This is a genomic window from Prevotella jejuni (assembly GCF_900187995.1).
Lineage (GTDB): Bacteria > Bacteroidota > Bacteroidia > Bacteroidales > Bacteroidaceae > Prevotella > Prevotella jejuni.
The window spans coordinates 1-40,620 of the sequence record NZ_FZNZ01000031.1; the positions used below are offsets into that span (position 1 = coordinate 1).

At 40.0% G+C, this 40,620-nt stretch carries 29 protein-coding genes and 5 pseudogenes; 13 read left to right on the top strand and 21 right to left on the bottom strand.

Going from position 1 to position 40,620, the window contains the following annotated elements:
- Positions 1-797 precede the first annotated feature (797 nt).
- Both CHB62_RS11075 and CHB62_RS11080 read right to left on the bottom strand, forming a co-directional pair.
- Positions 798-2,339: a fimbrillin family protein gene (locus CHB62_RS11075; RefSeq protein WP_141240423.1), complete on the bottom strand. Its 1,542-nt coding sequence runs from the start codon at positions 2,337-2,339 to the stop codon at positions 798-800.
- A 16-nt stretch (positions 2,340-2,355) separates the two neighbouring features.
- The gene (locus CHB62_RS11080; RefSeq protein ID WP_089366903.1) at positions 2,356-2,565 is read right to left on the bottom strand and encodes a hypothetical protein; all 210 of its coding nucleotides are present in this window, start codon (positions 2,563-2,565) and stop codon (positions 2,356-2,358) included.
- A 1,086-nt stretch (positions 2,566-3,651) separates the two neighbouring features.
- On the opposite strand from CHB62_RS11080, the gene CHB62_RS15255 reads away from it, so the two are divergent.
- Positions 3,652-3,786: a hypothetical protein gene (locus CHB62_RS15255; protein ID WP_254919380.1), complete on the top strand. Its 135-nt coding sequence runs from the start codon at positions 3,652-3,654 to the stop codon at positions 3,784-3,786.
- A gap of 138 nt (positions 3,787-3,924) precedes the next feature.
- Here CHB62_RS15255 and CHB62_RS11090 read toward each other — a convergent pair whose 3' ends face one another.
- The 4 genes from CHB62_RS11090 to CHB62_RS11105 form a co-directional block, all read right to left on the bottom strand.
- Positions 3,925-5,733 carry a RagB/SusD family nutrient uptake outer membrane protein gene (locus tag CHB62_RS11090; RefSeq protein WP_089366905.1) on the bottom strand — a complete coding sequence of 603 codons (1,809 nt, stop codon included), beginning with the start codon at positions 5,731-5,733 and terminating at the stop codon, positions 3,925-3,927.
- A 20-nt stretch (positions 5,734-5,753) separates the two neighbouring features.
- On the bottom strand, positions 5,754-9,050 hold the full coding sequence (locus tag CHB62_RS11095) for a SusC/RagA family TonB-linked outer membrane protein (protein WP_089366906.1): 3,297 nt from the start codon (positions 9,048-9,050) through the stop codon (positions 5,754-5,756).
- Between the two features lie 513 nt (positions 9,051-9,563).
- Complete coding sequence (locus CHB62_RS11100) at positions 9,564-10,247, bottom strand: hypothetical protein (protein ID WP_089366907.1); 684 nt, start codon at positions 10,245-10,247, stop codon at positions 9,564-9,566.
- Entirely contained in the window at positions 10,244-11,512 is a 1,269-nt protein-coding gene (locus CHB62_RS11105) for an AAA family ATPase (protein ID WP_089366908.1), read from the bottom strand. Before CHB62_RS11105 ends, CHB62_RS11100 begins: the two co-directional genes overlap by 4 nt.
- A gap of 693 nt (positions 11,513-12,205) precedes the next feature.
- On the opposite strand from CHB62_RS11105, the gene CHB62_RS11110 reads away from it, so the two are divergent.
- The 3 genes and pseudogenes from CHB62_RS11110 to CHB62_RS11120 all read left to right on the top strand — a co-directional run bounded on the left by CHB62_RS11110 (position 12,206) and on the right by CHB62_RS11120 (position 15,160).
- Positions 12,206-13,435, top strand: a complete 1,230-nt coding sequence (locus CHB62_RS11110) for a site-specific integrase (protein WP_089366909.1) — start codon at positions 12,206-12,208, stop codon at positions 13,433-13,435.
- Positions 13,436-13,497: 62 nt separating this feature from the next.
- A complete protein-coding gene (locus CHB62_RS11115) occupies positions 13,498-14,760 on the top strand; it encodes a site-specific integrase (protein WP_089366910.1) in 1,263 nt (420 codons plus the stop codon).
- Positions 14,757-15,160, top strand: a pseudogene (locus tag CHB62_RS11120) (hypothetical protein). Before CHB62_RS11115 ends, CHB62_RS11120 begins: the two are co-directional and overlap by 4 nt.
- A gap of 782 nt (positions 15,161-15,942) precedes the next feature.
- Here CHB62_RS11120 and CHB62_RS11125 read toward each other — a convergent pair.
- From CHB62_RS11125 to CHB62_RS14915, 11 genes and pseudogenes are all read right to left on the bottom strand, one after another.
- A pseudogene (locus tag CHB62_RS11125) lies at positions 15,943-18,786 on the bottom strand (TOTE conflict system archaeo-eukaryotic primase domain-containing protein).
- Between the two features lie 14 nt (positions 18,787-18,800).
- Complete coding sequence (locus CHB62_RS11130; protein ID WP_089366911.1) at positions 18,801-19,088, bottom strand: helix-turn-helix domain-containing protein; 288 nt, start codon at positions 19,086-19,088, stop codon at positions 18,801-18,803.
- 280 nt (positions 19,089-19,368) lie between these two features.
- Complete coding sequence (locus CHB62_RS11135; RefSeq protein WP_089366912.1) at positions 19,369-21,054, bottom strand: RNA/DNA-binding domain-containing protein; 1,686 nt, start codon at positions 21,052-21,054, stop codon at positions 19,369-19,371.
- Between the two features lie 84 nt (positions 21,055-21,138).
- Positions 21,139-22,116, bottom strand: a complete 978-nt coding sequence (gene kwaB, locus CHB62_RS11140; RefSeq protein ID WP_089366913.1) for an anti-phage protein KwaB — start codon at positions 22,114-22,116, stop codon at positions 21,139-21,141.
- On the bottom strand, positions 22,113-22,697 hold the full coding sequence (gene kwaA, locus CHB62_RS11145; RefSeq protein ID WP_089366914.1) for an anti-phage protein KwaA: 585 nt from the start codon (positions 22,695-22,697) through the stop codon (positions 22,113-22,115). Before kwaA ends, kwaB begins: the two co-directional genes overlap by 4 nt.
- 78 nt (positions 22,698-22,775) lie before the next feature.
- Complete coding sequence (locus tag CHB62_RS11150; protein WP_089366915.1) at positions 22,776-23,828, bottom strand: DUF1848 domain-containing protein; 1,053 nt, start codon at positions 23,826-23,828, stop codon at positions 22,776-22,778.
- Positions 23,815-26,055 (bottom strand): hypothetical protein, encoded by a 2,241-nt coding sequence (locus CHB62_RS11155; protein ID WP_089366916.1) that lies wholly within the window; start codon positions 26,053-26,055, stop codon positions 23,815-23,817. Before CHB62_RS11155 ends, CHB62_RS11150 begins: the two co-directional genes overlap by 14 nt.
- A gap of 2 nt (positions 26,056-26,057) precedes the next feature.
- Complete coding sequence (locus CHB62_RS11160) at positions 26,058-27,170, bottom strand: 3'-5' exonuclease (protein WP_089366917.1); 1,113 nt, start codon at positions 27,168-27,170, stop codon at positions 26,058-26,060.
- A 14-nt stretch (positions 27,171-27,184) separates the two neighbouring features.
- The gene (locus CHB62_RS11165) at positions 27,185-28,003 is read right to left on the bottom strand and encodes a hypothetical protein (protein WP_089366918.1); all 819 of its coding nucleotides are present in this window, start codon (positions 28,001-28,003) and stop codon (positions 27,185-27,187) included.
- A gap of 267 nt (positions 28,004-28,270) precedes the next feature.
- Positions 28,271-28,870, bottom strand: a complete 600-nt coding sequence (locus CHB62_RS11170; RefSeq protein ID WP_089366919.1) for a hypothetical protein — start codon at positions 28,868-28,870, stop codon at positions 28,271-28,273.
- The gene (locus tag CHB62_RS14915) at positions 28,871-29,041 is read right to left on the bottom strand and encodes a hypothetical protein (RefSeq protein ID WP_158296861.1); all 171 of its coding nucleotides are present in this window, start codon (positions 29,039-29,041) and stop codon (positions 28,871-28,873) included.
- Positions 29,042-29,068: 27 nt separating this feature from the next.
- Between CHB62_RS14915 and CHB62_RS11175 the strand changes: the two are divergent.
- The 5 genes and pseudogenes from CHB62_RS11175 to CHB62_RS11195 all read left to right on the top strand — a co-directional run.
- Positions 29,069-29,629, top strand: a pseudogene (locus tag CHB62_RS11175) (DUF8464 domain-containing protein); the annotation flags it as partial.
- A gap of 4 nt (positions 29,630-29,633) precedes the next feature.
- Positions 29,634-30,113 (top strand): DUF3408 domain-containing protein, encoded by a 480-nt coding sequence (locus CHB62_RS11180; protein WP_089366920.1) that lies wholly within the window; start codon positions 29,634-29,636, stop codon positions 30,111-30,113.
- Positions 30,114-30,440: 327 nt separating this feature from the next.
- Positions 30,441-30,872 carry a plasmid mobilization protein gene (locus CHB62_RS11185; RefSeq protein WP_089366921.1) on the top strand — a complete coding sequence of 144 codons (432 nt, stop codon included), beginning with the start codon at positions 30,441-30,443 and terminating at the stop codon, positions 30,870-30,872.
- Positions 30,856-31,923: a relaxase/mobilization nuclease domain-containing protein gene (locus CHB62_RS11190; RefSeq protein WP_089366922.1), complete on the top strand. Its 1,068-nt coding sequence runs from the start codon at positions 30,856-30,858 to the stop codon at positions 31,921-31,923. The genes CHB62_RS11185 and CHB62_RS11190 overlap by 17 nt, the downstream gene beginning before the upstream one ends.
- Before the next feature lie 783 nt (positions 31,924-32,706).
- Positions 32,707-34,126: pseudogene (locus CHB62_RS11195) on the top strand (PepSY-associated TM helix domain-containing protein).
- A gap of 199 nt (positions 34,127-34,325) precedes the next feature.
- Here CHB62_RS11195 and CHB62_RS11200 read toward each other — a convergent pair.
- Positions 34,326-35,168 (bottom strand): hypothetical protein, encoded by an 843-nt coding sequence (locus CHB62_RS11200; protein ID WP_089366923.1) that lies wholly within the window; start codon positions 35,166-35,168, stop codon positions 34,326-34,328.
- A gap of 24 nt (positions 35,169-35,192) precedes the next feature.
- Complete coding sequence (locus CHB62_RS11205) at positions 35,193-35,663, bottom strand: Panacea domain-containing protein (RefSeq protein WP_089366924.1); 471 nt, start codon at positions 35,661-35,663, stop codon at positions 35,193-35,195.
- Between the two features lie 765 nt (positions 35,664-36,428).
- Here CHB62_RS11205 and CHB62_RS14920 point away from each other — a divergent pair.
- Positions 36,429-36,566: a hypothetical protein gene (locus CHB62_RS14920; RefSeq protein WP_158296860.1), complete on the top strand. Its 138-nt coding sequence runs from the start codon at positions 36,429-36,431 to the stop codon at positions 36,564-36,566.
- A 291-nt stretch (positions 36,567-36,857) separates the two neighbouring features.
- Here CHB62_RS14920 and CHB62_RS11210 read toward each other — a convergent pair whose 3' ends face one another.
- On the bottom strand, positions 36,858-37,508 hold the full coding sequence (locus CHB62_RS11210; protein WP_089366925.1) for a hypothetical protein: 651 nt from the start codon (positions 37,506-37,508) through the stop codon (positions 36,858-36,860).
- A 417-nt stretch (positions 37,509-37,925) separates the two neighbouring features.
- On the opposite strand from CHB62_RS11210, the gene CHB62_RS11215 reads away from it, so the two are divergent.
- The 3 genes from CHB62_RS11215 (at position 37,926) to CHB62_RS11225 (ending at position 40,373) form a co-directional block, all read left to right on the top strand.
- Positions 37,926-38,399 (top strand): hypothetical protein, encoded by a 474-nt coding sequence (locus tag CHB62_RS11215; RefSeq protein WP_089366926.1) that lies wholly within the window; start codon positions 37,926-37,928, stop codon positions 38,397-38,399.
- Between the two features lie 795 nt (positions 38,400-39,194).
- Entirely contained in the window at positions 39,195-39,761 is a 567-nt protein-coding gene (locus CHB62_RS11220; protein ID WP_089366927.1) for a hypothetical protein, read from the top strand.
- A 159-nt stretch (positions 39,762-39,920) separates the two neighbouring features.
- On the top strand, positions 39,921-40,373 hold the full coding sequence (locus CHB62_RS11225; RefSeq protein WP_089366928.1) for a hypothetical protein: 453 nt from the start codon (positions 39,921-39,923) through the stop codon (positions 40,371-40,373).
- Between the two features lie 40 nt (positions 40,374-40,413).
- Here the strand turns inward: CHB62_RS11225 and CHB62_RS14690 are convergent.
- A pseudogene (locus CHB62_RS14690) lies at positions 40,414-40,620 on the bottom strand (hypothetical protein); the annotation flags it as partial.

Here is a 40,620-nt window from a genome sequence, read left to right on the forward strand (position 1 = left end):
GCCTATATATGAGAGAGAGTGAGAGAGAGTACACAATTATTTGGAACTACCAAATAATTCTCGCTCTTTTTTCTATCTTTTTTTGTTAAAGAATCTATTACGCCACAGAATGTCTGTGCCCCTCTCGTGCAGAGGTCACATCCCATAGCCGTAATAATATTCTTTATCATTTCCATTTGAAATACTGGTTAATTTTAACTTAACTGGGTGCAAAGATAAAAATAAATATTAAATCCCCCAAAGAAAAGGCAAAGAAAAATTAAAATAAAAAACTTCCTCTTCTCTCAAAGCATGGAGAGCAAAGGCTTTCAACGCAAGACTGGATTTATTACACATTACTACAAGAAAAAGCTTTATTCTTATTTGCTGTCACTTTTAACATTTCGTGTAACCTCACTGTATACTAAAGAGTTGCGTGGAGACCACGGCTGACAGGAATGACAGGAAACATCGTTTTGACTGAATATCATCGTTAAGACGGTATAAACCGAGGACAGGGTACGGGAAGAGACAGGGTAACAAGGTGAACAGCTTGTAGACAGGGTACGATAAGACAAAGTAACAGGGTTAACGCCTTTTGGCGGAGTAACAGATTTCTATTGCCTATTTAATACTGTAAAGGGTGAGTAGACTAATCTATTACCATCTATCTTTTATATATCACCACCTCATACTACCTAACAAAAAACTTGCCCCCAAAACGCTACAGGAACGTTAGGAGGCAAGAAAACGAAAATTAAATTACCGAAGTGTCTTGTATGTATACCACAAAGTTTGTGTATCTTTAAATCAAGAAATTACTCTGCTTTCCAAATAGGAACACCATTATCACAGTAATCTCCTATATCCACCCTGGCTGATCCTGAATTAATTTGAAGAATATAACTTCTTTGTTGCGGGTCAGGACATAAACTTGATGTTCTAAGACCAACATCTTGACCTATTATACCAACAAGATGCCATAAAGTACCTAAATAATAATGTCCTAAAGCAGGCTTAAAGAAATATTTTGTAATATCCGCTGAGTTCGGTGTTCCGGCAATAGGAGTTTTATTAATAGTACATGGTGTCGTATATGTACGATAATCTATTCCATCAGAAGCTATTGTTGAACTATATCCTGCAATATTATCTTTTTTCAGAATCCAAGCACCACCTTTATAGAAATGACCAAGTTGATAGAATAGCTCTGAACTATCCCAATGAATATCACCATCGTTTATATACCATGTAATTTCATTTATATTTGGACAATCCTTTGCTGACTGCTCAGCTACTGAAGGAAAGCTCGTTTCTCTATACCATCTTGAATCAGCATTTGTTTTAGGATAGTTTTCATCATGCCCACCTAATACTAATGGCATTGAAGATTCAAAGCCTTTCCAATAATCTTCTCCTACTGCAGCATCCCACATATAATATTTCTCGTGATAAACACGTGTGTCAAGATTCGAAGAAACATCATAAATATTTCCTGCACTATAAGACCTGCTATCAATAACCTTTGTTACTGTTCCATCTATATTATCAACATTACTATGAATCCAATACTTAATTACAAGTTTATGAGTTCCTGGTGCTATCACCATGTAAGAAGCATTCGTTTCAGCACTCGCGCTCGTATTTGTCAAAGGGAAATTTGTTGTATTCAAGGTGATGGTATTTGACCCATTAGCTGTTGGAGTTGTTCCCAAACTACCTGTTGTAAAATCAAAATCTCCAGCGATAGCATTATCAGATATTACTTCAACTTTTGAAAGTGTACAATTTGCAAATGTACTACTTGGACTTTGGGGTAAAAAGCAAAGATATGCAGCTTTATGATTCAGTTTAAAAGTGAAGTTCGTGCCATCACCTGTTGCTTTTGCAGAACCACAATCTCCTGATTCACCTGCATGACTAAAATCATTTGGCGTTGTCTGATTTTGAGTCGAAGCAATTGTAACACTATTACCATTCGAACTATTTAAACCTGTATAATGTACATCACATTGATTTACATAAGTACCAGTACTTAAACTAAAATCACCACGAGTTTTATTTGCATTTAATACACCTGCAGCACTTTGTTTAAAATTACCATCAGTTGCTTTTACCCAAATCTTATCACCTGTGCTCCAATATGCAGTAGCACCATTTCCAATAATATGGCTTATTGAGGTACGAGTATTAGGAGTATCACGAGTAACATTATCTCCAATACTTGTAAACACAATACCCTTCGCTTCTTTATTATTTTCTTCTACGCTATTGCCTGTAATATTTTCATTACTACACGATGCTATCATTAATGCCCCTGCACAGAGCAAAAAGAATGAAAGAATTCTATTTGTTTTCATTTTATGATTAATTTAATTAATATTTCCACAGACCTGACTCTAAATCCTCCTCGTCTTCATCATCAACATCGTCAAATTCAATCTTTTTTGCATTACTAATCATACCTCCCTGATTAATTGGGTTGTGTTGTCCACTTCCCGTTTGCAAAATGGTGTCAAACTTAGCAGAAACTATTCCAATTAGTGGTTTGGAATATTCTAATTTGTCGTTAATTACTTTGTTCATAATACTTATTATTGATTAATTATATTCGTTATATGGAACACACGAAAAAAGACAAAGGGAAATCACTACAATTCCTTTGTCTACATGGGTTCACACGGCGCTCCTCGCGCGCACGCGTATGAAGAAAGAAGTGGGGAGGTTAGGCCTGGCCTATATGAGAGAGAGAGAGAGAGAGTACACAATTATTTGGAACTACCAAATAATTCTCACTCTTTTTTCTATCTTTTTTTGTTAAAGAATCTATCACGCCACAGAGTGTCTGTGCCCCTCTCGTGCGGAGGTCACATCCAATAGCCGTAATAATATTCTTTATCATTTCCATTTGAAATACTGGTTAATTTTAACTTAACTGGGTGCAAAGATAAAAATAAATATTAAATCCCACAAAGAAAAGGCAAAGAAAAATTAAAATAAAAAATTTCCGCTTCTCTCAAAGCATGGAGAGCAAAGGCTTTCAACGCAAGACTGGATTTATTACACATTACTACAAGAAAAAATTTTATTCTTATTTGCTGTCACATTTAACATTTCGTGTAATCACACTGTGTACTAAAGAGTTACGTGGAGACCAAGGCTGACAGAAATGACAAGAAACTCCGTTTTGACAGAATAGCATCATTAAGACGGTATTAACCGAGGACAGGGTAGACAAGAGACAGGGTAACAAAGCGAACAGCTTGTAGACAGGGTACGGGAAGAGACAGGGTAACAAAGTGAACGGCTTGTAGACAGGGTAAGAGAAGAGACAGGGTAACAAAGTGAACGGATTGTAGACAGGGTAAGAGAAGAGACAGGGTAACAAAGTGAACGGATTGTAGACAGGGTACGAGAAGAGACAGGGTAACAAAGTGAACAGCTTGTAGACAGGGTACGAGAAGACAAAGTAACATAGTGAACGCCTTTTAGCGGAGTAACAGATTTCTTTAGCCTATTTAATACTGTAAAGGGTGAGTAACTTTATCTATTACCGTCCATCTTTTCTATATCACCGTTTCATACCACATAACAAAAACTTGGGTATTCAGAGTTTGGGAGTGATAATGATTCGCTTAAGCATAGGTCTCTGACGAAATGTCACACAGAGAAATGGAGACAACGAAGGGTTATCAAAACAAAGCATTGGTAGCCACGAAGGCACCGTCAGTGCGTGGAGCGATGGAGGTAGTTTGCCAGCTTTATTTGAGCCTCTATGCTCAAAGCATTTATCTCAAGAGTTATTAGGAAGCTGTATGCTACACCTCCCTCTCTCTTTGTGTCATCCCCACCTCCGTGACATAGCCTTTACCTCCGTCCTCTCCGTCGCTCTGTGTGACTTATTATATAAGCGTTTTAGTTTATCACTTCATACTCGGAAGAGCCTTATTTATCCCATCCAGGGTTCTGCTTCCACAGATTGTTAGTCAGTGTGAGCATACGCGTTTCGAACGGAAGGAGGTAATCACGCTTTGGATTAAACTTCCAACCGGTCTCATAGCCTGATGGATTCACTGGCAATACGTAACGCTGTGCGTCGCCCGGCTTGCCAGAGAGGTAGAGATTGTTGCCTTTTGGCTTGTCATAAACAAGGCTTGTGCCATACTTTGCATGATGTTCAAGGTTGCTACCCACGAATAAAACACCGTGTGCACGCTTGCCAACGATAAGCTCATCGGCTGCTGCCCAACGGAAGATATCGTCCAATCGACGACCCTCACAAGCCTGCTCAATACGACGTTCACGGCGAACTGCCTGTAGATACTTGTTGAGATGGTGGAAAGGATAGTCTGCCTCGGTGTTATACTCTCTGTCGAAGTCGACTGCTGGCATACCAACTCGGTCGCGCAAAGGCTTCAGAATGGCAATAATCTGACTTGCGTTAGCGGCACCATCGAGTTCTGCCAAAGCCTCAGCATAGTTTAAGAGGATATCAGCATAGCGATACTGAATAGCTGGTGTGCTGCCTTTTCCTTCTTGGTCAAGGCTTCCCTTATAGTCAATCTGTACGTGCTTGAGCATTGAATAGCCTGTTTCATTCTTGTTATAGCCCGATCCATTGAGTGGTGGAACAACGTAACCGCCTTGGTCTGGACGCAGAATCTGACCCGGCATACACACCGTTTGGCACAGACGTGGGTCGCGAACAGTTGGCTTCAGCTCGTCGCCAAAGGTTGCCTTTGCGGTCAACACGGCTGGTCCGACAAAGGGTTTACCATCGATGGTGAGGTAGTCGTCGACCAACGATGCCGTAACACCGCTACTACCACCACCCTGATTGAGGTAGCGGTCAACGCTGTTACCAACGTTCACGCCGTCATAACGCTTAAACCATAACACCTCAGGGTTGGCGCTAAGGTCCTCTGTCTGGAAGATAACGCGGTAGTCGTTCAATGGATTACCCGTCGTATAGATTCTCCAGACACCTCTGTCAACAACGTCCTTACAAGCCTCAACACACTGATCTAAGTAAGACTTAATCTTCGCATCGGTAACAGTTGGGTCGAAGAAAGCATCGTTCTTTGCCTTATGATACTTCTCCCATGTAGCCTCATAGAGTGCCACCTCGCTCTTGAAAGCACGTGCCACATCCTTGTGGATACGCATTGTAGCACTGCTGTTCTGTAAGTTAAGGTTAGCAATAGCCTTATCGAGGTCGGCAAGAATACTATCGGCTATCACCGTACGTTCCTGCTGCGGCTGGTTCATCTCCTCCTCTTGTGGTTCGAGAGGGCGATTCACCCAAGCGATCTTACCATAGTTCTTGAACAACTGGAAGTAGAACCATGCACGGAAATAGTAAGCCTCGCCCACGCATTGTTTGTAGGCAGCAGAGTTCTTATCCTTGAAGTTGAGGTTATTCAAGAAGAAGTTGACGTTACGAATATTATTATAATGACCGAGTTTGCCCGCATTAGCGAGGGTCAAACCACCATTCAATCGTGTGTTAACAGAGCCACTTGCCATGTTATCGCTGTTCATATCGATACCAGCAATACCACCACTACCCCATGAGTTAAAGTCCTGAGCCTTCACACCAGTCTGATAGAACTGGGCGAGATAACTGTTCATCTCACCCAAGGAGGTGAAAGGGTTGACCGTTGAAAGCACTCCTTCAGGAGACTTGTCTAAGTCAAAGCAACTTGTAAGTGTTGTTGCACTCAAGAGTGCTAAACATATATATTTAAGTTTCATAGTTATATTCTTTTAAAAGATTAGAGATTAACCATAAGTCCAAATGAAATGACCTTATTCATTGGATAGTTCTTACCGCCTTCGCCTGTGTAGCCATTAGCAGTGAAGATAACCTCTGGGTCGAGCATCTTCTTTAGCTTAGTGAAGGTGAGGAGGTTCTCACCTGAGAAGAACACCTTAACCTGCTGGAGTTTCATCTTCTGTGTCCATGCCTGTGGGAGGACGTAACTCAAGGTCAAGTTCTTCAAACGACAGTAAGCCGCACTCTGCAAGTATTGGTCAGTAGGCTGGCTCTTTGTCTTCGCTGCATATGGACGAACGCCACCTGCTGAATTGATATAAGGCTTTGGATAGTAGCCATTAGGATTGCTCTCTGACCAATAGTCAAGATGGTCTTTGAAGAGCGTTACCTGTGCGTAAGGACCTGTTCCCCAGAAGTAAACACTGTTGGTTGGGTCCCAATCACGCTTTCCTACGCCTTGGAACATGAAACTCAAGCTCAGTCCCTTCCAACTAACCATACCATTGATTGTGTACTGATAGCGTGGTGAGGTGTTACCGATAATGGTCATATCGCCCATATCATCGAGTTTATTCTTACCATTGTTCACATATTTGTCGTTGTTAAGATCGCGATAAGCAACGTCACCCGGTGTCCACTTCAAGGTTGAGAAGAAGGTGTTGTTATGGCTTGCATTGTAAGCATCAGCCTGCTCCTGTGTCTGCAATAAGCCGTCTGTACGATAGCCCCATATCTCTCCTACGCGTCTGCCCTTATACCAGTTGCTTGCTGGTGCCGTACCTGTTGGGTTTGCATAGTCTGTCACAATAGAGGTATAGTCAGCCAAAGAACCACCGATGCTATAGTCGATGTCCTTACCAATCTTACCACGATAATTCAGCGTTAGCTCCCAACCACGGTCGCGCAAAGACGCATTATTGGTTTGTGGGGCATTAGCACCGAAGAAGTCAGGGAAGTCAACACCAGGTCCTAACATATCCTTCGTCTTACGCTCGTAGACATCAAGACTACCCGTAAGGGCATTGTTCATAAATCCGAAGTCTATACCGATATTCTTGCTACTCACCTTCTCCCATGTCGTTGCTGGATTGACAACGCCTGGCGCAAGGAGGTAAGCATGACGACCATCTGCAAAGATATAACTTCCCAATCCACCACTGAGGTTCATGGTTGATGCGAAGGTGTAGAGCGCTGCACCTGCCTGATTACCGAGCTTACCGTATGACATACGCAACTTCAACTGCGATACCTTCTGGCTGAGCGACTCCATAAACTTCTCACGACTGATGTTCCAACCGAGGGATACAGATGGGAAGAAACCCCAACGATGGTCGCGTGCAAAGCGTGAAGAACCGTCATAACGGCCGTTTATTTCGAGTAGGTAACGACCCTGATAGTCGTAGTTGATACGCCCGAAGAAGCCACGTGTTGCCCATCCGTTGCGGATATCGTCTGGCTGTTTGTCGCCTGTTCCCATTGCCGTATTTGGATTGTGCATTGAGTAAAGACCAGAGATAGCGTTCTTCAGATAGTCTACCTTGTTATTTTCTTCCTGATAACCAGCCATCAAAACGATGTTATGATCCTCGGCAAGGGTCAATGAGTAGTTACCATAGAGGCTGATATTCTGATAGTGGATGTTATAGTTTGAACGCTGATACTTGCCATCAGGACTTGCATCCAACTCTCCTCGTACTCCCTTTGAAGTCGTTACACCATCGGCTGCATAGATGTCTGGCGCAACATTCAAAGCCTCGTATGAGGTTGAGATAAACTTATTGGTGTAATCGGCATTGATAATCAATCCCTTTACTGGATTAAGTTCGAAGCCTAATGTGATGTCATAGTGATTGCGCTTTGTACGGGTGAAGGTGCCACTCTGTAGGTAAGGTATCATTGACAACTCCGTGAAATGACCGTTAGGATCGACAACAGAAATCGTCGGACGGAAACGTGCTAAGGAGTGATAGAAGCCTTCACTCAGTCCGCCTGCACCAAAAGGAGTGTTGTCGACAGAGTGAACATACTTCAAATTAAGCTTCATCTTCATCCATGAGGTGAGCCGAGAGGTGAGGTTGGAAGCGAGGTTCATACGCTCAAAGTTCATCTTGGCATAACGCAGAATACCGTCTTCCTTGAAGTAACCTCCTGATACATAATACTGTGCCTGCTTACCGCCACCGCTCAAACTTACGTTGTGCTGCTGCTTAAAGGCATAGTCTTTATAATGTAACTTGAAGTAGTCAACGTTTCCAATACCCTTCTCTGTGTTCTCAAAGGCAGGGTTCATCGAAGCGTTAGCAGGGAGTTCTTGCCATGGATTCACACTTGATGGGTCGTTCATATACTGCTCTAACAGCTTAATCTTTTCGTCGCTGTAGAGACGAGAAGAGTTGGCATTCGTAACACCAGCATTCCACATCTTGGCAAACTCTACGGCATTTGCCATCTCAGGCAGTACGGTAGGACGGTTCCAACCCATACTTCCCTGATAGTTTACGTGCATCTTGCCTTCCTCTCCTCGCTTGGTCGTAACCAAGATAACACCGTAGGCAGCACGTGCTCCATAGATAGAACAAGCGGATGCATCTTTCAATACAGAGATTGACTCGATATCATTCGGATTGACATCGGCAAGACTCATCTCGATTCCATCTACCAAAACATAAGGATGACCCGTACCGGAGAGGTTGCCCTGACCACGCAATGACAAGGCTGCCGTGGCACCCGGACGACCAGAGCTGCCATTAGATACCATCAAACCCGGTACTAATCCCTGAAGACTCTGCGACGCATCGGTCACTGGGCGCATCTCGAGTGCATCGCCCTTAACAGATGAAACAGAACCAGTGAGGTTTACCTTCTTTTGTACTCCATAGCCCACGACAACCACTTCATTCAATGCTTGGTTGTCATCCTGCAGACTAACGGCATAATTGGTCATACCTGCCTTGACGGTTACAGACTGAGGCTTAAAGCCCACATAACTTACTTGTAGCACAGCACCGGGTGCAGCGGCAAGCGAGAAGTTGCCATCAACATCCGTAACAGCCATGGCGACTCCATTAACCATCACAGAGGCACCGATAACGGGTTCACCATGGGTATCCTTCACAACACCCTTGATAGCCTGCTTTTGTTGCTGTGTACTCTCAAATGTTTTTACACTCGTACGTGTAGAACTAACTGCTGGGGTAGCGGCAAATAAACTCAGACACAAAGAGAGTGCCACCCCTCCCATTGCAAATGGGGGATGCTTCCTTATACCCAGGAAGACAGTAGTAGATTTAGACATAATTACATTGATTTAGGTTTACAGTTGCAAATATAACACTTTTTTTATAAATCCATAATCCTTTATTAATTCAGAATTCATAATTCACAATTCATAATTATGATTACCGATATTAACTGTGGTTTATTAAGGGGTAGTTGACAAGTTGACAGGTTTACGAGTTGATGAGTTAATTTCTCTAATTACGCTAATGCTTATTGTAGTGTAATTCGTGTCATTTGCGTGATTCGTAGCGCAATATTGGTAGTTGACGAGTTAACCAGTTAATTGTTGCGATAAATCATAGTTAACAGCGGTAATCTTAATTAAAAGGAAAGCGAAAAATAAGCCTTTACTGCGGTAAGAATAGGAGTGAAATAGTAAGGTGTTAGCATGCGAGAGTGGTATGTCTGTGGCGCAAAAGGCTGCTAAGCACCGTCCCTTTAGTGTGTATTAATAGTGTAATCGTCCTTGATAAGTTTAAGTAAATGGATGGAAGGGGAGTCCAGAACATGCCCTTCCGTCTTGATAACGTTATAATGACGCGATGAGGTTATCTATATTTACAGAGCAAGAGGTGTCCCCTATAGGTACTTCCACATGCTTGATAATCATATCGTTAGGTTGGTATTGTTCTGCAATATGAGCATCAGACATAGAGAAATCGGAGCCATTTACCTTGGTACTCTTTTCTTTTTTAAGTTCCGCTTTACATCTATATATTGCTTTATGATAAGTGCTTATCATTTTCCTCTTGTTGGTTTTAAAGGAATCATTATCGTCTATCTTTATCTCAACCGGAATAGGATAACTGATAATTATCCCCAATTCCTGATAATTTTCTAAGCCAAAATCCTTTATAGAGCTAAGTAATAACTTGGTTCTTACGACTGAACTACTAATCTGCCAGATGGCTTTTTCATCAAAATTAGACTTCATTTCAGAATAGACGATATAGTCCTTATCTCCCACTTGTAGTAAGAAGATACCATCACAGTCACACTGATAGCTGCAGTTTGGGACCTTACTGTTAAAAGAGTCCTTACATTTCTTTAGCAAATGGTTCTCTATTTCTATTATTTTTCCAGCATGTTCATAGGTAACTTGCTCAAGCTTATTGGCTTTTTTTTGTTGTTCATATTTGGTTACTTTACCGTCATGTTGTTTAAAAAAGCAGGCTTGTAAAAGGCATTTGCTTAGGACAGAGAAGTCTATCATTGGTCAGAAGCATTAAGGGAGTACAACATTTCATCAATCTGTTCATCTTGTTTACGCATCTTTTCTACCGTCTCATAGAAGGTCTTCATTGGTATTCCACCTTCTTCCACAGGCAGTTCTTCTATCACAACCTTACCTGTCTCGTCATCTCTATGGAAGAAATACGCCTTCACATTATCGCCATCAAGGAACGTTTTTTCTGATAAACCATTTGCGGTACAATACTCTTTAAAGGTTGTTTCATTCTTCTTACGGATATTACCTAACTTGATAAGCTGGTTCAATCTATCCATAAAATAATCGCTGTGTGTCGTGATATGGAACAAGAAACCATTGTTGATGCATTCCGCAATAAGGTCTGCCACCTGAATCTGCATGGATGGATGCAGGTGTGCTTCAGGCTCTTCCAGACATATTGCTACCTTTGTGCCAGGACGATTCTTTAATAGAAATAAAAGCGGACTAATCTCTTTTATAGAGGAGGCTGCAGCAGACATGTTCACGTATTTGCCTCCATCAAGGACCAGAAATTCCTTACCTTCTTCCTTAACAACATCCCCATCGGTTATTTTCTTAATCTGATTGAGATAAGGAGACTGTGCATCAGTAGATCCTATTGAAATACAATATTCGTTATCAGCTAAGAATCTACCATACATTCCGTCGCGATTTATGGAGCTGGTAAGGGAATAATTGGCATTAATCAAAGCTCCATTTGCAGGTGGGAAGATTAGGGCTGTAGGATAAAAGTTTTCAAGTAATCTGTGGGAAAGTACCACCTGACAGTATTCTCCTACTGTAAATGCAGTATTTATAATGATCTTTCCCCTAGTCTCTTTACCATTAATAGAGATATTTAGCATATTACCTAATCTCTTTTCTATCTCTTCTTCTGTTGCTGCTATCTCTTGATATGTGACATGAAGGGACTCACCAAACTCAGGAAAGAGAAAGTCTACGTCACATTCTATGGTCGGATCTCCTAATAATGCGCGCATAAATGCTGTTACATTATCATGAAGATATGTTGAAAGGAAATCACCTGAAAGCGTAAAAGAACCAGAAGAGTTCTTACCTACCAAATGTTCTCCTAATTTTTCTGCATCTTTGTAGTTTAATAAACTCGTGAAAAGATAATAAACAAGATAATTCGCATAACTCTTTCCCAGCTTTGACATACCCGTAAACACCATGAATGGTGCTACCTGGAATGATACTTCCTGTAAAGGTCCGAACTTATGAATATCTATAATTATCTTTTTCATATGATTCAATATTGGTAAAATGGGTTCTACATCACAGACTTGGCGGAGTGATTAGAAACCATATATTATGGCACAAAGATACGAAAAATAATGTATTAAGTGAAAAATATATGAGAAATTATTGGTTAGAAGACAGTTGAAAGGGAAGGATAGCCCTTCCGTTGTATAGTCTTGTAGAATAGAGGAATAGATAAAAAGGAGAGCGTATTATCCCTCCTTGTTGTAAAGTAATTTCCCAATTGCTTTTTAAAAGAGGGTCTTTTGCATTGCAAAAGATGCTCTTTTACGTGGTAAAAGGTGCCCTTTTGAGGTGTAAAAGACGCCCTTTTGCAATGTAACTAATCACTGAAGATGAAGAAAAATCTAAGTTGGTGCAAACTAATTGATAATAAGTGGAAAACAGAACAATTTGCATAAAACTGCTTAATTCGTAAAAGGCAGGAAAGTGCAGATTTAGGCAGAAGTTCAGTTACCAGAGCGTTACCCGATTTCGTCATAGGTAACGATGGAGTAATGTTCGGTAACTGAATTATTTTCGCTCGTGTGGCTGTTACTGTGGTCGGCAGTTTTCTGCGTAAGTGAGGAACGCTTTAATTCGGGTAACTTTGTAGAAGACAGGCTACGCTTGTCCATTTGAGAGCAAGCTCTCATGGAACTCGCTTGCACTGTCTTTACCCACAAATATTAAAGCGTATGAAAACAGAAAAGATGAAGGTGTTGCTCTACCTTAAAAAGAGTGGTTTGGACAAGTCGGGCAAGGTTCCGATTATGGGACGAATAACCATAGGGCGTTCCATTGCCCAATTTAGTTGTAAACTATCTTGTACTCCCGATTTGTGGAATCCACGTGAGAGCAGGATAGACGGAAAGAGTCGTGAGGCTGTGGAGATAAACGGCAGGTTGGAGAGTTTGCTGTTGTCTGTTCAGTCTGCTTATCAGTCCCTGCTCTCCAAAGGTTGCCCATTTGATGCAACCGATGTGAAAGAGCTGTTCCAAGGGAGCGTGCAGACTCGCTGTATGCTTATCGAAAGGCTGGATATGCTCATCAAGGAGAAAGAAAGCCATATCGGTGTGGATATCAAGAAAGAGTCCCTGTCAAGTTATCATTCTACGAGAAACCGCTTGCAGGAGTTCATTCAGAAGAGATACAGGGTTTCGGATCTGGCATTCTCACAATTGACAGAGAGCTTTATCTATGAGTTTCGTCAATACTACTTGGGGGTATGCGGTTTCCAAGAAAGTTCTTTCTTCGCAGTGGCATCACATTTGAAAACGGTTTGCAGGTTGGCTTACCGTGAGGGAATAGCCGATACATTTCTGTTTGACAAAGCGCATATAGAACGTGGAGACAAGAAAACGCCGAAGGCACTCGACAGGGAAGCCTTGGAGAAGTTAAAGGCTCTCCGCTTTGATGACTTGGAAGAAGAAATGGAAACTGCTCGTGATGTGTTTCTCTTCGCCTGTTATACCGGTGCAGCCTATTGTGATTTGATGGAACTAAGCAAGAAGCATCTTGTCCATGATGATGCAGGCAGTTTGTGGTTGAAGTTCAACAGACAAAAGACGGGTGTCCTTTGTCGCGTCAAATTATTGCCCGAGGCCATCCAGCTAATCGAGAAAATGCACACCGATGAAAGGGAAACATTGCTCCCTTTCATCAAATATCCTACCTATCAATCTTGCCTGAAAGCTTTACGACTGCGGGCAGGTATCGCTTTTCCCTTTACCACGCACACGGCAAGGCACACTTTTGCCACCCTTATCACCTTGGAACAGGGCGTACCCATCGAAACGGTGAGCAAGATGCTCGGACATACGAACGTAAGTATGACCGAACGCTATGCAAAGGTGACACCGCAAAAACTCTTTGAGGAGTTCGCTCGCCTCCTTTCTTTCACAGAAGATTTGCAGTTGGTGATTTGACCAATTGCTTTCATTCAACATCATTTTCAATAAAAGATATACATAACAAAACCATCAAGACAATGAGAAGTACATTCAAGATACTGTTCTATATCAACAGACAGAAGACAAAGTCAGACGGAAGGACTACCATTCTCTGCCGTATTACCATAGATGGGAAGAGTTCCGCCATAACCACAGGAGAGGAATGCCTGCCGGCAGAGTGGAACGCCAAACAAGGACAGACTACCGACAAAAGAAAAAACAAAAAGTTAACAGAGTTCAGAGAGCTTGTAGAAAAGACTTATCGGGATTTATTGACGAGGGACAGAGTGGTCAGCGTGGAGCTAATCAAGAACCGCTTGCAAGGTATTGCCACTCATCCGACAACGCTGCTTGCCATGAGCAAGGCTGAACTGCAATCCGTCAAAGAGTGCGTGGGAAAGTCAAAAGCAGAAAGTACGTACCAGAATCTTTGCTATTCCGACAAGCTGTTATGCGAGTTTGTCAAGGATAAAGGTGTAAAGGATATACCTGTAATCACCATTACGGAAGATTTGTTTGAAGAATACCGCTTTTATCTTAAAAAGCAGAGACTGGCAGCTGCAACCATCAACCGTTATCTTTGCTGGCTAAGCAGGTTGATGTTCCGTGCGGTCAGCCAAAGGCTCATTCGTTGTAATCCCTTTGAGAATACCAAGTACGAGAAAACGGAACAGAAGATATGCTTTCTGCAAAAGAACGGTGTTGCCAAACTCATGGCTTTGAAAGTAAACGACAAGGATACAGAACAGGCAAGGCGAATGTTCATCTTTGCTTGCTTTACAGGCTTGGCTATTGCCGACATGGAGCACCTGCAATATGGACATATCCAAACGGCAGCGGATGGACAAAGATATATCCGAAAGAAACAGCAGAAAACAAAGGTGGAGTTTGTCGTGCCCCTGCATCCGATAGCCGAAGTCATTATCAAACATTGCAAGTATGAACAAGAGAAAAACGGAGGAGGGCAATCGGTGAAAGAAAAAGGTGAAACTGAAACAAGGACAGACAGCCTTGTCTTTCCCTGTGATTGCAGTCGGAGTGTGATGAGTGCAAAGCTAAGCATCGTGGGCAGAGCTTGTGGCATCAGAGAAAGATTGTCCTATCACATGGCACGACATACGTTCGGTACGATGAGTCTGAGTGCTGGTATTCCCATAGAGAGCATTGCCAAGATGATGGGACACGCTTCTATTGCCAGCACACAAATCTATGCGCAGGTAACCGATAATAAGATTTCGGAGAATATGGACAGACTGATAAGAAAATATCAAAAGGAGAAAGCAAAGGAGGAAGCAATATGAACATCAATCACCATCAAACAAAAAGAGACCGCAGCTATTTTGAATGGAGCGACAATATGCAAATCATTTGCAAGGGAAATGGCGATATAGCCATGACGGAGAGTGAACTTGTAGATTTCTTCGGTGTAACGTGGAAGAAACTCAATTATCGTCTGCAACTACTCATCAAAACATCTCACCTACACCCAGAGGAAAGGGATGCAGGTGAGTTAGAAGTATTCGTAAATGAGCAGTTAAAAGGTTATGCACCGCTTTATCCGCTCTCAATCATCATTGCCCTGTCCTTTCACAGTTGGACAGCATGGAAGCTCATCTGTTCAGAAAGTACATTTGCAGGGAAATACACCGCCCGGCAAACATCATAACACCGATATTCTTAATCGGCAAGACGGATAGCTGAAATATTTCTTTTTCTTTCACCGATATTATCTTACTACATAACTACAATAAAGGATAACGCGGTGAAAGAAAAAGGATTGTAATGTAGTCTTTACTTAGTACTTCTTGCAACTACGAAATGACTACATACAACTTTTTCATCCTTTGTGGCAATCAATATGTTTTTTCAATAGGAGTCACATGTAGTTATTTTTCAGAAAATCCCTGAAATGTAAAGTCTCAAATAGATAGGTGAGGAGTATTTTTTCAATGAAATGAATAGTAATTATAATATTTTTCGTATCTTTGCCTTATATTACCTATACCGAAAGCCTCAGTGGGCAGAGGTGAGGTAGACATACATATTGGTAAAAGGCGTTTTTGTACGCTTTGGTTTTGACGAATTGGAATCTCGCAAATTCATCGACAAGTCAAGAACAAAGCAACAAAGAACGCTTTATGGGGTGTATTATATACGTTCTCAATGTCTTCAATCGATTTTCGGTTGTTGGCAAGAGGGCATACTATATATTTACACTGGCGAGGGGTTTTCGGCGTTGCTCGTTTCGACTTGTCGGGCAATGCGAGAGCCTCAATTCGTGAAGCGAGTGACAGAACTGGCTCCACGCTTGAACCAGTAAATATTTTGTAAGTATCTGTAAATCAGAAGAAACTATACATTATCAAACGAAAATGATACCATAAAGTTACCAACTTATGCAATGTATTTCCAATTCCATTTGGGGAATATGGTGGAAATAAATCTGCGGTTTCCTGTCAATACTACATTTACCTTTGTTAACATCATGAAATTACAATATTCAGCAATTCATTTGCTATCGCAGAATCGTTAATCCTCATAATGTTGTTTTCCTCTGAGTTGTAGCCGAAAAAATTGATATTGCCATACCAAACAATGGATTTGTCGATTATGGCACATTGAACGGATAGTTCGTCATGACAAAGAACGTTTATGCCGTATGCTTTCAATTTTTCTTCGTTATGACCTTCTTTTTTGATATACACAGCTATTTCAACTCCATTTGTCATTAGGTCTCTCAAGAGGGATATTAAACGAGGCGTGTATTTGTATTTGATTTTAGGGCAAGATATAACGAGGCTGTGCTTGGCGGATAGAATGTCTTGACGGAATGGTTCAGAAAAGTTAAGACCATCGTATATGAGTTCTTGCTTTGGCATTGTATTATCGTCTGATGATTTGGGTACGCCATAACCAACAGAGGCATAGCCTTTCAAACGTTTACGATAGATGGAATCGCATAAAGGAACACGAATGTCTATGTAATCATAGATTCGCACCTCTTGCTTGCCTTCGTAATCCCGATGAAGTCTGCCTGCATATTGAGCAATATTGCCTTTCCATGAGATCGGAAGTACAAGGAACAACGTGTCAAGTCTGGGATAATCAAATCCTTCTCCGATGTAATTGCCGGTAGCAACGATTATCAAAGACTCAGATGTTGGAATCTGCCCCAATCGCTCCATTGCAATTCTTTTTTCTTTTGTTGAATCTGCTCCAACAAGACTGATGACATGGTTCGCATGAGGTTGCAGCATATCTGCCAATATTCTTACATGGGAAGTGAGTTTTGTTAGGATGATTGGAAGTTCGTCCTTCATCAATTGTTTTTCTTACGTCACCAACGATAAGATTGTTCCGTACCCCGTCTGTTGACAAAGCTTCTAATGTTTGGGTATAGGTCTTTATGTCGGACGAAATGTTTATGAAAGAGGTAAAACGAGGGACAAGAGTTCGTATGAAGTTTTGTCGATTCATCTGCGTTTTCGCATCAGCGGTATATCTTATTTTTCCACATTGCATGAAAATGATTGGCTGATGTCCGTCCTTGCATATCGGGGTGGCAGTAAGTCCATAAACATAGTGCGCTCGAACTTGTTTCAGGACAAGTTTGAAACTTACGGAGGAGACATGATGGCACTCGTCAACGATTATCATTCCATAATCCTTAACAAAGGGCTTTATTTCATTTTCCTCTTGACAAGACAGAATTAAAGCAATGTCAATGATTCCATGAATACTATCTTTGCAGAGCATAATAGACCTATAGGCGACAGTCCATTTTTTCTTCTACTTGAAGTGCTGCCGACATATTCGTTTATCTCCAGAAATTCCTCCAATTGCTTTTTCCATTGGTCAAGCAAAGACTTGCGATGAACCAATATCAAGGTGTTCACCTTGCGCTTGACAATCATGGCAATGGCAAAAATCGTCTTGCCGAAAGCTGTGGTTGCAGACAAGGTACCAGTATTGTGGGGCAACATATTTCCCATGGCCTTCTGCTGCTCTCCCCGAAGTTCACCTTTGAATGAAACATTGATGCTTCTCCCATGAAAGGTCTTGTCATCAATAGTGTACTTGGCATCGTTAGCCTTCAGAATCTCTATCACATCATCTTCACAGCCACGAGGCATAGCAAGATAATTATCCAACACTTCCGAACAAGAGATAATACGAGGTATATCGTATGTTGATAACCTCATACCCTGCTTGGCATAGAACTCAGGATTATGAAAGGCTGCCATTCTCTTGAAGAGATTAATGATTTTAGATGGAATATTTGCCAAAGGGACGTAAAGTCTGTTCTCTCTTGTCAGGGTGATGCTTCTTGGAAAATCATCTTTGACAATAGACTCTGATTTTGGTGTTTCCCAAGGTTTGCTTTCACTGCTTTTAGTAAGCTCACCCATTGATGCTATGTGCGTCTGGAGGATATTGTCAACTTCCGTTTCAGATAACTTCTTAATATGAAGAAGAAAGTCCCATTGGTCTGGAAAAGTCACGAATTTTTCATCCACAAAGACACTGTTACCTTTCTTGCGAACATTCCCTTGTAGCGGTAATGCGACAAGGTTGCCAAATCCACCTTCAGGCAAAGTATCTTGGTTGGGAAAGAACCTGTCGTATGACTTAAAAGAAAGCCGGACTTCCTTGTTCATTGCTTCCGTCAAAATTGCCTTACCAAGCTTCCTTGCCTTAATGGCGGTAATGGCATGATAGAAGAAAATCCACACATGAGCGCCATTGCCAGAGCGAGAACGCTCGATGTAATAGGGAATGTTCCATTCTTTACAAACAGAGACAAAAGCCAACACGTCATTCTGATAGTCATGCTCGCAACTCTTGTCATCGAAATCCGTACAGAGAAAGAAGCAAGTGTTATCCTCCAACATTGGATATAAACCTATGACATCACGGCACAAAGCACCCTTTCCTGCGAGATGGTTGTAGATATGTTCGTATGACAAAGGCGCAAACTGACGGTTAGGGCATTCTGCACATTTGTATTTTCTTTTGTCGCAAAACTCCCTGTTCCATTCACGTTCACATACTGGTTGATAGCCTGATCTCTTCGTAGCATCGCTATACCACCTCTTGGCAAACACATCCTCCCGTCCTTTGAACAAGCTTTGGAACAAAGCTACCTTCTCCTGTAATGAAAGTTTGTTTGAATAGGTTTCTACTTGAGGTATGGATACAGCAATACAATTCTTCTGTTCCTTAACTTCATAAGGAATACCATATTTGGCAAGAAGAGCCTTTAGTCTTGCATTCTCTTCTTCCAATTCATGAAGTTTTGTAAGAATATCACTCTTGCTTACATCCATAACCTCGTCTACTTTTAGCGAATTTCCTTTTGTGCCATCTTAATGGCAATTTGCTTCAACTCATAATCACTCTCTCCTTCCATCGCATCAATCACCTTGTCTGCAAGCCAGAGCTGCAGCATTTCGTTTTCGTCAACATTGAAATATTTTGCCAATAGAATCACTTGACTCCTTTTGGCTCGCCTGTCGCCACGTTCTATCTTGCTGAACATAGGAGTATCAATCTCCAAGTATGCTGCCAATTGCCGTTGCAACACCTCGTTTTCGTCTCTCAGTGACCTAATTTTGTTTCCTAATAACATATTTAATTCTTTGGGGTTATACTTTTAGATAATACGATTATATCATTCCGTCATATTTCCGTTAAATTTCGACGGATTTGAACGATTTTTGACGGATTAAGCCCCGTCTTCTGTTATAAATAGCGAATTGTGGTCGTAATTATGACCTTTTTTACCCTTGATTGAGGTGTAAAAGGTCGTAATTCATCTATTACGTCGTTTAGCTTTCGTCGAATTTCGACGGGTTAAAGCGAATTTCGACGGGTTTATTTGCAATTTTCGTCGAATTTCGACGGATTCTCTATAGGATGAACCAATTTCGGCCATCTGTTTTAATTAGAGATTCTGTTTTCATCGTCTTTAATAAATCTCCAAGACTGCGTAACCTTTGTTCTTCCGTCTTATTGGATGGCAGCACATCTTTGATATATTCATAGATGCTGTCACGTTTCGCACCCTCATCTCCTGCATTTTCGAGATATTGAAGAATCATTTGACGAAGTTTCCCTTTATCCAATCCTTTTGTCTTGGTGTATGAAGGCAGTTGGCGTGTGTCTTTTGCTACACCCAATGAGATGCTGTAATTTGGTGCTTCACCCTCAATCAGTCCTCTATTTAGAAGGTCTTTCGCCACATCTTTATGTATGGCTCTGCCTTTCTGCACGGCATCGAGTGAGATGCAATCCCAAAGTGTAAGGGTGTCATTTGTCTTCAACAAGTCGGTGTATCGTTTGTTGATTTCATTGCCATATATGCGTACCACCACTTTCTTCTTTACCGCATCAATCTCATAATCAGGCATCGGGAAGTGTCTGCGCCATTGCTCACTGAACATCTTCTTGATGCCACGACTTACGGTATCAATCATATTGAAGTCAACCATAGCCCTACACAGGCATTCATTGCGGAAATAAGTCTGAGGTTCCTCATTTCTTAAAGCATTCTCCAAAGTACCAGGAATGAAAGAACCGGCATTGGAATAATACAAGTAGCCGGGATTCTCGACAAAGTTGATACGTTGTTGTAGCTCGTAGTCTTGATGGGCAATACAGTTATGAAGAGCCTCGCGGATAGTATAGTCGTCATATTGCTTCATCGTATCAGGGAAAAGCGTATCACCAGGCATTTCACGTAAAGTAAGGTTTTCTATCTTTGATAGGATTTCATCCACCGTCAAGATAAACGGTACTGTGAAATGTTCATAATCAACCACATCTTGATTGGCATCACGACGTGTCCAAGTCACCTGTGCAACGGCAGGACGCAGCTTGAAGGCAGATTCGTATTTGCCAAGTAGGATAATTGTAGCACGTGTAATGCCACCATTCCTTGAAAGTCCACATTTGCTGAGGAATGTCTGCACACTCCAATCATTCACCTCCGCTGCTGGTATGCGGCTATGAACCTTTTTAAACATCTGTCTGGCTTTAGCAATAGCCACCTCGTCAAGGTCGTCAATCGTAGCATCGTGTACAATCTCCGCAGACCAATCCTTTGCGTTATAGATAGGTTCTTCAAGAATGGCAGCCAGTCTTTCGCCTGTCATTTCAACTAATGAATCCTCTATCCGCTGCCATGCTTTCTTGTGGGCAAGTACAGGGCGACGAGGCAGATGCTTAGGAATATGGATTATCCATACCCTCTTCTGCGTATCGTCAGTTACAAACTCCTCAATGGACAATCCTTCTGATGAAAGATATGTACATTGTTCCGTGAGCTTGAATGTTGCCGATTGGGTATTGGCTGGTTGTCCATTGAATGTCAACCTTGAAATATCAGTTCCGACTATTTCAAGGGTCTTGTCTTTCACACCTATCACCAGATGTCCACCATCCATGTTGGCGATAGCCGACACATAGGAAATCACGTCATCCTTCTCGTTCCCACAGAACGAGTTTTTCAGATTCTTAAATTCCTTCCACTCACACCGAGCATTCTCTTGTGGATACTCACCGAGAAGATATTGTTGTAGTTCGAGTTCGGTCATATATATATTAAATCTTATTTATAATCGCTTATACAGTGATGTTTAGTTATAAAATAGGGTATTCTGCCAATATGAGAGTTTTTATTATCTCCGTATGCGATTTTTTGCTTTTGATTCATAATCTCGTTTAGAAAGTTTGGAGTACAGAAAATCGTCATTCAAAAGTCTTATGAAACTATCCTGAGATTTTTTTGAAGGTAATTTAATCTTATCATTTTCGATTTTCAATACATTTTTTAAGACATCATGATTTCTCACAAAATCAAAAATATCTTTTTTAGGAATCTCTGTAATAGGAGAAGAATCCAATGCCCTCATTACTCGTCGAGCAAAAGAAATTTCTGTTAATCTTTCTTGCATACCTTCTATACTATCAACGATATTCAGTTCTTCAATATGAGTTAATGCCTCTGACGCACGTCCTATAATGATTGATGCAAATTCTTTATTATTATCAAGGTACGACAAATTTGTGATAAAAAATTCATTATCAAACATTAGTGCGTCTATTTGTGAATCTAAGCGTAAAATATCTTCTTTAACCAAATCAAACTGTGTTTCCGATTTGCTGATATAAAATCTGCCTCTACTTTGCCGCATTAGATTGATATTATAGTTGTTTCTATAAATTACGATTTTGTTATTAGTAGTACCTACTTCTATTATAAAATAATTAATATCTGACAATTTATCATTATCAAAATTAAAGACTTTTGACGATGTGAAATAATCAGCATCATGCGATTCATATGCTTCTCTCATTAACGCAAAGAAAGAAGGCTCTTCATCTGGCAAATCATATCTATAAACCACATTCATTCTTTCATCACGCGATGACAGGTCAAGCAAATCTCTCTCATTATCTTGAGTGAACAAATTGATTTCTTCTTGAATAGAATTTTTATATCCTTTACCTATATCCAACAATACATTACGTTTAATATCTGCTTTTTTCAGACATACTCCATTTTCTGTATTCAAAGCAAAATAGATAAGAACTTGAAAATCGTCACCTTGTTCTATTACTCCTTGAAGTTTACTTATAAAATCATTTTTATTCATATTAAAATATATACATTATCTGCTACATAATAAGGAGACACATTATCTCCAACATTTAAATCTCTTCTATATAACACAACAGATCCTGATGGTAATTCCTTGCAATCTGTATATGTTTCAACTTCTGCTATTTTGTATTCTAGCAAAGCCATAATAGGATTTGCATAATATAAATTTGTTCGTGTATAACTAATAAAAATTACAGCAAGCATAATCATTAGTATAAGCAAATCTCGCCAAGTTTCATAGTTTACAATCACAACTGCGAATAAAGTTACTAATGTAGCCAACGAGTTGATATAATCTTGACTTCTATCTGTAATTTTCTTTATCATAATTGGGAGAGAAGTTGGAGAACCCTCTAATTTCTTATTATAAATCCAAAAATAGTAACTTCCAATTAATAAACATACTATGCTAATATATGCTACTATATTAGAAGGACTGAGTATAATTTTAATTGGAGCCCACTCAAATCCCTGCCAGAATGTCCAACATATAGGGACATCCCATGTTTTAATTAAAATGATAGCCCACATTGCACTTGTGGATATCAGCCACAATCTAAATTTGTTAAACATATTTTTTTCTTCAACATTAGTAATGTCATGTACTATTCCAATGAATCGAAAGTACTAAAGATTTTGTCTTTCTCTTTTTTATTCTATTATACTTTCACTTTCATCATTATGTTTGTCCTTATTCTTTAGCACAACTTCCTTGCTTGTGTTTGCATAGCAATAAACACACAAATGCCTACAAGTGTTATACATACCTATATCTTTACTTACCATACAGCCGCAAACCTTGCGCTGTCCCGTATCCTTTACTTTTTTGAGTTTTTCAGGGATTGGTGGTATCTCTCCAAACATGTCCTTTTCAGGCCATTTCAATGTATGGAGGTAATAAACCAATTCCTTGTCACCAGCAAAGATTCTTTTCATCAGCTCCCCATCTATGCATCTGTTATGTTCTATGCCATACGTTTCCAAATCAATATCCTCGGCACAAGTTGCCATTTGTATATTCCATCCATCCTTGTGCCATGCTTCACGTATCTTAGCCAATCCTTCAACTATCTCTATACGTTGGGCATAATTTGCTTCTGTATTTTCTACATCTTCTTTTGTAAAAGAAATAGTTTCTTTCACGAGATTATTTTGTACCTTACGGTACGCTTTAATGTCAACGAAACTGAATACGAGTTTATCGGTATATCCTTTTAGTTTGTTACCAACATTCCATATTCGTGTCAGCAAGTCCCTTGGTCCAATAGTTGGTGTAATGATAAGTGGGTCGAAACGCCAAATAACCTTTTCCTTACCTATCATTTTTGATAGCTCTATGAAAGTTTTTACTCGCTCTTCCACAAATGGAACATTAGGCTCAAATCCTTCCTTTACATAGTCATTCAATGTTACTTGAAAGTAATAATGTATGCCCATCTCATCCAAGATGTGAAGATAAGGAATTATTGACTTCGGATTCTTAGTCCAGAATACAACAACCTTACAATTCTTAAAAGAGATGTACATCTTCTGTTGATTGAACGGATTGTACCAAGTGCAATATCCTTTAGCCAAGCGGTTGAAAAACCACTTGGCATAAAAGGCTGGTATATCGGTTGAACGACTCGCAGAAATGATGTATGGAGCCGTTGCTTCTACAATATCGCTATTTTCTAATATTAACTTAATTTTATCCGTTGGCATATCTTTGGTATAATGCGTTCTTTAATTTATCAAGAAGAACTTTGTTTTCTGAAGTTGCAGGAATCCACGAGGGACTACTGCTATGTTCTTTTTGATAAGTACACTTATTTATAAAGTGTTTAATTGTATTGTCATTAGTTCTTGGGCTATCTTTCTTGCCAAAATAATATCCATTAGGTGCATAATCTTTTTGAAAAGAAAGAACCTTTTTGCATAATGTAGCACGAACATCAGCAGGAAGGTAAGTTTGACTCCCAATAAAGTATGTCACGTTTTCATCATCGACAAATAAATTAGAAGTTTTATTGGATGGATTAAAAGATTTCTCTTGTTTTATTGTGTTGTTGTAATGTAGAGTGTCGTCCTCAATACCATCAAACAAACTTGTCTCTTGTTGCTTTGCTAATTTCCCGATGTTCTCTGTTTTTGCAGATTTTCCAATACGTTCGTTATAGTCTGGAACAAAATGTTCTTGCATTCTTTTCCATGCAGAACATGGTCTATTCTTTCCAGGCTTCCAACCATCAAAATTATCAAGCATTTTGATAAATCTGAAATAGTCTTGATTATCACCATTTTGTGCCAAAGCTTCGTCAAGAGATTTAAATAGTTTCATTTTATCACGTTTGATAACAGTCTCTGCGTACAACTTAATATCTCTACGCCAATCTACAATGGGATTATTTCCTTTATTCACAGAAGATTCAAAAGTTGACGACAGCATTCCGGTATTATCATTTTTCTCTGGCATTGTTGATATATAGCCAAATTCAGGTATGCTTTTATCAAAAAGCTGCCCATAGAAATCACGATAAACCATTGAAAGATAACCTGAGTCTTTATTCAAAAGATTGTCGGTAAAATCTCTCGTCATATTAGCGAATCCATTTAACACACCATAGAAGGCAAATGCTAAACGGTAGTCGTACATCCCTTTACTTTGCATAAAGTGTAACAATTGCTCCCAATCATCACCCTTTATTAGAACAGCCGCAATAGAAGAAAGAACTCCATTATCCCAAGGTTGGTTGAATTCTTCACCACGTACATGACGACGAAGTTGATTGAGATAAGCCCGTATAGGACTATTATCCCAGTCTTTTCCAATTACATTTTTTGCATCTTTTGTTATTTCGTCAGAAAGAGTCTCTTTAATGGAATTTATTTTTCCATTGAACGAATGAGAACATAGGACAATGTTTATCCAATGTATAAACAAGTTTGCCATCAAATCTTCACTAATACACTTTTGTGAGATTAGCTTTTCTTTCCCAGAAACGATAAGCTCACCATCGTCCGGATTCAGCAAACTCTTACTTGTGTTAAATAACGCATTAGCTTTTGCTATTTCATGATTAACCCAATTAAGAGCTTGATTGTTTTCTGTATCTTTTTTAAGGGCCTCTAATAACATAATTCTATCAACTGTTTCAAATGTATAACCGTAACGTTTAAATACATTTAATGCTTTGCTTGCAAGTTGAACGCTTCCAAGTTCTTTTTCTAAGTCCTTGAAGATAGGTTGCTGACTATCTATGTAGTTGAAGAGTTCGTCTAATCGCTTCTTTTGAGTAACAGATGGAATCCTATCATAACCTGATATGATGGATGCAAATATGTTATTTATCTCACGCAGTGAATCCAACTTTAGAATATGCTCCTTTGAAGAAGATAAATTAGCTCCTATATAGTAGCCATATAGTAATCCCTTCATCTTGTTGATGATGTAATCTTCTTCTATGTTTGATTCCATATTGTTTGATAGAGGAATGCTATCTTCTTTGATAATTTTATAACCTCTATCCTTTATGTCGGAAAGCACAACCATCTTACGCTGATACAATCGAACAAGTTTTGTTTCTAAACTACTATCAGACATAGACATAACAGTCCTTTTCACTTTATCTGAAAAGAAAATGAATCTGGTTTGCCACGGATTTAGGTAAATTGTCTTATCTGTATAATAGACGCCGTTAGGGAGTTTTGGAAAATCATCATCTGAAATTATTTCAATCAGCATTGCATGATCTTCAATATCACTAATCGGACGGTCGAATACACATAAGGTGTCAAAAAGCAGGGTGGTATGTTCGATATTATTTTCTTCGACAGTGAACCATCGACTATATCCATAGCCACGCTTCTTGTACATAGCTTTTGGCGATATGGATTCTGTCGACAATATATTGTTGAAGTTCAATGAACTTGTAGGAATATAATATTTCATGATTAATAATCTTCTATTTCATCAATTTCCGTTGTTTTATAGAGCTGCGAATTAATATTCGATAATGGGGAAGGAAGCATAGATGAGTACATCACATATAAATTGCGATATGTACGAGTCATAGCCACATACAATGCTTTGCGATCTGATTCTTGACCTGAAAAGTTTTCTATGTAAGGTAAGAATACAGTTTCAAATTGTAAACCTTTTGCACTATGATAGGTCATCACCTTTGGGTTTGTAGATGTAAAATTAAGACTGTCCTGACTATTTCTAAAGTCTTCACGGTCATTATATCTTAGTTCGTAATTACCTCCCAATGATTTTAACTGGTTATATACCGTCTTAACATAATCATTATCTGGCAACAAAATAGCAACGTCTGTCATGTTATTTCTGCTGATAATATCATGTATAGCCTTTATTTGGTTTTCTTCATTATTATACTTGATGAATCTCGGTACTGCAATTTCCTTGCTTTTGTAAGTGCTTTCGATAAATGGGGGCAAATCTACACCGATTGGTTGCACAACTTTTGCAACGGGTAAAGGAAGACGATAGTTGCGATATAATTCCCAATTTTTCACCTTCATATTAAAAGGGACTAAGGCATTTATTCTATCCAGAGGAACAGTTTTCTTAAGTCCTTCATATATAGACTGCGCAGTATCTCCAAAAAAGAAGAAATGTTTATTTGTCGCAGCTAAGAATTCTCGAATTTCATCATCGCTAAAATCTTGAATTTCATCGACTATAATATAATCAGCTGATGGCATATATGGAATTTTGTTGCCATTTTCGTCCTTAGAGTAAACCATAAAACGGCCTCTCCTTTCACGTTTGTACTTCCATTCCATATGATAATAAAAATCATTAGTAAGTCCTAATTCTTGCTTGCCAGAATTCATATATTTGCACAGTGCCTTTGTATATACTATAATTTTATAATTGGTGCCGTACTCTTTTTGTATACGTTGAGCTTTTATTAGAGCCAGCACGGACTTACCGCTTCCTGCACAACCTGCGACTATGCAGGATTTATCAAGCGTTTCCATGAGGATCTTAATCTGGTCGTCATCAAGTTCGGATTCTTTTATCATCCAGTCTTTTTTCATAATTACAATATGTCTTAGTTTTTTATTCTATATATTCTCCAAGCAATTTTGCTTAAATCATTATTACAACGAGAATGGGTCGTATGAAATTCTTCGTTAAACCCCGAATTACGGTTTATAATCTCGACTTGACAAGCAGCAGATGCTTTATCTAACATTTTGGGCAGCCAATCATTAGATACTTCGTTGTAAGATGTGATATCTGCCAAACAAATAACTCCACAATCTGTTAGCTTTGGAGAAAATACATTTATAATATGTTCATATGGATTACGTTCTTCAAATTGTTGACATGTTACAAATTCACAAATAGCTTTAAAGGATATAATAAAATCATAAGCCTGAGTTATGACATCTGTAACAATTTTCAAATCATAAAAATCATCTATAACAACAGGCATTAATTGACAATCTAACTTAATTTCCGTGTGTGCTGATACCACATCAAGAATTTGCTCCAAATTTCGTAGGGCATGAGCGTTTCCATCTAATGCTTTAATTCTTATTTTCTTGATAGAAGAAAGTTGTTCTGAAACTGCAATTATAAAACCAACGAGCTCACCTCCTGTACCACCCCCAAAATCAAAGACTGACAATTCCTCTTTATCTTGATATTGTATGTAATTATTTTGTAAATACTTACTAAAAATTAGGTATGACTCAGAATAGCTTCTTGGGAAATAGGTTCCGAGATAACCCAAGATATCCTCTTGTCCCCAGTCAAGGACAACAAGATCTTTTTTCTTTCTACTATATATAGCAGACAATTTATTAAATAGTAAATTGTCTAACCAGATAGGTAGAGTAATGTGTCTAACTTCTGAATTGTTCATATAAATGATTTCGTCCAAGTAAGCAGACTTTTTGTTATGAGAATTGTCTAAATTTGGCTATAAAAATACGCAAATCTATCGAGATTAAAGAAGAAAGTGGCAGAAATCTTGATTTTTCTCCTCGAATTTAATAAATTAAGGGCAGTTGAAGCGATATTTTTACGCCAAACGCCCTATATGTGTTCTAACACTGATTATCTTGTCCTACATTTCTTGGTCGGTGTTCCTAATCCAATCTTTAGCGTACCATCCCAATTCGTCAGTTGGTCAGCGCATCCGTTTGAGCCTCCAAGCGAGACGTATGTGTCGGCAACTGCATGACATGTGATCAACGAATGAAAGGAAGTTGCTGATAGCATCCTTTGTATAAGTGACATCCTTTGTGGCAAAAAGTTTTGTCCAGTTGGAAACACATTCTCTGCGAAATTCAGTACAACCGTTCCATGTCATACCCGCAAGGAACTTGTTGACAGAAGCCTCTATATTCTTTGATACGTTTAAGGACAGCCTGTCGTTTACAGCGGTAGCAATGAGACCGTAATATATAGCATTAGCTTCCTTATCGTTGAAATTTATACGCTCAGTCTGTGAGAATTTGCCAAGTGAACTATGTCCCTCGTTTATGAAGCGAATAAGTACGCTTTGAAATCTTGATTGTCTGGTCTGTTCATCACGTTTACACTCAGCTTCTTGTCGTTTTCTCTCTTCCGCTTCCTGCTTTTTCCGCTTTTCAATACGTTCAATGGCTTCAACTATTTCAGGCTGTTGTTTCAACTCGTTCCATTGCATGATGAAAAGTTTGTACTTTGACAAGAGGGCATTATAATCATTGCCAATGCTGGCAAGTTCGCTATTAGCAGTAGTCAACTATTTCCTGAGACCATCTATCACTTCATCCTTTTGAATGGTAACACGCTTTATGGCGTTCTCTTCAAGTTGGGAGATGCGTTCCTTTACCTTGGCGTTCTCTGTCTTCAAAGCGTTATTCTCAGAAACAAGAACCTTGTTCTCTTTAATAAGACGGTTGAGGTTCTGCATGTAGTAGGTGTAAGTCTTGTTAACTGATATCTTACAAAGGTACGCTGCATCAACTTGGAAAAAGCATTGCCCTTTCTCAAATCTATTAGCTATGAGGTAAGAGGAAGAAGATACGAAGCCATTGGTTTTGCCAACCTCTCTGGCGGCTATGAACTTCGGGACGACAATATGTTCAAAGGAACGATTGCCCCAAAGGACATCACTCCGATATTTGAGAACAAAACACAGCCCGTCTGCCTGTTCGAGGGATTTATGGACTTTCTCTCTTTCCTTTCAATGAAAGAAGAAGTGAATAACCGCTGCCTTGTGATGAACTCTGTGAGCAACATTGGAAGAAGTATCAGCTACCTGAACAACCATCAAGTATCTTCTATCCGTACTTTCCTTGATAACGACGACGCGGGGCGGAGAGCAGTGCTGGAATTTGTAAAGGCAGGTTTTAAGGTAGAAGACATGTCTGTACATTATGGGAACTTCAAAGACCTCAACGAGTATCATGTCAGCCGTGTTCGTGAGCAACAGAAAAAGTTGGAGAAAACTCCAAAAACAAGCAATAAACCCAAACAAGTCAAACTTAAAATACGATAGAGCAATGAAAAAGATAAAAGCAAGCAGAGAGGAGATAGACCAATCCATAAAAGAAGCGTTCAGCATGAACAGACAGGAAAGTAATGAAAGAACAGACAGGAAAAGTCTTACATACTACTTGGGAGATACAGAAGACAAGGTGGAAGAACAACCACAGGCAAAAGCTCCATCAAAGGAAACGGATTGCCAAGAAGTAATAGCTTCCGAGTCTGCACAGCACGCAGAGAATGCAACCGTTCAACGGCGTATCAGTACCAAGATGAGACGGGGAACGCTCGAAGCCTATAAACAGACTTTCCTTGTTCCTACAAAGTTGAACGACCGAAAGGCGGTTTATCTGAGCAGGGCGACACAAGAGCGTGCGGACTTCATCGTCCGTAGGTTGGGCGACAAGGGAGCCAACGTGTCAAGCTTCATTGAGAACCTCGTGCGCACGCATTTGGAGGAATACGGCGAGGATATAGAAAAATGGAGGAGACTATAAAGCGCAGGAAAAGGGTCGACGGTTTTACTCAAAATCCACGACCTTTTTTAGAGAATACGATAACGGCAATTTACTGAACAGGCAGAATGGTGGGAGTACCACGAACGCAGTTAAACACAGAATGCAGTGCATTCGTTTTCAAGCAGAAAAATACTTTATGTGTAAACGGCCTATTGGGTAGCATTGCAAGACGTCAGTTTGTACCCACAAACTGCGCTTGCTCCCCTTGTGAGACTGTCGGGGAGGTTAGACCGTAATCACTCCGTTCTCATCGGTCAGTGTTCAGGAATTAAGCAAGATTGAAAACAAAGAAAAGAGGACTTTTATATGAACAGATACAACAGCAAGACTGCCCGATGGCAGCAACAGGAGAAGGAAGAACTACGGATGAACAAGACGGAATTCATCAAGGTAAGATGCACCTTAGAGGAAAAGCAGCGTATCAAATCAAAAGCGGAAAGCACAGGACGGAAGTTCTCAGATTACTGCCGTGAGATACTCCTTAACGGAGAAGTAACAGCCGTTCCCAAGATGACAGACAATGAGAGGGAAGCCATAGAGGTGTTGAGACGAACGGCCTACTTCTTTACACATGTTTCCAACCTTATCAAGGTAAAGGATGATGCGTGGGTACTGATTACTCAAAGCCTTTCCTATTTGGCAAGGGAAGCATTTAAGCGTTTCTTTAATCCCAAATACCGTATTGAGGAAAGGGCAATTAAACTCTTAAATCTGATGGAGAATGATAGGGAAATGTAAGGCTATTGCGCATGGTAGCAATGCACTGGAGTATATTTTCAGAGAGGGGGAACTCGGTAAAACGCTTCTCTTTCACAATCTCTGCGGCACTATGCCAAAGGAGATTTACGAGGAAATGAAGATGGTCAGCGATTACAATACACGTTGCAGAAACAAGTTCCTGCGTATCGAAATCGGCATTGCACCACAGGACGAGAAAAGATTGAGCCTTGTATCCGTCCGTAACCTTGCGTCAAACTTTGCAATACGCATGGGACTTGCCAACCATCAATGGGTGGCAGTAACGCACAAGGATACCGATAATATGCACATCCATATTATTGCCAATCGTATCAGTCTATATGGAGAAGTGTATGATACCACCTTTATGAGTAACCGAGCAGCAAGGGTTGCAGAGGAACTCAGCCGCAAGCATGGTATGACCATCGCAAAGGAAGTCAAGGCGAAAAGGCTGCATCAGAAGCCAAAAGCCAACCCAACGAGAGAACAAACCAAACAGCAGGTACAGAAGATATGTTATGCCTTACTTGATAGGTACAAAGGCACAGGAATCACAGGGCACTCCATGTTTCTCTATGACCTTAGCAAGAGTGGCGTAACCATTGAACGCTTAAAGAATAAACAGGGAAAGATATATGGCTTGAAGTTCGCATACGACGGCCAGACTTTCAAGGCATCGGAAATTGGCAGAGAATTTGGCTACCATTCCTTGCAGAAGAACTTCGAGATAAGCAACAAGACAGAACCAAAGAAAGCCACGACAATGGCAGATGAGCTGGCAAAGAACAAAATTCAATCCCATACAGGTTACCAACTCGTTCCTCCCAGCCGTCCCTATACGTCACCTGCCAACACAAATGAAAGTTCATCTATTGCACAAGCAGTAGGTAATATGGCAAATACAGCCATAAATGCAGCCGAAGAAATCATTTCCGGAGCAGGCGGGTTAATCAACCCACAGACACACGGTGATGATTATGCCGAAACAGCATGGCAGCACAGGCTCAGAAACCAAGCCAAGAAAAAGAAGAAAAGAGGAAGAGGATTGTAACCACTTTTCTCAATTCCTAGTCTCTATCCCAAAACTAAGACAAAGCAAAAGAGAGAAATCTTCATCAAAAACGCTTGTTATTCAAAGCAAATGATTATCTTTGCAAATAGAATAACAAGCGTTCTTTGTTAATGCAGAAACCTGCGATTGAAAGTACTTCGCTCGTTTCCAAATCGTTACCTGTTTAGTTTACACAACAAGGTAACTTCTTTATTTTCAATTAGATACATTTTAAGAATTATCTTGAGGTGTAAAAGGGCATCTTTTACAAGGGTGTTTGTAACCTTTTGTTTTTCTGATAGTTACAAAGACAAAAATAAGAGAAAATCTGTTGTTTTTCGATTTGGCGTGGATAAAAAGTGTAAAGATTTTGTTAAGTAGGCGATTAGATGGCTTTGTGCGTGGGAAAGTAGATGAGCTCATGGGTTGATGGCTGTACAGGCAGAGTGTTATAGATACGGTTTCATGGGTTGACAGGTGTATGGATGGGCTGCTATAGATACGGTCTCATGGGTAGGGAAGTGTACGGACTGGGTACTAAAGGTATTGGCTTCGGGCGTTGAAAATTGCGTTTTGAGGCTAAGTTTTTATACTTTTATTCCGTCATTTTTTTAGTCTTAAACAGTTGGTTTACCCCTCTTTAACTCCTTCAGCAGCTATGATGTCTTCGTAAGAATGCGCCTGTTCCCACCGTCTAAATAAACAGACGATGTACGGAATGTGAATTTTTATTTGTAAGTTTGTAGGTGAAAATAACACTTATAAGGTAGAATATAACTTTATGTGAAACGCAGAACGTGGCGCAAATATCATAAATGGACGGGACTAATCATCAGTTTCTTCTTGGTAATGTTTTGTCTTTCGGGAATCGTCTTGAACCATCGTCGGTGCTTTGCTGACATCAATGTGAGCAGAGCAGTGCTACCTGGTCGGTATGATTTCAAGCATTGGAACAACGGATTGTTGCGTGGAACGCTGCGTTGTAAGGATGATAAGGGGCACGACATGGTGCTCATCTATGGTGCTGCAGGCGTTATTCGGACAGATACGGCAGCGTCAATCTTCATTGATTATAACCAGGGATTGCCTTCAGGTGCTGATTATCGGCAGATGAGAGGAGTGGTACAGACGAAAAACGGATAGGTCTTTGCTGCAAGTGTCATGGGTCTTTACCAACTCAAAACCCACCAGGGCTGGCAGTCGGTGGCACTTCCTGAGATGGATTCAGCTAATCTGTTGAGCGACATTACCACACGGGGTGACACGCTGGTGGTGCTCTCGCGTTCCTATCTTTACTATGCTACAGCCCCTTACCGACAGTTCCATAAGGTGGAGATACAGCCTGCTGCGGGCGACGATGGTAAGGTTTCGCTCTTCCGACAGGTGTGGTTGCTGCATAGTGGTGGGCTTTTCGGGACCGTGGGGAAGCTGATTGTCGACCTCATAGCACTCATTCTCATTGCTCTTTGTGTGACGGGTGTGTGGTTCTGGGTGCGTCCGACGCATACAAAAGTATTGAATTGGCATAATAAGATTGGTGTGTTTACCATCGTATTGACGCTCTTCACGGCGATAACAGCGTGGGCTTTGCGTCCTCCAGTGATGATCCCACTGACCATGAATAACACCGATCCGCTGCCTGGAGCAGTCTTGGCAAGCGATAACGCATGGTACGATTGTCTGCGGATGATACGTTATGACGAGCAGAATCACGACTGGTTACTATCGACATCAAAGGGCTTTTGCTCCTTATCTTCGCTAACCTCAAAACCACAACCCATCAACATTGCACCGCCAGTGAGTGTGATGGGGCAGACGGTATGGCAACGTGACGAGAGTAGAATGTGGCTTGTTGGCTCTTTCGATGGACTCTTTCGGTGGAATAGACAGGCTGGACAGATTGAGCCTTACAATAATATGATGGTTGCAAGGGCTACTATTCCGGGGACAGCTGCCGCCGGTCAGATGGTAGTAGGCTTATAGTTCCGACTTCACAGGTGAGGAATGTGTGGCTGATTATTACGATGGTACGTTCTTCTCTGCCCAACCTGAAGAGTTGAGAACCATGCCAATGTCACTGTGGAGTCTTGCCTTAGAGGTGCATACGGGTCGTATTTATGCTGGTGCTATAGACTCTTTCCTCTTTATCATTGTTGCCGGATTGTTCGTAATCATCGCACTGTGGTCGGGTAAGAAGAGCTAAAAAGCTTCTTACCTTATATATAATAGATGTGAGAAAGAGGTATAACAGGGATAAAGAAGATATAAAATACGAGTAAAAAAGTCCGAGGAATAAAAAAGCTTAAGCCTATGGCTTAAGGTTGGAAAAGGAAGTAATGGCGTAATGAATATTAAGGTTTAAAGTGTAAAGTGCAATGTTTAAAGCAGAGACTTCGTTCCTATTATTTCTCACTAAAGTCTGGATTAAAGTCCTCAAAGAACTTTTTCTGCTTCTCAATAAGCTGGTTTGTCTCTTGGTACATGAACTTACAGGCGAGGTCATAGAGAGGAATTGCGACATGATGGACCAAAGAGTCGGTGAAGCCAAGCTCTCTATAATAGTTCACAAGGCTCTCATCTTCCGATAAGTCTGCAGCAAAAAGGAAGATATATTCGCATCCAACAATTTCTAAAAGATACTTAACTTGGGGTATTATGAACTTCCAAAAGATAATACTACCTAACCTTTGAGGCATATTTAGTGCTTCCCATTTCTCGCGATAACCATCATTGATACAGAAATGAACAATCTCTACACCTGAATAAGTCTTACCTACGTGACGTTGATTGCCCTTGAATATCTCATCAATGGTAACCTCATCTGCGCTAAAAACACTTTCAAGTGATTCTCTTGTAAGTCCTTTTTTTGAGCGAAAGGATTCTAATAACTCTTTAAATCCTTCTTTTTTATCTTCGGATATGCTCTTGTCCATTATCTTTTTTATAAGGAGATTGCATATCTTCTGTAACTGTTGGTATTGGTCAGCTTCAACTATTTTATCATAAAGCATACCACATTTTAATGAGAAATAGAAGACAACGCTTCCTTCCTCATCCTTTATTACATAATAAGCAGTTGTGTTATTCTCGTCTTCCTCATATGCTTTATCCTTGAGATTCTGCTCAAGTTGAGGATTTCTGCTATTGTAGAAGTCTTCAACTATCCACATATTCTCCAGCTTTTCTGCAAGACGTTCACAGGAAAAGCTGTCCAATACCTTCCTTTGTTCTTCTGTAATTTTCATGATATAAAGGTGTTTTCTTTCGTATTATGCGCCTAAGATGTTAAGCATAATTCGTCTTTGCTTTATGCGTTGGGCATCAACGCGGATGTCTTCAACCCTTATTTTTGTCCTACAAGCACTGTCGGGATCATATCCCTCACGTGCTTTTCGCCAGGAATATTCGCCATGTGAAAGCGTACTTAAGCTCCATGAGTCTTTTGATGCATAGGAAGAGAAGACCTTATCAAATACCTTTTTGTACTTTCCGATAGTCTCATCGCTGAGCATTTCACCATGAAGTTTATCAGTTTGGAATGCTTTATGAACAGAATAGAGCACCGGTCCATATTTCCAAGCCTCGAATTGATCCTCAAATAGAGGCTCTCCTGTCTCAATGATAGCCTCACGTTGGGTGAGATAAAGTAGCTTATGCAACTTCATCTCATCAATCTGTCTGCCATATTCTTTCTCATATCGCTGACTGATATAGGATGCTATCTGCTGTACATCTTCCATTCTTCTGCCTTTCTTTGCTGCAAATTTATGATTATTTCCCTAATGAAACAAATAAATGAGTGGGTTTCTTAACAGTAGTAATCATAATTTGTAGTTGACGAGTTGACAAGTTTACGAGTTGACGAGTTAATTGGGACCAGTACACATTCCTAAAGACTAATCCCCACTGCTAACTGTGATTTATCGCCACAATTAACTTATCTACTGGTCTACTCGTTCTTATACTATGTCTTCCTTACAAGGCAACTTGTTAACTTGTCAACTCGTCAACTACCAATATAGCACTACGAATTACGCGAATGACACGAATTACATTACAATAAACATTAGCGTAATTAGGGAAATTCGTAGTCGTTAATCGTACAGAGTATAAAGTTCAATGTGCAAAACTCAATGCTCAGAGATTGTAAGGATTCGTGCCATTCGAGAAATTTGTAGTTCAAAGGTCAAGGTTTGCAAGGGTTAGTGCTATTCGAGAAATTCGTAGTTCAAAGGATAAAAAATCGTAGTCGTTATTTGAATTTATTTTACTTTTTGGTTTTATAGAACGTGGAAACAGGGTTCAGAATTCATGGTCTCAGAACCATCGTAAGTCTTTTTCTATCAGACAGTTGAAGATGCGTGGTTTAGAAGGTGCTTACGAAGGGTTCAAAAGGGCGTTGGCAAGGGGCTTAAAGGGCGTCTTTTGCAAGCTAAAAGGGCGTTAACTTGAATGGTATTAACGCTCTTTTATTTTCAAGCAATGAATTATCTTTACAAAACAAGATGATAGAGGAAGAATGGTTAGCTGTTTATTTGTTACCGAAGTTAGCTGTAGCTTTATTACCGATGTTAGCTGTGGCTTTATTACCGAAGTTAGCTGTGGCTTTATCACCGAAGTTAGCTGTGGCTTATCGATGCTAATAACTTGTCTACTCGTCAACTTGCCTACTCGTCAACTACCACTTATAATTATCGATGTTAACTATGGTTTATCGCTACAAGTAACTCGTCTCTCGTCAACCTGTCTATTCGTAAACTGCCAACAAAGCACTACGAATTTCTCTAATTGCGCGAACCCTTTTTGCTAAATAATTCGTGCCATTCGAGGAATTCGTAGTCGCTAATCGTACAGAGCATAAAGTTCAATGTGCAAAACTCTATGCTCAAAGGTTAAAATAATTCGTGCCATTCGAGGAATTCGTAGTTCAAGTCTCAAAGGCCAAAGTTAACTGTCGTATCTTGTGTGATTTGGAAGGTTTGCCTCTCTGGAATTATCTTTATCACATATACCGCACCTGCTTTGAAATTAAAACTCATCTCTTTTTTGTAAATAATCTTACGTATAGAGCGGTGAGCCATAAATTTATATTCATAGTATTCAAACGCTACGCTGTGTCTTCCTGCAGTAATAAAACGTCCATCAAACCATGAGAAGCTTACGCCGCGACCATAATTGATATCATCAACCCTGCTTATTGAAACACCCATATTCTTAGATCCTTCATTCCACGAGGGAAGGAAAAGTCTGCTATGATTAGGATTACGACGAAGCCAAACACCTTTGTCGTATCGAAAAATACCTACTATCGCTGCTATCAACAGCAGAAACACTCCAATACATAGATATATCTGCAGAGAGACAGAATGGTTTAATCCTAATTCGCTATCAAAGGACACCAAGCAAAAGAGCGTACCGAAGTAACCTACTCCACTTATGAACATCCCCAAGAGAGCTCTTGCAGAAAGAGTGGTAACACTCGGGAATGAACGAACTGGGGAGAAACGATAGTAAAGATAATTAACCGTATAGATCAATCCTAAAAGTCCTAAGAGAAAAACAGTACTTACAATCAATGACTTCATGCTGTATATTTTTTTATCCGATGAGGGCTATTAAAAAACAATTCATAATCCTTTGTTAATTCATAATTCATAATACATATAATTTTTCGAACGAAGTTCTCATCAGTATGCCATCATTATGAAAACTAATGTAAACTGTGGTCTATTGCTGCAAATAACTTGCCAACTCGTCCACTTAATTGCATTCTCTTTGAAAATAATTGCAGAATAATTTGTTTGAATGGCTTTATTTCCTATCTTTGCACACGAAACAAACAATTATAAAGAAAAGTACTGATAAGATTTCAACGTTTGTCAGCTACAGAGAGGCAAATACTATAACACCTAAACAGTTATGCGCTGAGGAACTTGACACGATACAACTTGAAAAGCGACCAACTATTTTTACTGATATTAATTCTATAAACAACAATAACAATGAAAAAGTTTTATCTTGCAATAAGCTTAGCTATATGCTTGGCTTCTGCACCACTTACAACCTATGCACAAGCTAAAAAGGCTAAAAGTGCTGCTGTTACGATGAACGAAACACAGAAGGAAAAGCAACAGTTCGCTTATGGTTTTTACAAGACCTATATGAACAGCCTTATCTATCAGCTCTCAGACCTTTACATGGTGATTGCGAAGAAGTTTGTTAGTCCAAAGGTTTTGAAGAAGACTGCCGACACTGGTGCTGACGTACTTCTCAATGCACAGGATTGTGTGAAGGAGAATCTTCAAACACTGAAGATTAAAGCATTGAATAATGACTGGTTCCGTGTTTCCTTCTCATGGCCAACAGAAAAATACGAAGTTATAAAAGACCACATCATTTATATCAAGATAAAGGAGCAGGGCAAGTCGTTTATCATCGAGGATGCTACTACGGAAATGCCAAAACTAACGAAATAGTTGATTCACAATCCTCTGTTAATTCACAATTCACAATTCAGAATTATTCGAACGAGGTTCTCATCAGTACGTCATAATTATGATTACCAGTGTTGGCTATGATTTACCTGAACGCACAGGCGAACATGTCAACTTGTAAACTTATGAACTCGTAAACTTGTAAACTCGTAAACTTGTAAACTGATTATAAACCGATGTTGGCTATGATTTACCTGAACGCACAGGCGAACATGTCTACTTGTAAACTCGTAAACTCGTAAACTGATTATAAACCAGTGTTGGCTATGATTTACCTGAACGCACAGGCGAACATGTCAACTCGTAAACATGTGAACTCGTCAACTCGTAAACTGATTATAAACCGGTGTTGGCTATGATTTACCTGAACGCACAGGCGAACATGTCTACTTGTAAACTCGTAAACTCGTAAACTGATTATAAACCAGTGTTGGCTATGATTTACCTGAACGCACAGGCGAACATGTCAACTCGTAAACTTGTGAACTCGTCAACTCGTAAACTGATTATAAACCGGTGTTGGCTATGATTTACCTGAACGCACAGGCGAACATGTCAACTCGTAAGCTTGTGAACTCGTAAACTAACAAAAAGGGGTATCTCGCATTTCACGCCCCTCCCTACGGGGGAGGGGAAGGGGGAGGGGCCAGTTGTTGCAGTTATTGCAGTTATTGCAATTATTGCAGTTATTGCAATTATTGCAGTTATTGTTAGAAGATGGCATAATATTGGAACAAATTGGGTTTTAAATTATTAATTTCTAATCTAAATTTGAATATGAAGAGAATTAAGAACATTTTCTATGCTATCTTTTTAGCATTCCTATTCTGCAATCCTACATGTGCACAGAATGATGTGAAGATTACAAAGGTGGGTAAACTCATTCAGGAGTCCCTCCCTTCAACTTGGAGCCGTGACACCTTTATGACATATTACATCGCTGCTGATGCAGATAGTACGGAACGCTTTATCAAAGAAGGAAACTGGAAGCCCGCTTATGAGAAACGATATACACCTTACAATAATGTATCACTACCTTTAATCAGAGAATGCTTTGCTAAGTCCATAAGTGCGGTTCTTACAGAAGAACAAAAGAAACTCTTAAACCTCATTGGAAAGAAAAGTAATATTATGTGGTCTAAGTTCTATGTCTTTATAAATAGCAAGAAGAGGTTTGTAAAGATAACCATGATGAATAGTACCGCAAAACACTTAACCCAAGAGCAGATTTATGAGATTCTCCGTTTATACAGTAAGTGTGAGTTGCCAATACACCCTGTAGTAGGAGCGTTTAAAGAGAAAGAATACTATATTACAGGGGCACCTATCCATAGTATAAAATAATAGTTCGAACGGAGTTCTCATCAGTACGGCATAATTATGATTACCGCTGTGGGAATCGTGAAAAAGTAAAAATCAAACATCAAATCTTAAATATCAAAATTCAAAGGTCAAACATCAAAGGTCAAAGGTCAAATATCAAATTAAACAAATCATAACAATATGAAAAAGCTAATTTTATTCTTTTGCGTACTCTTTGGAGCAAACGCAATTTCCCAAGCTCAGACAACAAAGTGTGGAGTTTATCAACTCATTAACACTAAGGAAAGTAAGAATGTTCTCAAAGACCACAACATCGTACTTGAGAAGGGTGCAAACGGTAAAATCTCTGGTAGATTTTATGGTACCACAGACGACTTCGTGGATGCCCGCGAAGGTTATCTCCCCGGTCATTTTGTAGCACCAATGGAGAATCTCCGAGTAACAAAGGATAGTATCTTCTTCACTATCAACGTGGCGCACAAAGACCTCTTTAAGAATCCTATCCCTCGCAACGTAAAAACAGCCAAAGCCGCTCACAACCTCAAAAGAGCAGCGTGGAAGAGTGGCTGGTTGGGTGACAACCTACAGCGTAGCTACGCTGCTGCACTTAGAAAGGGCGTTATTAGGTTTTAAAGCCCCACCCCCATCCCCTCTCCGAGGGGAGCTACTCTTTCTACACATCTTTTTTAAGACTTGTATAGAAGGCTACTTGGTATTCAAATACTCGTAAACCTTCCTTAATGGTGATGTAGCCTGGCCTGGTGTCCTTACCCATATCACACCAACCTTGTAGACGGGCAATTATCCATGCTGCCCATGGTAGGCTGTCCTCTTTGAAAGGATTTCTTCCATCTTTTGACCTCGGGTTCTTGGTGTGTAT

Coding starts and splice junctions, on each gene's coding strand:
- CHB62_RS11075 (WP_141240423.1), bottom strand. CDS start 2,339: ATGAAAACAAATAGAATTCTTTCATTCTTTTTGCTCTGTGCAGGGGCA.
- CHB62_RS11080 (WP_089366903.1), bottom strand. CDS start 2,565: ATGAACAAAGTAATTAACGACAAATTAGAATATTCCAAACCACTAATT.
- CHB62_RS15255 (WP_254919380.1), top strand. CDS start 3,652: ATGGAGACAACGAAGGGTTATCAAAACAAAGCATTGGTAGCCACGAAG.
- CHB62_RS11090 (WP_089366905.1), bottom strand. CDS start 5,733: ATGAAACTTAAATATATATGTTTAGCACTCTTGAGTGCAACAACACTT.
- CHB62_RS11095 (WP_089366906.1), bottom strand. CDS start 9,050: ATGTCTAAATCTACTACTGTCTTCCTGGGTATAAGGAAGCATCCCCCA.
- CHB62_RS11100 (WP_089366907.1), bottom strand. CDS start 10,247: ATGATAGACTTCTCTGTCCTAAGCAAATGCCTTTTACAAGCCTGCTTT.
- CHB62_RS11105 (WP_089366908.1), bottom strand. CDS start 11,512: ATGAAAAAGATAATTATAGATATTCATAAGTTCGGACCTTTACAGGAA.
- CHB62_RS11110 (WP_089366909.1), top strand. CDS start 12,206: ATGAAAACAGAAAAGATGAAGGTGTTGCTCTACCTTAAAAAGAGTGGT.
- CHB62_RS11115 (WP_089366910.1), top strand. CDS start 13,498: ATGAGAAGTACATTCAAGATACTGTTCTATATCAACAGACAGAAGACA.
- CHB62_RS11130 (WP_089366911.1), bottom strand. CDS start 19,088: ATGTTATTAGGAAACAAAATTAGGTCACTGAGAGACGAAAACGAGGTG.
- CHB62_RS11135 (WP_089366912.1), bottom strand. CDS start 21,054: ATGACCGAACTCGAACTACAACAATATCTTCTCGGTGAGTATCCACAA.
- kwaB (WP_089366913.1), bottom strand. CDS start 22,116: ATGAATAAAAATGATTTTATAAGTAAACTTCAAGGAGTAATAGAACAA.
- kwaA (WP_089366914.1), bottom strand. CDS start 22,697: ATGTTTAACAAATTTAGATTGTGGCTGATATCCACAAGTGCAATGTGG.
- CHB62_RS11150 (WP_089366915.1), bottom strand. CDS start 23,828: ATGCCAACGGATAAAATTAAGTTAATATTAGAAAATAGCGATATTGTA.
- CHB62_RS11155 (WP_089366916.1), bottom strand. CDS start 26,055: ATGAAATATTATATTCCTACAAGTTCATTGAACTTCAACAATATATTG.
- CHB62_RS11160 (WP_089366917.1), bottom strand. CDS start 27,170: ATGAAAAAAGACTGGATGATAAAAGAATCCGAACTTGATGACGACCAG.
- CHB62_RS11165 (WP_089366918.1), bottom strand. CDS start 28,003: ATGAACAATTCAGAAGTTAGACACATTACTCTACCTATCTGGTTAGAC.
- CHB62_RS14915 (WP_158296861.1), bottom strand. CDS start 29,041: ATGCAGAACCTCAACCGTCTTATTAAAGAGAACAAGGTTCTTGTTTCT.
- CHB62_RS11180 (WP_089366920.1), top strand. CDS start 29,634: ATGAAAAAGATAAAAGCAAGCAGAGAGGAGATAGACCAATCCATAAAA.
- CHB62_RS11185 (WP_089366921.1), top strand. CDS start 30,441: ATGAACAGATACAACAGCAAGACTGCCCGATGGCAGCAACAGGAGAAG.
- CHB62_RS11190 (WP_089366922.1), top strand. CDS start 30,856: ATGATAGGGAAATGTAAGGCTATTGCGCATGGTAGCAATGCACTGGAG.
- CHB62_RS11200 (WP_089366923.1), bottom strand. CDS start 35,168: ATGAAAATTACAGAAGAACAAAGGAAGGTATTGGACAGCTTTTCCTGT.
- CHB62_RS11205 (WP_089366924.1), bottom strand. CDS start 35,663: ATGGAAGATGTACAGCAGATAGCATCCTATATCAGTCAGCGATATGAG.
- CHB62_RS14920 (WP_158296860.1), top strand. CDS start 36,429: ATGATAGAGGAAGAATGGTTAGCTGTTTATTTGTTACCGAAGTTAGCT.
- CHB62_RS11210 (WP_089366925.1), bottom strand. CDS start 37,508: ATGAAGTCATTGATTGTAAGTACTGTTTTTCTCTTAGGACTTTTAGGA.
- CHB62_RS11215 (WP_089366926.1), top strand. CDS start 37,926: ATGAAAAAGTTTTATCTTGCAATAAGCTTAGCTATATGCTTGGCTTCT.
- CHB62_RS11220 (WP_089366927.1), top strand. CDS start 39,195: ATGAAGAGAATTAAGAACATTTTCTATGCTATCTTTTTAGCATTCCTA.
- CHB62_RS11225 (WP_089366928.1), top strand. CDS start 39,921: ATGAAAAAGCTAATTTTATTCTTTTGCGTACTCTTTGGAGCAAACGCA.